47 protein-coding genes, 2 tRNA genes and 4 pseudogenes (1 of these 53 running past the window's edge) are annotated in these 57,671 nt (G+C 52.7%); 11 read left to right on the top strand and 42 right to left on the bottom strand.

Annotated features, from left to right (window positions below):
• From ACTNC3_RS08320 to ACTNC3_RS08225, 20 genes and pseudogenes are all read right to left on the bottom strand, one after another.
• Positions 1–396 (bottom strand): annotated as a pseudogene (locus tag ACTNC3_RS08320) (recombinase family protein) (its annotated part extends 168 nt beyond the left edge of the window); the annotation flags it as partial.
• Positions 397–543: 147 nt separating this feature from the next.
• A pseudogene (locus ACTNC3_RS08315) lies at positions 544–1,286 on the bottom strand (recombinase family protein); the annotation flags it as partial.
• 85 nt (positions 1,287–1,371) lie between these two features.
• Positions 1,372–3,273 carry an AAA family ATPase gene (locus ACTNC3_RS08310; RefSeq protein ID WP_002592865.1) on the bottom strand — a complete coding sequence of 634 codons (1,902 nt, stop codon included), beginning with the start codon at positions 3,271–3,273 and terminating at the stop codon, positions 1,372–1,374.
• A 15-nt stretch (positions 3,274–3,288) separates the two neighbouring features.
• Positions 3,289–4,797: a MobQ family relaxase gene (mobQ, locus tag ACTNC3_RS08305; protein WP_441227112.1), complete on the bottom strand. Its 1,509-nt coding sequence runs from the start codon at positions 4,795–4,797 to the stop codon at positions 3,289–3,291.
• Between the two features lie 231 nt (positions 4,798–5,028).
• The gene (locus ACTNC3_RS08300) at positions 5,029–5,325 is read right to left on the bottom strand and encodes a DUF3847 domain-containing protein (protein ID WP_002592867.1); all 297 of its coding nucleotides are present in this window, start codon (positions 5,323–5,325) and stop codon (positions 5,029–5,031) included.
• A 131-nt stretch (positions 5,326–5,456) separates the two neighbouring features.
• A complete protein-coding gene (locus tag ACTNC3_RS08295; protein WP_441227111.1) occupies positions 5,457–6,290 on the bottom strand; it encodes a methyltransferase domain-containing protein in 834 nt (277 codons plus the stop codon).
• A 185-nt stretch (positions 6,291–6,475) separates the two neighbouring features.
• Positions 6,476–6,772 carry a hypothetical protein gene (locus ACTNC3_RS08290; RefSeq protein ID WP_002592868.1) on the bottom strand — a complete coding sequence of 99 codons (297 nt, stop codon included), beginning with the start codon at positions 6,770–6,772 and terminating at the stop codon, positions 6,476–6,478.
• 134 nt (positions 6,773–6,906) lie between these two features.
• A complete protein-coding gene (locus tag ACTNC3_RS08285) occupies positions 6,907–7,098 on the bottom strand; it encodes a transposon-encoded TnpW family protein (RefSeq protein WP_002592869.1) in 192 nt (63 codons plus the stop codon).
• A 78-nt stretch (positions 7,099–7,176) separates the two neighbouring features.
• A complete protein-coding gene (locus ACTNC3_RS08280) occupies positions 7,177–9,027 on the bottom strand; it encodes a recombinase family protein (RefSeq protein ID WP_330637759.1) in 1,851 nt (616 codons plus the stop codon).
• Positions 9,028–9,083: 56 nt separating this feature from the next.
• Positions 9,084–9,380 (bottom strand): annotated as a pseudogene (locus tag ACTNC3_RS08275) (VirD4-like conjugal transfer protein, CD1115 family); the annotation flags it as partial.
• The gene (locus tag ACTNC3_RS08270; RefSeq protein ID WP_441227110.1) at positions 9,377–9,868 is read right to left on the bottom strand and encodes a PcfB family protein; all 492 of its coding nucleotides are present in this window, start codon (positions 9,866–9,868) and stop codon (positions 9,377–9,379) included. The gene ACTNC3_RS08270 and the pseudogene ACTNC3_RS08275, both read right to left, overlap by 4 nt.
• Positions 9,869–9,904: 36 nt before the next feature.
• Positions 9,905–10,360 (bottom strand): DUF3846 domain-containing protein, encoded by a 456-nt coding sequence (locus ACTNC3_RS08265; RefSeq protein WP_441227109.1) that lies wholly within the window; start codon positions 10,358–10,360, stop codon positions 9,905–9,907.
• 12 nt (positions 10,361–10,372) lie between these two features.
• A complete protein-coding gene (locus tag ACTNC3_RS08260; protein WP_441227108.1) occupies positions 10,373–10,849 on the bottom strand; it encodes a hypothetical protein in 477 nt (158 codons plus the stop codon).
• A 13-nt stretch (positions 10,850–10,862) separates the two neighbouring features.
• Positions 10,863–11,798 (bottom strand): ParB/RepB/Spo0J family partition protein, encoded by a 936-nt coding sequence (locus ACTNC3_RS08255; protein ID WP_441227107.1) that lies wholly within the window; start codon positions 11,796–11,798, stop codon positions 10,863–10,865.
• Positions 11,755–12,579 (bottom strand): ParA family protein, encoded by an 825-nt coding sequence (locus ACTNC3_RS08250; protein ID WP_441227106.1) that lies wholly within the window; start codon positions 12,577–12,579, stop codon positions 11,755–11,757. The genes ACTNC3_RS08255 and ACTNC3_RS08250 overlap by 44 nt, the downstream gene beginning before the upstream one ends.
• A 69-nt stretch (positions 12,580–12,648) precedes the next feature.
• Positions 12,649–13,467, bottom strand: a complete 819-nt coding sequence (locus ACTNC3_RS08245; RefSeq protein ID WP_441227119.1) for an ATP-binding protein — start codon at positions 13,465–13,467, stop codon at positions 12,649–12,651.
• Between the two features lie 38 nt (positions 13,468–13,505).
• Positions 13,506–14,195: a helix-turn-helix domain-containing protein gene (locus tag ACTNC3_RS08240; RefSeq protein WP_441227105.1), complete on the bottom strand. Its 690-nt coding sequence runs from the start codon at positions 14,193–14,195 to the stop codon at positions 13,506–13,508.
• Entirely contained in the window at positions 14,176–14,355 is a 180-nt protein-coding gene (locus tag ACTNC3_RS08235; RefSeq protein ID WP_441227104.1) for a hypothetical protein, read from the bottom strand. The genes ACTNC3_RS08240 and ACTNC3_RS08235 overlap by 20 nt, the downstream gene beginning before the upstream one ends.
• 18 nt (positions 14,356–14,373) lie before the next feature.
• Complete coding sequence (locus ACTNC3_RS08230; protein ID WP_441227103.1) at positions 14,374–15,417, bottom strand: DUF5688 family protein; 1,044 nt, start codon at positions 15,415–15,417, stop codon at positions 14,374–14,376.
• A gap of 448 nt (positions 15,418–15,865) precedes the next feature.
• Positions 15,866–15,942: transfer RNA gene (locus ACTNC3_RS08225), tRNA-Arg, on the bottom strand.
• A 337-nt stretch (positions 15,943–16,279) separates the two neighbouring features.
• On the opposite strand from ACTNC3_RS08225, the gene ACTNC3_RS08220 reads away from it, so the two are divergent.
• Complete coding sequence (locus ACTNC3_RS08220; protein WP_441227102.1) at positions 16,280–16,498, top strand: hypothetical protein; 219 nt, start codon at positions 16,280–16,282, stop codon at positions 16,496–16,498.
• Positions 16,499–16,822: 324 nt separating this feature from the next.
• On the opposite strand, the gene ACTNC3_RS08215 is transcribed toward ACTNC3_RS08220, so the two are convergent.
• The 8 genes and pseudogenes from ACTNC3_RS08215 to ACTNC3_RS08180 all read right to left on the bottom strand — a co-directional run.
• Positions 16,823–17,626, bottom strand: coding sequence for a YlmH/Sll1252 family protein (locus tag ACTNC3_RS08215; protein WP_441227101.1), 804 nt, complete (start codon positions 17,624–17,626; stop codon positions 16,823–16,825).
• Between the two features lie 135 nt (positions 17,627–17,761).
• Positions 17,762–19,042, bottom strand: a complete 1,281-nt coding sequence (hflX, locus tag ACTNC3_RS08210; RefSeq protein WP_441227100.1) for a GTPase HflX — start codon at positions 19,040–19,042, stop codon at positions 17,762–17,764.
• A 121-nt stretch (positions 19,043–19,163) separates the two neighbouring features.
• A complete protein-coding gene (locus ACTNC3_RS08205; protein WP_410043686.1) occupies positions 19,164–19,874 on the bottom strand; it encodes a TIGR01906 family membrane protein in 711 nt (236 codons plus the stop codon).
• A gap of 174 nt (positions 19,875–20,048) precedes the next feature.
• Positions 20,049–21,335 carry a trigger factor gene (gene tig / locus ACTNC3_RS08200; protein ID WP_441227099.1) on the bottom strand — a complete coding sequence of 429 codons (1,287 nt, stop codon included), beginning with the start codon at positions 21,333–21,335 and terminating at the stop codon, positions 20,049–20,051.
• Between the two features lie 131 nt (positions 21,336–21,466).
• The gene (locus tag ACTNC3_RS08195; RefSeq protein WP_441227098.1) at positions 21,467–22,858 is read right to left on the bottom strand and encodes an aminopeptidase; all 1,392 of its coding nucleotides are present in this window, start codon (positions 22,856–22,858) and stop codon (positions 21,467–21,469) included.
• Positions 22,859–22,920: 62 nt separating this feature from the next.
• Positions 22,921–23,853: a signal peptidase I gene (lepB, locus tag ACTNC3_RS08190; protein ID WP_410043689.1), complete on the bottom strand. Its 933-nt coding sequence runs from the start codon at positions 23,851–23,853 to the stop codon at positions 22,921–22,923.
• A 272-nt stretch (positions 23,854–24,125) separates the two neighbouring features.
• Complete coding sequence (gene pckA, locus ACTNC3_RS08185; protein ID WP_410043690.1) at positions 24,126–25,733, bottom strand: phosphoenolpyruvate carboxykinase (ATP); 1,608 nt, start codon at positions 25,731–25,733, stop codon at positions 24,126–24,128.
• 754 nt (positions 25,734–26,487) lie between these two features.
• Positions 26,488–27,681, bottom strand: a pseudogene (locus ACTNC3_RS08180) (sirohydrochlorin cobaltochelatase); the annotation flags it as partial.
• 164 nt (positions 27,682–27,845) lie between these two features.
• Between ACTNC3_RS08180 and ACTNC3_RS08175 the strand changes: the two are divergent.
• Entirely contained in the window at positions 27,846–29,207 is a 1,362-nt protein-coding gene (locus ACTNC3_RS08175) for a DNA polymerase Y family protein (RefSeq protein ID WP_441227097.1), read from the top strand.
• Between the two features lie 283 nt (positions 29,208–29,490).
• On the top strand, positions 29,491–30,402 hold the full coding sequence (locus tag ACTNC3_RS08170; RefSeq protein WP_410043693.1) for an HAD hydrolase family protein: 912 nt from the start codon (positions 29,491–29,493) through the stop codon (positions 30,400–30,402).
• A gap of 33 nt (positions 30,403–30,435) precedes the next feature.
• Here the strand turns inward: ACTNC3_RS08170 and ACTNC3_RS08165 are convergent, their stop codons facing one another.
• Entirely contained in the window at positions 30,436–32,028 is a 1,593-nt protein-coding gene (locus ACTNC3_RS08165; RefSeq protein WP_441227096.1) for a sulfatase-like hydrolase/transferase, read from the bottom strand.
• Between the two features lie 412 nt (positions 32,029–32,440).
• Here ACTNC3_RS08165 and ACTNC3_RS08160 point away from each other — a divergent pair, with 412 nt between their 5' ends.
• Positions 32,441–32,977 carry an HD domain-containing protein gene (locus ACTNC3_RS08160; RefSeq protein ID WP_441227095.1) on the top strand — a complete coding sequence of 179 codons (537 nt, stop codon included), beginning with the start codon at positions 32,441–32,443 and terminating at the stop codon, positions 32,975–32,977.
• A gap of 166 nt (positions 32,978–33,143) precedes the next feature.
• Complete coding sequence (gene rsmA, locus ACTNC3_RS08155; protein ID WP_441227094.1) at positions 33,144–34,010, top strand: 16S rRNA (adenine(1518)-N(6)/adenine(1519)-N(6))-dimethyltransferase RsmA; 867 nt, start codon at positions 33,144–33,146, stop codon at positions 34,008–34,010.
• Between the two features lie 32 nt (positions 34,011–34,042).
• Here the strand turns inward: rsmA and ACTNC3_RS08150 are convergent, their stop codons facing one another.
• The 13 genes from ACTNC3_RS08150 to rpmH all read right to left on the bottom strand — a co-directional run bounded on the left by ACTNC3_RS08150 (position 34,043) and on the right by rpmH (position 48,054).
• The gene (locus tag ACTNC3_RS08150) at positions 34,043–36,484 is read right to left on the bottom strand and encodes a hypothetical protein (protein ID WP_441227093.1); all 2,442 of its coding nucleotides are present in this window, start codon (positions 36,482–36,484) and stop codon (positions 34,043–34,045) included.
• A gap of 38 nt (positions 36,485–36,522) precedes the next feature.
• Complete coding sequence (locus ACTNC3_RS08145; RefSeq protein ID WP_410043698.1) at positions 36,523–37,029, bottom strand: DUF4446 family protein; 507 nt, start codon at positions 37,027–37,029, stop codon at positions 36,523–36,525.
• Positions 37,030–37,046: 17 nt separating this feature from the next.
• Positions 37,047–38,228 carry a ParB/RepB/Spo0J family partition protein gene (locus ACTNC3_RS08140; protein ID WP_441227092.1) on the bottom strand — a complete coding sequence of 394 codons (1,182 nt, stop codon included), beginning with the start codon at positions 38,226–38,228 and terminating at the stop codon, positions 37,047–37,049.
• The gene (locus ACTNC3_RS08135) at positions 38,221–38,997 is read right to left on the bottom strand and encodes a ParA family protein (protein ID WP_410043700.1); all 777 of its coding nucleotides are present in this window, start codon (positions 38,995–38,997) and stop codon (positions 38,221–38,223) included. Before ACTNC3_RS08135 ends, ACTNC3_RS08140 begins: the two co-directional genes overlap by 8 nt.
• A gap of 325 nt (positions 38,998–39,322) precedes the next feature.
• On the bottom strand, positions 39,323–40,213 hold the full coding sequence (locus ACTNC3_RS08130; protein ID WP_441227091.1) for a DMT family transporter: 891 nt from the start codon (positions 40,211–40,213) through the stop codon (positions 39,323–39,325).
• On the bottom strand, positions 40,210–40,956 hold the full coding sequence (gene rsmG, locus ACTNC3_RS08125; protein WP_410043702.1) for a 16S rRNA (guanine(527)-N(7))-methyltransferase RsmG: 747 nt from the start codon (positions 40,954–40,956) through the stop codon (positions 40,210–40,212). The genes ACTNC3_RS08130 and rsmG overlap by 4 nt, the downstream gene beginning before the upstream one ends.
• A 108-nt stretch (positions 40,957–41,064) precedes the next feature.
• Positions 41,065–42,999, bottom strand: coding sequence for a tRNA uridine-5-carboxymethylaminomethyl(34) synthesis enzyme MnmG (gene mnmG, locus ACTNC3_RS08120; RefSeq protein ID WP_441227090.1), 1,935 nt, complete (start codon positions 42,997–42,999; stop codon positions 41,065–41,067).
• Between the two features lie 15 nt (positions 43,000–43,014).
• Complete coding sequence (gene mnmE, locus ACTNC3_RS08115) at positions 43,015–44,388, bottom strand: tRNA uridine-5-carboxymethylaminomethyl(34) synthesis GTPase MnmE (protein ID WP_441227089.1); 1,374 nt, start codon at positions 44,386–44,388, stop codon at positions 43,015–43,017.
• Between the two features lie 180 nt (positions 44,389–44,568).
• Positions 44,569–45,738: an RNA-binding cell elongation regulator Jag/EloR gene (jag, locus tag ACTNC3_RS08110; RefSeq protein ID WP_441227088.1), complete on the bottom strand. Its 1,170-nt coding sequence runs from the start codon at positions 45,736–45,738 to the stop codon at positions 44,569–44,571.
• A gap of 11 nt (positions 45,739–45,749) precedes the next feature.
• Positions 45,750–47,081, bottom strand: coding sequence for a YidC/Oxa1 family membrane protein insertase (locus ACTNC3_RS08105; protein ID WP_441227087.1), 1,332 nt, complete (start codon positions 47,079–47,081; stop codon positions 45,750–45,752).
• A 14-nt stretch (positions 47,082–47,095) separates the two neighbouring features.
• Positions 47,096–47,308, bottom strand: a complete 213-nt coding sequence (gene yidD / locus ACTNC3_RS08100) for a membrane protein insertion efficiency factor YidD (RefSeq protein ID WP_410043706.1) — start codon at positions 47,306–47,308, stop codon at positions 47,096–47,098.
• Positions 47,309–47,372: 64 nt separating this feature from the next.
• Positions 47,373–47,741, bottom strand: a complete 369-nt coding sequence (rnpA, locus tag ACTNC3_RS08095; RefSeq protein WP_410043707.1) for a ribonuclease P protein component — start codon at positions 47,739–47,741, stop codon at positions 47,373–47,375.
• Positions 47,742–47,910: 169 nt separating this feature from the next.
• Positions 47,911–48,054, bottom strand: coding sequence for a 50S ribosomal protein L34 (gene rpmH / locus ACTNC3_RS08090; RefSeq protein ID WP_410043708.1), 144 nt, complete (start codon positions 48,052–48,054; stop codon positions 47,911–47,913).
• A 413-nt stretch (positions 48,055–48,467) separates the two neighbouring features.
• Between rpmH and dnaA the strand changes: the two genes are divergently transcribed.
• The 6 genes from dnaA (at position 48,468) to ACTNC3_RS08060 (ending at position 57,356) form a co-directional block, all read left to right on the top strand.
• Positions 48,468–49,844: a chromosomal replication initiator protein DnaA gene (dnaA, locus tag ACTNC3_RS08085; protein ID WP_441227086.1), complete on the top strand. Its 1,377-nt coding sequence runs from the start codon at positions 48,468–48,470 to the stop codon at positions 49,842–49,844.
• Between the two features lie 174 nt (positions 49,845–50,018).
• Positions 50,019–51,140, top strand: a complete 1,122-nt coding sequence (dnaN, locus tag ACTNC3_RS08080; RefSeq protein WP_410043710.1) for a DNA polymerase III subunit beta — start codon at positions 50,019–50,021, stop codon at positions 51,138–51,140.
• A 134-nt stretch (positions 51,141–51,274) separates the two neighbouring features.
• Positions 51,275–52,393 (top strand): DNA replication/repair protein RecF, encoded by a 1,119-nt coding sequence (recF, locus tag ACTNC3_RS08075; RefSeq protein WP_410043711.1) that lies wholly within the window; start codon positions 51,275–51,277, stop codon positions 52,391–52,393.
• Positions 52,394–52,545: 152 nt separating this feature from the next.
• On the top strand, positions 52,546–54,465 hold the full coding sequence (gene gyrB / locus ACTNC3_RS08070) for a DNA topoisomerase (ATP-hydrolyzing) subunit B (protein WP_441227118.1): 1,920 nt from the start codon (positions 52,546–52,548) through the stop codon (positions 54,463–54,465).
• A gap of 26 nt (positions 54,466–54,491) precedes the next feature.
• The gene (gyrA, locus tag ACTNC3_RS08065) at positions 54,492–57,020 is read left to right on the top strand and encodes a DNA gyrase subunit A (protein WP_441227085.1); all 2,529 of its coding nucleotides are present in this window, start codon (positions 54,492–54,494) and stop codon (positions 57,018–57,020) included.
• Between the two features lie 246 nt (positions 57,021–57,266).
• Positions 57,267–57,356: transfer RNA gene (locus ACTNC3_RS08060), tRNA-Ser, on the top strand.
• The last annotated feature ends 315 nt before the right edge of the window (positions 57,357–57,671 follow it).

The following is a 57,671-nucleotide window of genomic DNA, read 5'->3' as shown; positions in this document are numbered from 1 at the left end:
CAGCCTATGCGTAGGCTTTTCACTGTTTCGTCTAGGTGAAACTCGTTTCCTCATTTTCTGTGCCTTATCATAAGTTTCCTGATCTATGATAGCTTCATGAGTATTATAGAAAATAAGCAGCTCGTCCTCATTCACAACTCTTTTTCGCTTCGTCTTGAAACTGTCTTTTGTTGTCTTTCCAAGAATGGTATGCCCCAAATACTCACGTCTGCTCAGAATATAGCCGACTGTTGTTGCATTCCATGTATAAGCATCATGGTATCTCGTACACTGGCAATCCTCAGGATGATTCTGTCTCGCATAAGCTGACGGAATAAGCACTTTATCCGCTGACAAGGTATCTGCTATTGCAGTTGCTCCCATTCCCTCGCAAGCAAGCTGAAAAATGCGTCTTACAACCGAAGCGGATATTTCATCAACATACAAAGTCTGCTTATCCTCAGGCTTTCTGTAATATCCATAAGGCACAGCACCGCTGACACGTTTTCCATCTCTCATTCTAGCCTTAAATACCGCCTTAATCTTCTTACTGGTGTCTTTTGCATACCATTCATTCATAATATTCAGGAATGGTGTAAAGTCATTATCTGTCGGATTGGCACTGTCAACTCCGTTATTAACTGCAATAAAGCGGACACCTTTCTTTGGAAACATCATTTCAGTATAAAAACCTACTTGCAGATAGTTTCTGCCAAATCGTGACATATCCTTGACAATCACTGTTCCAACTCTTCCGGCTTCAATCTCTGCCAAAAGTGCATTGAAAGCCGGTCTGTTGAAATTTGTTCCTGAATATCCATCATCACTGAAATGTCGGACATTCTCGAAACCATTTTGTACTGCATAATCTTCAAGATATTGTTTCTGATTTGTTATGGAGTTCGATTCTCCTTGAATCTCATCATCACGAGACAGACGCTCATAAAGTGCTGTTATTCTGTTATCTTTAGCCATTTTCTCAGCTCCTTTCATAATGCTAAAAATAAGAACACACAGAAAACACTTCATTTTTTATTGACCTATTTTCTCTGTATTCTTAAAATCTAACCCTTCGGGTCTGTCAGAACATAGGAAGAATGCAGCTGCAACAGGTTTGGCTTAATCCAGAACCGGGTTTTACCGGAACCGGAGCCGCCGACGATCAGTACATTCTTGTTTCTGGCATTGGCAGGATTCTTCGGACGGTTGCTCATCATCAGCCGCTCTGTCTTTGTGAGGATCACATTATTCTCAAAGACCGGATCGATGAAGGGCTCGATGTCCTTCGGCCCACCCCATGAAGCGTTTTGTCAAGTGCTTTTTTGAGTTATTGACGCAAATTCTTGTGAAAGTGCGAAAGTGCAAAGTGCAAAGGGTCTGCGTTTTGCACTTTCAGCTTGCGGGTTCGGGCGGCTGCTTCTTCTTGATGAAGTTATACCATTGACCGCCGACACGCCTTGCGCCCAAAATGCTGCCCATGTTGCGCTTGGCGTTCTGTACCGTCCTCTCGGATATTCCGGCTTCGGCTGCGGCCTTTACAATGTCCTCGCTGGCAAGCTCTTTCCCGTCTGCAAGCAGGTCAAGTATCAGCTTCTCGGCTTGTTCGGTCTTGGTGGCGGTGTTCCCGCCCGCGCCGGATAGCAGCTCGTCGGCGGTTATGTCGTATTCGCCTATCCATGAAAAGCCTGTTTCCGGGTCAAGGCAAAAGGCAACGGGCTTGCCCTCCGGCGCCAGGGAAGATTTGTCATGGACGATAACACGCACATTCGGCTCCCGCTTCACGCGCCCGATCAGCAGGACGCTCCTTGCTGCGGCGCGGAAGTCGATAGAACCTAAGCCCCGGTATGCGCTCTGCCCTCCGGCAGCTTTGTTCAAGTGTCCGATAAGGATAACGGCGCACCCGGTACGCTCGGCAACATCGGCAAGACGGCGGAACATGGGGCGCACTTCGTTTGCCCGGTTCATGTCGGTCTTTTCGCCCATGTACGCCTGTATTGGGTCAAGGATAATCAACCGCGCCCCGTTCTGCGTGATTGCCTTTTCTATGCGCTCGTCGGAGAGGGTAAGCTCCCGCTTGGCTTCATCAATCACAAGCACGCGGTCAAGGTCGGCTTCGGCTTCTATCAAGCGGGGCTTGACGGTATCGCCCAGCCCGTCCTCGGCGGTCTGGTAAATCACTTGGAATGGCGGCAGGGGCTTCATTCCCGGCAGCGTTCCCCCGGTGGTGCAGGCAGCGGCAAGGCGTAGGGCAAAGGTGGTCTTGCCCTCGCCGGGGTTGCCTTGCACAATGGTTACTTTCCCGAAAGGGATATACGGCTCCCATAGCCATTCAACGGTCTGCGTGTCAACCTCGCTCATGCGGATAATCTCGACGGTTTCTTCCTGCGGCGGCTCTTTCAGGCCGTAAACTGCTTCCTGGATATACTTCCCGTCTGTGATTTCTGCCCGGTGCTGCAATACCTCGTTCCAGTCCTTAAACAGCGGCACAAGGCGGTGGACGGTCAAGCCCTCCGGCACAAGCTCCGCAAGGCGGCTACAAGCGTCGTTTCCGGCTTGGTCGCTGTCAAGGCAGAGGTAAACGGTCTTGATGTTCGGACGGTCAGAAAGGAAACGCAATAGGGCTTTTTCTCCCACGCCGCCCAATGACAAATAGCTCTGCTTCTGCCATTCCTTTTTGAACAGGCAGAGGAAAGAGAGCAGGTCAACGGGGGCTTCAAAGGCAAAAAGCCTGTCGCCCTCGCCCCGGTAACAGAAATTAAAGGCTTTGTCGCTGCCTTTCACATCGAGCCGGAAGTTTCCCGCCGTTCCCTTGCTGTGGGCGTAGCGCGGTATTCCGTCCTCGTCCCGCCCCACAAATACGGCGTTGTGGTGGGCTGCGTCCTCGTAAATATCGCCGCGGGCAAAGAAAAAGCCCGTCACATCTTCATCAATGCGGCGGGCTGCTGTGAGGTAGTTCCTCGCTGTTCGGTTGTCGCTGTTTGGGGGTGGTAGTCGGAAGTCGGAAAGGGACGCGGGGCAAGGTCTGTCCGGCGGCGGTGCGGCTCCCTTTTCTCCTGTGAGAAGTTCCACGGCTTCGGTGAAGCTCTTGCCGAAAAACTCTATAACAAAATCAACGGGGCCGCCGCCCTTGCTCTGGCTGTGCCTGTACCATTTGTTTCCCCGGACGGTCAAGCTGTCGTGCCGTTTCCAGCGGTATTCATTCCCGGCGCGGGTAAGCTGCTCGCCCTGTGATTGCAGGAAAGAAACAAGGTCGGCTTGATTCGCCCGGTCTATCTGTTCTTGGGTGTAGTACAAAAATCTCAACTCCATTCATCGTTCTAAGTCGTGCCGCTTGGCGCGGGTCTGCTCCGGCTGGTCGGCTTTCAGTGCAATATCAACGCACTTGCGGATATTGTGCAGCTCGGCAACCTCGGCGCGGGTTTCTTTCAGCTTGGTATATTCCGCTGTTCTCTGCCCGCTGAGAGTGGCGTACTCTTTTTCCCATTCAGAGATAGGCAAGGTCTTTGTCCCTTTCGGCAGATTTGCATGGAGATAGCGGCTCGCTGCGTTCCATAGCGTAAGCTCGGCGCGGTGGGCTTCCTCGTACTTGTCACGCTTGCTCGTCCAGCCATTTTTCAGCTTTTTCAGCTCGTCGTGAATGGGCTTGTACTCGGTGTAGTTCTTCCCGTATTCAATCAGCTTTTGCAGCTTCTTCATGCGTTCCTCGGCGGTTTTCATTCCTGCCCGGATAGTGTCGGCCTGTTCGCTGACAGAGGAAAGGGCTGCGTCCAGCTCATCAAGGGTAGAGATACCATGCTCGGTCAGATAGTTGACCGCTGCCGCTATGGTTTTCAGTTCATCGGCTGTGTGCTGTTGTTGCCAACGCTGCGAATACTTCCGGCTCTTTTCTCTCTGAACGCTCAAATACTTCATCAGCAGATTTGCAAGGCCGGGGGATTGTTGCGGCTGTTCCGGGGCGGTTTCCCACGCTTTGAACAGGTCGGCAATCCATTCTTTGAGCTTTCCAATCTGCGCTCGGATTTCCCGTATAAGGCGGTTTGCCTTTTGGATATTCCGGTTCAGTTCGCCTTTCTCGGTGGCAATACCTTTCTTCTCCATCTGGCAAGCCGCCACGCCCATGTGGACGGTGGGTATCTCGCCAATGCCGCGCTCGGCGTTGCTGCGGTAGTCGATACGCTCCGGGTGTCCGGCGCGTTCAAGGTAGGCGTTTGAAATATCCGCCCATGCCTTGCGCCATAAAAGCGCGTTGCCCTTGTCGTTCCAGCCTGTGAGGTCAACTTTGTGTGTCTTGTATCTGCCGCTTGGTAAGCGTATGCGCTCGCCGTTCTCGTCAAGGTCATATTCCTTTTTGGACTTCGCCGCCCATGCGCCGCGCTCGTCAAGGGGGCGCATGGTAAGCATGATATGACAATGGGGGTTGCCGCTGTCGGTGTCGTGAATGGCAAAATCAACGCACATTCCTCTTGAAACAAATTGAGAGGAACAGTATTCACGGACAAGCCGGATCTGTTCCTCTCTGGATAATTCTATGGGGAGTGCTGCGTCAATCTCTCTGGCAAGCTGGGCGTTCCCGGCTTTCTCGTAAAGCTCCACGCTGTTCCACAAGGTTGAACGGTCAGAGAAAGAGGGCGGGGCATGGGGCGGCAGTAGGATTTCCGTATGGACAACGCCGCGCTTGCGGGTGTAGTCATGGGTCATTCCGTCCCACTCGTTTGTGATTTTCTCGCCGCTTCGATAGGCGGCTGCGGCAACGGCTGACTTGCCTTTTCCTCGGCTCACAATGCCGATGTTACAATGGTAAATGGCTATGGGTATCACCTCCCGGATAGGATAACCAAACCCGCAAAAATGGTACAGACGCCAACGGCGGGTGTACTGTTTTTGTGGGTGTGCAGGGATAGCCGCGTAAGCGGCGCAAGGGGTGCAGCCCCTTGTTGCGGCAAAGCCGCCATATCGGAGCGCGGGGAAAGTTCCCTGTGCGGAGATACGCCCTCGGCAGAGCGCACACGCCCGCAAGGGTGTATAAGTGCGCCCTTTGTTCCAAAGGGATTATTCGCTTTTCCCGCCCTCGGTGCGTTTTTTCAGATAAGCCCGCGCTTCCTCGCTCGTCAGGGCAAGCCGGAGAAAGGCGGCGGCTTCCTCATCGGTCATGGTCTTGGCTTCCGGCACAATGCTCTCAAAGACTGCGCCTCGGACGACCAGCCGGTGGCTGCGCGTCCGGCGTTCCTCTTGGGATAACTTTTGCCGCAACACCTTTTCCCGATTTTCAAGCTGCCGGATTTTCTTCTTCCCGTCCTCAATCTCGGCTTGCAATTCCTCGCGTTTTTTTTCTCTCGGTTTCGTCATGGGTGGTCACTCCTTTCTACCTGTCGGCATAGAAAAAGGACAGTCGATTTCCTCGGCTGTCCTTTTGATTAGGGTGTTTGGTTTACTCCGTTCTGCTCAATAAATGGGAATATTAAATATCAATACGCCCTTTAATACATTCCTATTAAAACATCAGCTTCGATTGTCAAATGTGTGAGAGTACGCCAATCAACGCAATCTTTTTCAACGCAAAAGAGAAGCGGCGTCATTTCAATAAACGACATTCTTTGTTCTGATGACAACTGTACGGTGGCTGAAACCGTTTCTCTTGAAATGGTTTTAAGATATTTCTCAAAATATTCAACGACAGACTCATTTGAATAATCTGGATTTTTCAAGTGTGCTTGCACTTTAGTCCTGATTTCCCTCAAATGATTTTTCGTAGGAATTACTTTCACAACATATCCGTTAGGAGATAGCAATCGCTGAAATTCTTTGTAGTGTGCAGGCGAAAATATGTCTAAAATACAATCCATACTTCCGTCTTTCAAAGGGATTTTTGATAAGTCAGCAACAAACCACTTCACTGCTTTGCGCTTGTCTTTTTTTGATGCAATCTGTATTGCCTCCCTTGACAAGTCAAAGGCAAAGATGTTTCGTTCTGTTCTTTGCTGTATCTGCCTTGCATAGAAACCCTCGCCGCAACCAACATCTAAAATGTTTCTTATAGATGGCGTATCAGAAATAAACTGTATGATTTTCTCCAACACAACATCATACATGCCATACTCCAAAATTTGGTGCCGGTTGTCAAAAGACCGCTTGCTGTAGTTGGTTTTGGGCGATGATTTTAACAACAAATTTACATACCCATATCTTGAAATATCAAAGCAATGTCCATGTCTACAAATTAGGCTATTGCCTTGTATATCCATTGATTTTGTGCAAATTGGGCATTGAAAATAAACCTTGCTGTCTGCAAAGCGTGATAAATTATTATTCATTTGTTTTTCCTCCGTAATTACATCTCTGCTTCAATAAGCGAGTTATGCAATACGGATAACCGCAACATAACTCGCGGTTTTATCTTAATCTCATAAATGTAACCATTGTGTTGTCCTCCAATCAATTCCGCAGTATTACTCTGCTTTTAGAAAAAGTATAGCACAAAACTATGAACATTTCAACTCTATTTCAGCCTGTCGGCGACGTTGCTCTCTCTGGCATACCGCCGCGCCGCTTCCCGCCGTTCCTCGCTGTATGGGGCGGTCAGACGGAAAGAGAAGCGGCCTTTCTCAATGTCAAACTCCATGCAGCCCGTTTCCGGGTCTGCGTCAGTCTGCTGGCAGATCGCCGGATAACGGCGGCTGTATGCAAGCAGACGCTTTTTCAAGGCGGTGTTGTGGGTGCGGATATGGATAAGGGGGTCTTTCTCGTCAAACCAAATATCGGTGGTCTTTTCCTGCTTGGTAAGCCCTGTTCTCATGCAAACTCCTTTCTGTGCCCCTGTTACGCAATAGGGGCATTTTTCGGGTGTTTTCTCCGGCTCTTGACTTGGAGAAAACGGCGTTTTTGACGATAAAAACCGCCCGGACGTGGAATGTATCGTCGGGGCGGCTGTTATCGCAAGATTTCCGATTTTTCCGGCTCTTGACCGTCAGACGCAGATAAACACGAACTGTCGGCAAGTATCGTCTTGAGCAGCTTGTCGCGGAATGTTTCTGTGCTGCTGTGATTGAAAAATAACTCCGCAACAATAGTCTGCCCGTTTCTCTGCGTCGTGATGATACTGTCGGGGGTCTGTTCTGCCATAGGCAGCTCCTTTCTCCGGGCACAAAAGAGGGACTTCCCGTAGCCGGAAAATCCCTCTTGGTTGTCGGTTATTCTGTTTTACTGTGCGGGCTGTGCGGCGGCGGTCTGCGCCTTTCTCCTTGCCCGGTATTCCCGCGCCTTGATACGCTCATACTCCCGCTGCTTTTCAAGGTTTCGCGCCCGGTACTCCCTTGAATACTTCCGGTGGTAGGCGCGGCTCTTTTCCTTTTTGGCTTCTTCGATTTCTTCCCGCATTTGCCGGATTTCCTGCTCTGTCGGCTCTGCAAGCTGCGTTACTTCGTTCTCAAATCTGCCGATATAGTTGAAATATATGCTGATGTGCTGGATTGCGTATCTCGCCCTTTTCTGGTCGCGCTCATGCACTTCAATCCTGCTGATAAACTCGTTGAGAATGGCGGGGGTGAGGTCAGTAAAGGCGGCATGGCGTTCCGTCAGCTTCAAAAACTTCTGCGCCCGTCCTCCCGCGTTCTCATAAGCGGATAGCTGCTCTTGGAGTATGGAAAGCTCCGTTTTCAATGCGTAGTATTCTTCTGAATACTTCTGCGACATTTGCTCGTAGCGGTCTTGCGGGATAGTGCCGAGGGCGTTGTCCTCATAGAGCTTGTTCAGCACCTTGTCGATCTGTTCAAGGCGCGTCGTGATTTGTGGGATACGCTTCTGCTGCTTTTTGGTCTGGTCGGTCTGCTGCATGGCAAGGTTCTTTTTCACTAAGGCTTCAAACTCCGCCCGGTTGCTGATAGAATAGTCCTCGATTTTCTTCAGCACTTCCGCGACGGTCTGCATGAGCAAGTCCGCGTCAATGATGTGCGGGGAATGGCATTTGGGGTTTTTGGCTTTTCCCTTGTGGTACTCGCTGCAATAGGCAACGTGCCGCTTGCCGCCGTTTCTGTAATCTATGCGGATGTGCATTTTTGCGCCGCAATCCTTACAGAAAAGCAAGCCCGACAAAGGGTGGATTTCCCCGTCCCCGTTGGGGCGTCTGACGGGCGCGTTTTCCAAAATCCGCTGTGCGGTTTCAAAGTCGGCGCGGTCAATAATCGGCTCATGCACATTTTCGGTTATCTGCCATTGGCTCCGGTCTACATAGTGGTTCCGCTTGTCCCGGAAATGCTTTGTAGTCTTGAAGTTGACTACATCGCCGCAATACTCCTGCCGTGTAAGGATATGGGTCAAAGTGGCTTTGTTCCACTTGTAACGGTTATCCTCATTGAGCGCCCTGTTTTTGCACGTTCCCCGCCCGCGCTCTTTCATGTAGAATGTGGGCGTTGGGATTTGCGCCTGCGTCAGATATACGGCGATTTGGTTGCGGTTTTTCCCGTCCAGAAACAGGCGAAAAATCAAACGGACAACTCCGGCGGCTTCCTCGTCGATTATCCAAAAATCCTTGTTGTCCGGGGATTTGACATAGCCATAGAGAGCTTCGGTGGCAATCGGCTTTCCACTCATGCCCTTCGTCTTAATGCCGGTCTTTACTTTCTTGCTGATGTCCTTTGCGTACCACTCCGACATGATGTTGATAAAGGGCGCAAACTCCAATGTGTCGGGCTTCTCGCTGTCTATCCCGTTGTTGACTGCGATAAAGCGCACATTGTTCCGTCTGAATATCTCCATCGCATTGCCGACTTGGAGATAGTCACGCCCCCAGCGTGTCAGGTCTTTCATAATGCAGACACCGATTTTCCCGTTCTCTACATCGTCCATCATGCGGGAGTAGGCAGAACGGTCAAAAAATCTGCCGCTTTCGTCATCGTCAATGTAGTGCCGGATATTGGTTAAGTGCTGCCCTCTGGCGTAGTTCTCCAAAAAGATTTTTTGGTTCTGTATCGAGTTACTCTCACCGCCGTCCCTGTCCTCGTCGCCCACGGAAAGGCGGGAGTAAAGGGCTGTAATTTTACTATAATCAGTCATGTGCATAACCTCCTGTGCGTCCATATAGGCTTCCTTTACACTTAAAATTATGCACTCCAGCGGGCAGTGCCATATTCTTCGCCGTGCCTGTATTTCTTGCCATTTCTGCCCTTGATCCAGACTGCCAGTCGAAGCGCTGCACCGCAGCAGATACCCAGAAGCAGATCCGTTGGATGCAGACTCGGCAAAGGATTACTAAAGGCCGTGCCCAAAGCAGTCATAAAGCCCAGAAGCTTTTCTGACATATCCGCGCCCTGGGCGATACGCCAGGCTTCGAAGATATTGGTCGAGAGAAGACCTGCCAGAACATAAGGGAGGTTCAGGATTATCAGCTTTTTTGTCTTTGCATTCATCGTCCATCACGCTCCTGTATCTTTTCTCTGACCTTTTTCGGAAGTGCAGCTACCAGAATCTTCAGTCTCTGCAGCTCCTTCAGTACACTCGGTCGTTCCTGAGTTCTCAGCTTTTTATTGCTGTACTCATCAAAGGCGGCAGTCATTGCATCCGCATCCCTGGCCTTAAAGAAGACCAGATACTTGGGAGGCGTTACGGATTTATCCTTGGTAATGGCATAATCGATGCCGTATTTTCGGGCGATGGGCTCGAAATCCCGGATATCCGTATTGGCAATGGGAATACTACTGACTCCCTGATTCTGTCCGATCAGCTCCTGAATGGACTGCTTGCCCTCCGGACGTTCCTCCTTACCGTTTTTCCTGGCTGCATTCACGCGGTAACGATGATTCATATACGCACGGCCTGCAGAAATCAGAGTGCGAAAGCTGAGTCTCGTAGTACTGATCGCAAGGTTCACGGTACGGTTTTCAATTTCCTCCTGCATAGGGTCATTCCTCCTTTCTGTAGATTTTTATAAGCTTCAGCGGCAGTCCTTATCGGCTGCACGCTTCATGCTGTCCTTCATGGGCTGCTCCGATTTTTCACGGTTGTCGCGGACCAGATCATCCGGAAGAGGCAGCGCCATAATGCTGCGTCCCATCTTCATGAAGCACTCTGGCTGATGAAAGAGCTTTTCGAACTTGTCCATCTGCTCCGGAGACAGGCTTCCGAAGTCATCCTCCGTAAGCCCGACTACCAGAAAATCACCGGCGATAATGTCATAAAGCTCGCCCTGGTCATCGCGAAGCGCACGGTTCAGAGGCAAACCTTCGATTTTGCCCTCCTCATTCATGATGAGACCGACATTATCTTCAAAGGGATAGACCACCTCGATGCTGCCGCCGACTGCAGCCTGCAGCGACTCCAGATCAGAGCCAATGGTCACAGCCTTCGGATAGCTTTCCGGCTGGACCAGAAGCACATTCATATCACTCATAGGCACCTCCGGTTAGAAGGTAAGACGGAAGGCCTGATATACTTCACCGTCTACCTCGATAAAGGTTTCGCGTTCCTTCAGGAAATCAGCTGCCATAAAGGCATCCTCCACGGAAACGCTGGTTTCGTTGCCGTCCTTATCAATGTTGGTGATCATCAGCGGAGCTTCCACCAGATAGTCGTTCTCTCCAAGAGTCACCACACATGCACTGTCATAGACCATGCAGAGTCCGAATTCGTCCTCCAGAGACGCATCATCAAACTCGAAACCATGGAAGGAATCATTGCGATGATTGTACGAGGTAACCAGCATCGGCTCCTCAGGATAGAGAATCAGGACAACGCGGTCATCTGCCTCCATCTCTGCAGCGACCTCCTCAATGGCATTGGCATACTTCATTTCGAAGATGGATTCCAGGACCTGAACCGCATCCTCCCAGAAGGACTGTCTGTCCGTCGGGTGACTCACCCTGATATTTTTCTTATTCATGTTCATACCTCCATCAGCGCTCCATATCGCGCTGGCGTTTTTTCATATACTGTTCCAGCAGACGGATGATGGTTTCCTCCATCTGCTTTGCTGTGTAGGACTTCGGGAAATACTTTCGAAGGGAATCTGTGGAGAAGGTCAATCTGCCGACCTCCGGCTTTTTCGCCTCACTCATCACATCGCAGATGGCATCTGCCGTGCAGGCACCTTCCTGACTCAGCTTTTTGATACGCTGTGCCTGGGAAAGAGAAGGCGCGGTCTGGGTCATATCAATGGCTTCCAGAAAATCCTGCTGTTCTTCAGGCTTCAGATAGGAAAGCTCAACTGCCGGATTAAAGGCAATCTGCTTCTGATCCACCATATCCAGAACCTCGGGGATGAGGTTGGTCAGGCGGATATAGCGCTGAACCTGACGGCCGCTTTCACCGGTTTCCTGACCGATCACATCGGCTGCCTCTAACTTTCCGACAACTTGTCGGGAAGTTCCATCTGCCTGTAAATCCTTTCTTTCACCCTGTCTTTTCATGGCCTCCATTTTCATCTTGTAAGCCAGTGCCTTTTCACTTGGCAGGATGTTTTCGCGCTGCAGGTTGGAGTCCACCATGAAGATCACGGCAGAATCATCATCCATTTCACGGACAATTACCGGCACTGCTTCAAGTCCGGCAAGCTCTGCCGCATGGTGCCTTCTGTGTCCGGAGACAATTTCATAACCATCCTCGGCAGGCCTTGCAATCAGGGGAACCACAACGCCGATCTGCTTCACGCTTTCGACAGTTTCCGACATGGCATCGTCATCCAGCACCTTGAAGGGATGATCCTTAAAGGGATGGAGCTGTGACAGCGGAACACTTCTGATTTCTTCCGTGACAGGAGCTGTACGATCCTGTTCGGTGGAGAAGATATCATCGTAGCTGGTCAAGCTCACGTTTACGCCTTTTTTCTGCATCGTGCATCACCTCCTGTGTCAGAGCTTTGTACCCCTGGGCCACCTTACCGTCAGGGTCGTGTGAGAAAATGCTTTTGCCCTCGGCGCTGATCTCCGCAGCACGAATAGAACGGGGAATCACCTGGTCATAAACCTTGATTTTCCCGCCATAGGTATCACGGATCAGAGCAGCAATTTCCTTGGAATAGTTGGTTCTGGCATCCACCATGGTGAGAAGGATACCTTCGATTCTCAGCTTCGGATTGATCTGTCTGCGGACCTTATTGATGGTGCCAAGCAGCTGCTCCAGACCCTTTGCGGAGAGATACTGGGCCTGCACCGGTATCAGTGCATTTTCTGCAGCTGCCAGTGCATTGATGGTCAGCATTCCCAGGGAAGGCATACAGTCGATCAGGATAAAATCGTACTGGTTTTTTACCGTATCCAGATACTGACGGAGGATCTTTTCACGGTTCATGGTGTTGACCAGCGATACCTCCATGCCGGAGAGCTCAATGCTGGAGGGAACCAGATCCACGCCCTCCGGATGATGGAGAATCCCTTCGCCGGGAGCGATGGGCTCCTCGTTAATGACCTTTTTCATCAGGTCAGTGAGAGTGATTTCCAGGTTATCAGGCTGCGGATTTCCCAGTGCAATGGTCAAACTTGCCTGCGGATCAGTATCAACGAGCAAAACGCGTTTGCCCTCTCGGGCCAGTCCAAAGCCCAGGTTCTCACTTGTGGTAGTTTTTGCCGTACCGCCTTTTTGGTTGACTACGGCAGTAATTGTTGCCTTTGGCATATTTCTTCACCTCCTTGCACCGGTAGATATCCGGCTTGCGCTTCACAAACAGAGCACCTTTGGATTTCTTCATAGATCAAGGACCTCCTTCACCACAGTTTGCTTTCTGCTGCCGATTTTCTGTCTGCGGTCCTCGCCGGTAATCTGCACCGGAGTACACATTTCCAGCACACGGCTGTAGATGCGGGCATGTGCCACGTCCTCAGGCTGCCGCAGTTCTTCCATCGTCAGATTGGTCGTAATTATCACGGGGAGACCGGCCTTATAGCGTTCGTCAATAACGGCATAGACCTGCTCCAGGGCATATTCGGTATTTCTCTCGATGCCCAGATCATCAATGATGAGAAGCGGATAATGAGAAAAGGAGGCAATGTACTGGTAGCGTTCGTCGCTGTACATGCCTCCCATCTGATTGAGGATCTTGGAAAAATTGGTCATCAGCACCGGAACACTCTGCTCCAGCAGCGCATTGGCAATGCAGGCAGCAATAAAGGATTTTCCTGTACCAACCGAGCCCCAAAGCAAAAGGCCAAGGTTTTCGGCCTTGACCTTCTGCCAGTTCTCTACATATTTCCGTGCCCTCTGAATATCTCTGGTATTCTCTGCTACATCAAAACGCCAGTCGAGAAGATGCTTTTCCTGAATTCCGTTGGCTTTCAGCCGTTGGATCCTTCGCTGAAGCTCTTCAGCCTCCTGACGCTTTTTTTCTTTCTCCAGCCGTTCCTTTTCACACTGACAGATGCAGGGAACAACCGCAGGCTGTCCCAGCATATTGACTCTGCACTGCTTCGGGGTTCGGCAGACGGAGCAGAAAAGAAGTCCGTTCTCACCGATATACTCATTTTCTCCGGGAATAGGTGGTTCCTTTTCCCGAAAGCGTTCCAGCATGGCACCGATTACATGACCGGCACCTCCATTTTCGCTTTTCATAGGCTTTCGCCCTCCTTGTAAACATAGTTAGCCGGACTGTAATGAGCTTTCTTTTGTGCCTTTGGAAGCTGTTCGCGTCTTGACCAGCTGCGGATTGTTGCCAGATGGCTTTTATACGACCGACCGGTGGAGGCCATATATTCGCTGAGCCGTTCAATACGTGACTGCCAGTCAGACGGAAACTCCGTTTTCAGCTTTGAAAGCTCCTCATCCGAAAGAAGGACATTGCAATAGGCTCCGTATTTGTGGCGGATGACCTTTTTTTCTTCGTTATTATTTCTTTCAGTACTTGTTGAATTAGTACTTATTTGTAGCGGGTCTCCCAACGCAGGTTTCTCCAACGTAGGCTTATCCTGAGTAGGATTTTCCGTATCTGGTTTTTCCGACACAGGCTGCGGCAGCTCATAGATCACATAGTCGGCACCGGCGAGAGTTCCGTCCGAATTGCGAGTTCGTTCTCTGCGCAGGTAACCAAGCTCCTCCAGCTCCTGAAGGGTACTCATAATACAATCGCGGCCTTCTTTGCAGACAGCCGCAAGTCCCATGATGCTGTAATCCCAGGTATCGGGGAGACTCAGGCAGAAGCTGAGTAACCCCTTGGCCTTTAAGGAAAGCTGCTTGTCCCGCAGGTGATAATTGCTCATTGTGGTGTAGTTGGCATTTTTCTCAACCCGAAATACTGCCATGGCGAACACCGTTCTTCACAAAAGCCTTCTTTTCAGGCTTCTTGTCAGCGGAGTACTTCTTGCCGGAGCTGTTATCGGGCTTTTCACGGCGATGATTTCTGCCGGTATCCTGCATCATGCGCTCATAGGCCTGCAGACGGCCTTCGGTAAACAATGTCATTTGTGATTTCCTCCTTCCTTAGAGTTCAGGCTGATTCTTCGCCTTGTGGTGTTCGGCCTTCGGGCGATCCCCGATAGACTGCTGTTTTTCCTTCAGGGCATCGAGAACGGAGCCCCTGTCTGCTTCGCGTTCGGCAGCTCTGGCCTCCCAGCTTTCACCCAGCTCGAAGACTCTTGCTTCCGCATCGTAGTGATAAACGCTGTCGGTCAGACGGTCTGCCGGTGCAACCTCACTGGCATTGATGCTGGTGACCATGTCTCTCAGCTCACTGACATTCATGTGGCCATCATCCGGGAGAAACAGCATTTCATGCACGGACGAAGGGAGAATGAAGAAGTTACCGCCCAGCTCCTTGGCTGCGTTATCCATGAAATCGGGATAAAAGGCAGCTGCAGCACCGTGGAAGCCCTCCTCATTGGTGACCACATACATCTGCGGACCAGACATATCCATCGGGAAGTCCTCGACACTCATACCCATCATCTGAGCCATGACCTCGGCCATGGTTCTCATACTGGCAGGCCTTACCACCTCGGAGTTTGCCATGGCATCCGCGTGAAGCTGCTCCTTGGTAACACCCATGCGATTCATCAGATCATTCGTAATCAGAACCGTTGCGGCTCCGTCGGAAAGCTGCTCCAGCTGCATGCGGTAGACCATGGAGATATCCTCCATGTCGGTGTGAGGAACCTTGGCCAGCATTTCTGCATTGACCTTAGTGCCAACCACATCCACGAAAAGCAGATCCTTGGCCGTCTCATAGGAGCTGAGCTCTGCCACATCGAAGCGGGGCATGTTGGAAAGATGCTCCTTTGCCTGATCCACAGCTGCCTGCAGAATGCTGTCGTAGTCTTCGCCGCGCTGCATCCTGTCATAGAGCTGATTGAGATTCAGGTTCATACCGATGTTGGTACCCTCCGGAGTGAGAGTGATAGCCGTATAGGATTCGCCCTGCAGCTTTTCGACCTGGTTCAGCCCTACACCCACGCCGGGAGAGGCATCTTCCAGAGCTGCACGAATGTCCTGTTCGGCCCTTGTGGTGAATTCCTTGAAATCCATCATTGTGTATCCTCCTTGAAAATAAAATTAGCCCATCCACATACTGCCGATCTGGCAGATACATGAATGGGCTATGTAACTAAGGAAGACTTCACTCTACAGAATATTAGGAATTTCGCGATGGATTTTTTGCTGATTCTGCTAATATTCCATCGACTTTTTTAGAAAAACAGGTCTGTCGGTATTTTCGTATCCTTCGGAACAGACGACATTGGAGTCGTAGTCTGTCGAATCGTGTCGATTTATGCAGGCAGCTACACGGAGTCTCTTTTAGAAGAGGGCATTTCAGCCGATTCCCGGAAAATGAGGGAAAATCGCTCAAAATTCAGAATTTAGAAAATCGACCCTCCAAGTTAGCAGGTCCGCTAAAAATCAGGACCCGGTTTAGAAGAGGCTCCGGGAAATAAAAAACGGCAGAGGCTTGACAACGCAAACCACTGCCGACAAAGTCTGGCGTCCCTGACTGGATTCGAACCAGCGGCCTTTCGCTTAGGAGGCGAACGCTCTATCCTACTGAGCTACAGAGACATTTATTCAATTTTTGGCTTATTTCCTGGGTTTTTGGAACTTCAGCCTGTATTAAGAAGGCTCCGAGGAGCGGTTCTTCTAATCAAAAAGAGGTCGATTTTCGACTACTTATTAGCAGCATCCGTGTAATTGACCCTTCCGCCATTGTTAGACGGGAAGCCGGAACTGTCGCGTCCGGAGTCAATTCTCAAGACGAATAGAACTTACAACAGAATTACTGTTTTTCAGCAGACTCGTGCTCGCCCTTTTTCTTAGGAGGCGGACGCTCTATCCTGCTGAGCTACAGAGACGTATTAGATTATTTTTAGCTTGCTGAGATGTTTTCGCAAGCCGATGCATGGCAACAAGAAGAGCCAAGGAAGTCAATCCGGAAGAGACCAGAGAGTACTACCAGGATTCTTACAAGCCAAGTGATATAATAACAGAAAACGCTGAAATATCAAGGTTTTCCGGTACTATCAAAAGAAGAAAAGGCGTGAAGCGCGGCAAGCAATTTCTTAATTGCTGCCGCGCGATCGCCCACCCTCTGGGTGGGCGATCGCGCGCGAATTTTTAAGTGGCAAGGCCGAAAACGCGGCGAAACAAAATCCCAATTGGCGCGTGTTGCACCGCAAAATTTATTAGAAATCAGGCAAAAAAATTGGCCAACGGATTCGAACTCAGAACCCAAAATAAACAATTGATCATACCGCCAATTTTAGAAAAAGTGGGCAAAAATGCCCCAAAATCATGCCCAAAAAGAGGACGATTTTTTAAAAATGGCGGATGATAGCATCCTTCTTAGGAGGCGGACGCTCTATCCAGCTGAGCTACGCAAACGTACTATGTAATTTACAAAGCACTTAATATTAACATATCCATGAGAGACTTTCAATCGCCATCACTTATACAGCTTCACGTGCGCGTACACACGGCCTTTTTTCGTGGTATTTCCGGTGCCGGTGAAGATGAACTTGCCGTGGCCGCGGACAGAGATGCGTTCGTCCGGCTTCAGGATGTAGCTGGTGTCGGTGACGGTGCGGCCGTCGATGAAGACGTTCTCTGCGGTGATCAGCTCCTGCGCTTTCGTGCGGCTCAGGCGGTAGACCATCGCGAGTACGGCGTCGAGGCGCTCCGAGGCGACGGAGCCGGACAGCTCCTCCCACGCGGGTTCGAGGGTGCAGGCGGACGGCGGCACGACCTCGCAACTCACCGAGGTGTGCTTCACGCGGGTGAATTCGCGGGCGATGATGTCGGCCATATCACTGAGCACGAAGATGAAGGCCTCGGCGTCCCCACAGAGGATGTCGCCGATCTGGTCGCGCTCGATGCCCATGTTCATGAGGGCCCCGAGGTAGTCGCGGTGCGTAAGCGCATCCGTGAACTTTCGGTTCAGCGGCGTCACATGGAGGCAACGGATGACATCTCCCTGTGCCGGCTCTTCGGCGAGGAAGCTCTCCTCCGTCATGTAGTCCGGGAGGAACACGACGACGTTCCGGTCGGCATCTGCACGCCCGCCGAAGATAAGGTACGGCGCACCATTCACCGCGTGCACCTTGCTGCTGATGCCCTGCTTCCGGAGAATCGCATGAAACTGCGCGAGCTCGGACGCCGCAAGGAAGCATGTATGCGTGAGATAGTTGCTGTTATAGGCTTTTTCAGAGAGATCGCGGATGCGGCCCTCGAGAAGTGCATTCTGGTCCATAAATCTTTCTCTGTTTTACTGTACGTGAGGCCAATGCTGTCGGCAGGAAGCACATACCTTCGCGGGAAATCGCCGGCTGCGGGCGGGTTCCATGTATCCGGCCGGAAGCATTGGCCCGGGCATGCGCGGGCGAAATCACTGCAGGTAGACTTTGTACCGCTGCAGCAGCTCCTGGTTCATGTCGACCGTCATGTGGATGCCGTCGTCTTCGTAGCTCGTTTTGTGCACGCGGGCGCGCTCCTGGAGGTCGTGCTCGACCTGGCCGGCGGTGTACGGGATGATGAGGTCCATCGTGATGTAGCCGGCGAAGAGCTTCTCTTCGATCTTCTCGAGGAGGAGGTCGAGGCCCAGGCGGCCTGCGGCGGAGATGTAGATCTTATCGCCACGGTCGATCGGGAGCTCCGAGAGCGGGTACTTCCGGTCAGCCTTATTCATGACGTAGATGACCGGGATGGCGCCGGCGCCGAGCTCCTTCAGGGTGCGGGCGGTGACGTCCATGTGCATCTGGTAGTTCGGGTCCGAGCAGTCGACCACCTCGAGGATCAGGTCGGCATTGACTGCCTCCTCGAGCGTCGAGCGGAAGGCGTCGACGAGATCGTGCGGGAGGTCGTTGATGAAGCCGACGGTGTCGGACAGGAGGAAGTCGCGATGGCTGCCCGGAGTGATCTTCCGAACGGTGGTATCGAGGGTCGCGAAGAGCATGTCCTTCACCATGACTTCCTTTTCCTCGTCCGGACAGCAGGCCTCGAGGAGCCGGTTCATGAGCGTCGACTTGCCGGCGTTCGTATAGCCGACGAGCGCGACCTGCGGAATGCCGGAGGCCTGGCGCTTGCGGCGCTGCGTGTCGCGGTTTTTCGTGATCTCTCGAAGCTGCTTTCGGAGCTCTGACATGTCCTTCTCGATGCGGCGACGGTCGAGCTCGATCTGGGTCTCACCGGCACCCTTGTTCGACATCGAGCCGCCGGTGCCGCCTTGTCGGCTCAGGTTCTGACGGAGACCGACGAGACGCGGAAGCATGTACTGCAGCTTCGCGTAGTCGACCTGTAGCTTCGCTTCCTTCGTGCGGGCGCGGTCCGCGAAGATGTTGAGGATCAGGTTTGTACGGTCAATGACTTCGACCTCCAGGTCATGCGCGAGATTCGCAAGTTGTGACGGCGAGAGCTGGTTGTTGACGACCACGAGGTCGGCGTCGAGCTCGAAGACGAGCCCCTTCAGCTCCTGAACCTTGCCGGAGCCGATATAGCAGGCGGCGTCCTGCGAAGCGAGGTTCTGCGTGACCTCTGCCACGACCTCGAGCCCCTCCGCCTCGGCGAGGCCTGCGAGCTCTTCCATGGAGACCTCGAAGCCGTCGCCGCCGAGGCAGACGCCGACCAGGATGGTCTTTCTTCGCTTGATATTCTGATCTGTTTCGAACATGTAAATCACTCCTCTATCTCGGATGAATGTATGTACTGATGCTGTCCCAGGCCTGCTGCGCACACGGCCAGCGGTTGTCACTCCGTCACGAGTGTCCGGCGTGCAGCGTGGGTATGCTGTTTTATGATTTCGTGAACTGACGCGCGACGCCACTCGCCACGAGGAACGCCAGCATTGCCCCGACGAAGGTGGAGGCGATGCGCAGTGCGCAGTCGGAGAAGAAGCCCTCCGGCAGCATGTTGATCATGCGGCTCTCGCGCGGGTCAAACATCCAGTTGCCCTGGCTGAAGAAGATTTCGTGGAAGGCCGTGAAGACCCGCGTGAAGTCGATCATGGCGAGGAACGCGATGACGGCGACGAGCCCGAGGATCAGCAGGCAGGCACGGATAAAGCCTCGACTCAGGTACCCGAGCGCGCCACGCGGACCAGCGACCACGATCAGGAAGCCGGCGATGGCGATGCAGCTGAGGATCGCGAGGGAGCGGACGACGAGGCAGATCACGAAGAGCTGCCGGACATCCGCCATGTGCGATTTCTCGTTTTCGTTGTAGAACTCGGTCGTCCCGCCGTTGATGGTCGTTTCGACGATGAGATTCTCACGGTCGCCCCGCAGGTACACCATCGTCTGGTGCATGACGTCGCAGAGGTCGTCCATCGTCATCTCGTCGCCCATCCAGGCCTGCATATCGTCGAGGACCTGGTAGTGCTCGAACTCATCACGATAGAAGTTCGGCGTCCAGTAGGTGACCGCCTCGAAGCTCGTGACAAAGGTGATGAAGATGAGAAGCACGGCAAACACGATGCCGAGAAAGCCACGTAAATGATGACGCATAAGATGCCTCCGATTGATTTCAGATTTGCTGCCTACTAGTGTAGCATGATTTCGAGAGGGACGACAGCTTCCTTCTATAAATCAATCGCAGATCGAGCGGAGGGCAGCCACTGAAAAAGATCTGTTCAGCCCTGTATGGGGTGAACAGATCTTCTGAAAACAGGATGTTATATATCAGCCCTGTGCGGCAGTGGTCTCTTCCGCAGCCTCTGCAGTGGTTTCGTCCGCTACCGTCGTTTCAGCGGCGGCCTCGGTCGCTGCTGCGCTGGTCTCGGTGGTCTCCACGACCTTCACCTGCGTCTGTACGTAGTCGAGGACAGCCTTGTTCACCGCCTCGTCCTTCACCGCATCGCCGCCGTACTGCTCGATGAGCTGGATCTTGTTGAGCTCCTTGCCGGCGAGGCCGCTGAGCTCTACTGCGAGCTCGTCGATCAGCTGATCGCTGGACTTGATGCCCTGCTCGTTCGCGATGGCCGCAACGACCATTCTCTGCTTCGCATAATCGGTCGCATAGCCGGCGATCTCCGTCTTGAAATCATCAACGCTCATGCCGTACATGTTCAGCATATCCGCGAGGCTGTAGCCGTACTGCTTCGCGGACGATACCTCCTGCGAAATCACATAGTCCTCTGCGTACGTCTGCATCGCATCCGAGACGGTGATCTCCGAGGTATCCACGATCTGCTGCAGCGCATCCTGCTGGATCGTGTTGTTGTACTGATAGTCGACCTGCGCCTGAAGAAGCGCCTGCTGCTCTACGCGGAAGGAAGCCACATCGGATGCCTTGGAACCCATGTCCTCCGCATGCTCCTTCACCCACTGATCGGTGAGCTCTGGCATGGTGGAAACCTTATTCACCGTGACGTCAAACACCGCCGGCTTGCCAGCGAGGTCCGGATTGTTCGGATAGGACTCCGGGAAGGTCACATTGACCTCGAGCTTCTCGCCCTTCTTCGCGCCGATCAGCTGGTCCTCGAAACCATCGATGAAGCTGCCGGAGCCGAGTACGAGATCGTAGCCGGTGCCTGAACCACCATCAAATGCCTCGCCGTTCATTTTTCCGACGAAGTCAATGTTTACAGTATCGCCTTCCTTCGCTGCGTCCTCGGTCTCCGTGAGGTAGTTCTTGCGAAGGTAGTCGATCTGGGAATTCACCATGTCCTCATCGACGGTCAGCTTCGGGCTGGTCTCGACGGTGATGCTCGAGAGGTCGCAGAGCTTCACGGTACCCATGTCACTGAACTTCGGAAGCTCCGGTACCTCGGTCGCCTCGAGGGCCTGGATCTCCGGATCATCCGCGCTGAGCTGAGAAGCGGTCGCGGTATCGGATGCACTTGCGTCCGTTGCATCGGCTGCAGCGGCGGTGGTCGCCTCCGGGGTCTTGTTCGATGAGCCGCACGCCGCGAGCGCCATCACACTTACCGCCACAGCGGCAGTCAGAATCAGTCTGTTCTTCTTCATAATTTTCTCCTCAGTTCTAGATTTTATTACATAAGCATTCAGTGCGGGTCCCCGGCTTAGATTGAACCGGTCCCGGAGTACTGTGCCTCCGTAGCCGGCCCGCCGGGGACCTGGTATGCGCTGTCATTGAATTACTTATTAAACGCCTTAAACGCCTTATAGGTGTAGTACACGTCGAGCTTCGAGGTGATCTCGAACGGTGCGTGCATCGCGAGTACCGGCACACCGAGGTCCACGGTATCGACGTCCATGTTGGCGATGAACATCGCCACGGTTCCGCCACCGCCGAGGTCCACACGGCCGAGCTCGCCGATCTGCCACATCACATTCTCATCATCCATGTATTTGATGACGCGCTGCATGGTCTCCGCAGACGCATCGTTGGAGCCGGACTTGCCACGGGAGCCGGTGTACTTCGTGAGGACCGGTCCACGGTTCATGTAGGAAGCATTGTTCGCCTCGAACGCATCTGGGAAGGTCGGATCGAAGGCAGCATTGACATCTGCCGACAGACACAGCGATGCACGCAGCACATCGCGCACGCGCTCACCCTCAGCCTCTGCGAGGTCCTCCATATAGTGAAGCAGCATATCGCCGGACATACCGGTGTTTCCGACCGAACCGATCTCCTCCTTATCGACGAGGGCGGTCACGGTGGTGTACTCCGGCTTCTTCGTTTCGAGCTCAGCCATCAGTGCGGTGTACGCACAGACCTTGTCATCCTGGCCATAGGCACCGACCATGGAGCGGTCGAAGCCGATATCGACGGCATGCTGTGCCGGTACCATCGTGAGCTCGGCACGCAGGAAGTCCGCCTCGGTGATGCCATACATCTCGTGGAGGATCGACAGCACCTTCAGCTTGAACGCCTGCTTCACTTCCGGATCAGCGATCGGTGTCGAGCCGAGCAGCACATTCAGCTCCTCGCCCTTGATGCCATCCGCGAGGGTGCGCTTCACCTGCTCCTGCGCGAGGTGCGGCAGAAGGTCGGATACGACGAAGACCGGATCCCCCGGCTTCTCACCGAGATCGAGGTCGATGGCACGACCGTCACGCAGCATCACACGACCGTGCAGTGCGAGCGGGGTCACCGCCCACTGATACTTCTTGATGCCACCATAGTAGTGCGTCTTGAAGAACGCAAGCTCTTCCTTCTCATAGAGTGGATTCGGCTTCAGGTCGAGACGCGGGCTGTCGATGTGGGCGATGTTGAAGTGCACACCCTCATCGAGCGGACGCTTACCGATGGTGGTCAGGATGATGCTCTTGCCACGGTTATCTAAATATACCTTGTCACCGGTCTTATACTTCTTCGAACGCTCGAATGGCTTGTAGCCGTTCTCCTCTGCCATCCGGATCGTCTCACGTACGGCCTCACGCTCGATCTTCGCATGATCGAGGAACTCCTTGTAGCCCTCGCAGAACGCCATGGCCTTCTCCACGTCCTCCGGACGCTCCATGCCGATGTTCTGAATCTTATAACAGAGCTTTTCCTCAAGCTTCTGTCCTTCTGTCTTCGCCATAATATATCCTCCTTTAAAGCAGCCTCCTCATTTTATCGGCTGTCTGTGTTATTTCTGTGAAATCAGTTCACGCTGCCCATATCCGTGAGCGGCCAGTACTTGAAGTATACCTTCGCCACCATCTTGTCGCGGGAGACCATGTTGTACTCACCCCAGTAGCGGGCATCGAGTGAGTTGTTCCGGTTATCCCCGAGCATGTAGTAGCTGCCCTCCGGCACCGTCACATCCACCGCCGGGAACTGCTGCCCGTCGACGATCATCGGCTCCGGCAGATAGGTCTCCGTGATGGCCTCACCGTTCACATAGACCGTACCGATCGGCACCTCTACGCTTGAGCCGTCTGCGTTCTTCCCGATCCTGATGTTGTGGAACTCGGACGCATCCGCGGTCCCGGTCTGCCGGATCTCGATGTGATCCCCTGGCATACCGATGACACGCTTCACATAGTATACGACGGAGTTCTTCTTATCCTCGCGCCCACAGTTCGGGCATACACCCTCGTCTGTCTCCCGGTAGCTCTGCCCGCAGCCCTTGCACTTGTACCCATAGACGAAGATGGCAATGTCTCCACGTTCCACCTCCCCGAAGGTATACTTCAGCCTGGAGCCGAAGACGCGCGCCCCGGCCATGATCGTGTCCTGCATGGAGCCCGTCGGGATGGTCGAGTTCGCGATGATGAAGTTGTTGAGACAGAACGCCAGCACCGCCGCCACCGCGATGACCTTCACCCAGTCGATGATCTCTCCGAGCAGCGTCGTCGGCTGCTCTCCGTCATCGGACTTCTTTGGTCTCCGCTTCTTTCCACCAGCTGTCCGAACACGTGGGGATGCTCCATCTGCCTGTCCGGAATCGCTGCTCACCTGGGCTGCACCCTGATCGCCGGCATTGTCCCCGGACACCGATGTGGAATTCTCAGCCTTCCCCTCGTCGGAAGCAGACACGTTATCCACATGATGCCCATCGCTGTCCACGACATCGAAAAATTTATTGTCCATACTTTTTTCTCCTGTTCTACTATGTCTGTACTTACATTTACTACGTTTTTCCAGACCCTACTATTCTAACAGATAGCTCGAAAAAGTATAGATTCCACACTTGTCCTTCATCTTTTTTTAAGACTAGCGTTACAGTTCAGGCAGGAGCCCCGGAGTACTGTGCCTCCGTTGCTGCCCCTCCGGGGCTCCTGTCCAGACTATAACCAGACTATAAAAAGAGGGCAGCCGGAGCCTGCGCCCTGACTGCCCTGTATGAATGGTAAAGATTGATATTAAAGCTGAGGACCAGCTGCAACGAGTGCCTTACCAGCCTCGTTACCCTCGTACTTGACGAAGTTCTTCTGGAATCTCTGTGCGAGATCCTTTGCCTTCTCCTCCCACTCAGATGCATTTGCATAGGTGTCGCGAGGATCGAGGATTGCTGGATCTACGCCTGGAAGCTCGGTCGGAACCTCGAAATCGAAGAACGGGATCTTCTTGGTCGGAGCCTTGGCAACATCGCCATTCTGGATAGCGGTGATGATTCCACGAGTATCCTTGATGGAGATTCTCTTGCCGGTGCCGTTCCAACCGGTGTTTACGAGGTAAGCCTTTGCGCCGGACTTCTCCATTCTCTTTACGAGCTCCTCAGCATACTTTGTAGGATGAAGCTCGAGGAATGCCTGACCGAAGCAAGCAGAGAAGGTCGGTGTCGGCTCCGTGATACCACGCTCTGTACCAGCAAGCTTTGCTGTGAATCCGCTCAGGAAGTAGTACTTGGTCTGCTCCGGAGTAAGGATGGATACTGGTGGCAGTACGCCGAATGCATCTGCAGAAAGGAAGATTACGTTCTCTGCTGCAGGACCGTGAGAGATCGGCTTAACGATCTTCTCGATGTGGTCGATCGGGTAAGATACACGAGTGTTCTCGGTTACGGACTTGTCGTTGAAGTCAAGCTTGCCCGTCTTCTCATCTACGGTTACGTTCTCGAGAAGAGCGTCTCTTCTGATCGCGCCATAGATATCCGGCTCTGCGTCCTTATCAAGGTTGATAACCTTTGCGTAGCAGCCGCCCTCGAAGTTGAATACGCCGTTGTCATCCCAGCCGTGCTCGTCATCACCGATGAGGAGTCTGGTAGGATCGGTGGAAAGGGTGGTCTTACCTGTTCCGGACAGACCGAAGAATACGCAGGTGTGCTCGCCGTTGAAATCGGTGTTTGCAGAGCAGTGCATGGAAGCGATGCCCTTCAGCGGGAGGTAGTAGTTCATCATAGAGAACATACCCTTCTTCATCTCTCCGCCGTACCAGGTGTTTACGATAACCTGCTCGTGGCTGGTGATGTTGAAGACAACCGCAGTCTCGCTGTGGAGACCGAGCTCCTTCCAGTTCTCAACCTTCGCCTTGGATGCGTTGTAAACAACGAAATCCGGCTCGAAGTTTGCCTCTTCCTCAGCGGTCGGACGGATGAACATGTTCTTTACGAAGTGAGCCTGCCAAGCAACCTCCATGATGAAACGAACAGCCATACGAGTGTCCTTGTTGGCACCGCAGAAGCCATCGATGACATAAAGCTTCTTGTTGGAAAGCTCCTTCTGAGCGATCTCCTTCACAGCGGCCCATGCTTCCTTGGAAGCCGGATGGTTATCATTCTTATACTCGTCAGAAGTCCACCATACCGTGTCCTTGGAGTTCTCATCCATGACGATGAACTTATCCTTAGGAGAACGACCGGTGTACACACCAGTGAATACATCTACAGCGCCGAGCTCGGTCTCGAAGCCCTTCTCATAGCCTGTAAGACCTTCCTTGGTCTCCTCTGCGAACAGCTCCTCGTATGATGGATTGTATACGATTTCTGTTGTGTCAGTAATGCCATACTTCGTTAAATCAATCTTTGCCATTCTGTTTAACCTCTTTCTCTTCTCTGGTTACCAGTCAGCGGAATCCCTTGGGGATCTTCCGAACGCTTCTGACCTCTCTCTGATATTTTCAGAAAGCATCGGACGCTGCCGAAAGCGGTGGATTCCTCTATCCTCGAGCAAAAAAGCGCTTACATTTTTCGCTCGTTAATTATTATACACGATATTGTTTCTTTGTCGATACAATTAATTTAATTTTTAACAAAGTTTTACTTAATATCCATGAGAGGGCCATCCGCCAGGACGGAGCGGCGCATGGATGCCCCCGGGCGGCGCATAAAAACAGAGGCACCCGCAGGCGCCTCCTTAGTAAGATCTGTTATTTCTTCACCGGGTTCGAAACCTTCACCATGTGGTCGTACCACTTTCCCTTCTTACCGACGAGGGCGAGCGGGAATTCTTTGTCGAGGGCCGGGACCGGAATGTCGAAGCCGTTTACGACTTCTTCCGTGCCGTCCGAGTACTTCACGGTATCCTTCGTCGGCTGGAGAAGCGCCGCGCCGTCCTTCTTCGCATCCTCCGCGCTTCCCGGGAAGAGGTTCAGGATGTTCTCGGAAGCGAGGCTTACATGGATCGTCATCACTCCGTCCTTCACGGTGAGTACGCCCTTTCCGTCCTCGGCTTCGTTCACGCGGAACATGCTGCTGTCCGTGGTGAAGTCTGCCGCGTAGGTACCATCCTCGAGGGCGTCTGCATTGGCCTCAGAGGTACTGCCGGAAGACGTCGTACCGGTCGGTGCACCGATCACGGCTGCCGTGTGCTCGACGTAGATCTTCTCGATAGCCGGGATGCCGCCGAGACCGCCGATCTGGCAGGTCACCGTATCGAAGGCGCCGGATGCGAGGAACTGGCTCTTCCAGGAGTCGTCATCGTCACCGGCCATGTCGTTGTTTGCGTGGTCACCGGCTACGACCATGAGCGGACGAAGCACGACCTTTTTATAACCCGCTTCCTTGATGCGCTCGATCACGGCTTCGCAGGCGGTCTCTGCCGGCTTTCCTTCGACAGTGCCGATGTAGACGTTCCCATACGCAAGCTCCTCCATCTGGGTCTGCATCTGCGTGTAGGTTACAGCGGCTGCGTGGCTCGTACCGTGGCCCATGAAAACGAAGGCGGTGCTGTCCTTCGCTGCATCCTCGAGGCTCTCATAACCGGCGGCCTTCACTGCCTCGGCAGTCAGCGCCTCGGCGACGGCCTTCTTGTCGGCGTTGGTCGTGGAGCCATCCTGTCCGACCTCCCCGAGCAGCGGCTCGGCGATCTCGATGGTCTCGATCTTATCCTTATAGGATTCGGCGGTCGCACAGAGCTCGTCGTACTCCGCGCCGTGCATGAGGTGCGTCGGCTGGATCACGAGATGCTTGACGCCGTTGTCGACCGCACGCTGCAGCGCCTGGTCCATGTTGTCGATCTTCTCGCCATCACGCGCCTGGACGTGATTGATGATAATCTGCGCGGTGAAGGCACGACGAACCGACCAGTCCGGATACGCCGCCTGCAGCGTCTTCTCGATGCCGCCGATGTCCTGCGCACGGCTGTCGTTGAAGGAGGTACCGAAGCTCACGACGAGAAGCTCCTTCTCGCCGATACCGTCCTCGTTCAGCGGATCGTCCTTGCTGGCATCCCCGGTGTCGCGGCCGAAATAATCCGGATCGGCCTCCTCACCCTCGACGAGCGCCTTCTGCACATCTGTCAGCTGGTCCCAGGCTTCCTTCGCCTCCGCGCACTGCGCATCGGTATCCTCGGTCCGCTCCTGTACATAGATCGCATCGATCAGCGCCGCCACATGATCTGCCGCTGCCTGATCCGCCTCCGCACTGTCCTCCGTCGCCGCCTCGGTTGTGGCCGCCACGGTCGTGGCCGCTGCCGTCGTCTCCGCCGGCTTCGACTGACCACAGGCCGACAGCGACGCCGCCATCAGTAACATCAGCATCGTATACTTCGATTTTCTCATATGGTTTCTCCTCCTGTTGTTATTCACTTATATTCTGTTTTATGTATCTTTTACCATTTTGATAAGGAAACGCTAACAGCATACCACAGATATTCTCTTTTCTGCTATACTATACGAAATTGTTTGAGCAGAAAGGAGGCCCGATGGACCGCACGATCTTTCATATCGATGTCAACTCCGCGTTTCTCAGCTGGTCCGCGGTGAAGCGCCTCCGCGAGGATCCGACGGCGATCGACCTCCGCACGATCCCGTCCGCGGTCGGCGGCGACGTAAAAACCCGCCACGGCATCATCACGGCGCGCTCCCTCCCGGCAAAGCGTTACGGCATCCGGACGGCGATGCCCGTGGTGAAGGCCCTCGAGCTCTGCCCCTCCCTTGTCCTCGTGCCCTCTGACTTCGAGACCTACCGCGCGTACTCCGCGGCCTTCATCGAGATTCTGCACAAGTATGCCCCGGTCGTCGAGCAGCTCTCCATCGATGAAGCCTTCCTCGACATGACCGGCACCGAGCAGTCAATCCGAAGCGCCATCTTCGAGCAGATCGTCGCTGGGACACTGACGGGCGAGAAGGCCACCCGGCTCCGGTCGCTTGCATTCCCCATGAATGCCGCGGTGCTCCTGAAGGACGAGATCCGCGATACCCTCGACTTCACGGTCAATGTCGGTATCTCGAGCAACACGCTCCTCGCGAAGATGGCCTCCGACCTCGAGAAGCCGGATAAGATCCACACGCTCTACCCGTCCGAGATTGAGACGAAGATGTGGCCGCTTCCGATCGGTGACCTCTACGGCTGTGGCAGTAAGACGGCAGAAAAGCTCCGGCGCATCGGCATCCATACGATCGGCGACGCCGCCCGCCTCGACCCGACGATTCTCACCGGTCTTCTGGGCACCAATGCAGGCAGCTATATTCATGCGGCCGCCCATGGCATCTCGACGCGCGCCGTATCTTCCGTGCAGGAGGAGGCGAAAAGCATCTCGAACGAGATCACGACGACGGTGGATATCGATGAGGATAATCTCGAGACCGAGGGCATGGAGATCATGCGGGCACTCGCGGTGAAGGTCGCGGGGCGGCTCCGGAAGCATGATTTCTACGCCGGCACGGTCGGCTTCTCCGCGAAGACCGATGATTTCAAGCGGCGCTCGGTACAGCAGAAGCTGCCGGACCCGACGCAGGATCCGGAGAAGATCCTCTCGGTCGCCGTCGTCCTCATGCATCAGCTGCTCGATGCGCCGGACGGCCTCTTCGGGCAGGGACGGAAGGTTCGCCTGATGGCGATCTTCACCGCGAACCTCGACCATGGCGATTTCCGTCAGATGACGCTCGAGGAGCTCACAGAGAACCGCGCAGAGATCGAGGCAGAGATCCGTGACACGCGCCGGAAGGCCGAGAAGGAACGGAAGCTGCAGGCCCTGTCGAAGACCCTGCAGGAGCGCTTCGGCGCTGGCACCGTGCAGCGCGGGATGAAGCTCGAACCGACGACATCAGCCCATGAAACGTAACAGTTCAGGCAGGGCGACCCGGAGGGACGGCAACGGAGGCCATACGTAGAGACCGTGTGAAATCAAGCCGGGTCCCCTTAGCGGCACTTGGTACTTTTTTCCTTAGCACCCTCTGCAATCACTGAGTTTTCATGAAGAAAACTCAGTGATTGCAGAGGGCCTAGTGCCGCTTAGGGTCCCCGGCTTAGAGCACACCGGTCTCGGAGTACTGTGCCTCCGTTGCCGTCCCTCCGGGTCACCTCTCTGAACTGTTACCATGAAACAACTGGAGGAGAGGAATTTTATGATTAAGATCATCTTTTTTGATATCGATGGCACGCTGCGACCGTTCGAGACCGGACGGGTGCCGGCGTCGACGCAGGCGGCCCTCCGGCGGGCACATGAGGCGGGGATCCTCTGTGCGATCGCGACGGGACGGCACTGGATGGAGATCCGGAACGAGAACCTCACGGAAGGGATGCGCTTCGACGCCTTCGTCACCATGGATGGGGAGTTCTGCTATGTACTGGATCCGAAGAAGGTGGATGCAGCAATCGTGCACGGGGAGCATCTCCGGCACGAGGAGCCGTACCGCTTCGATGTGAAGAACAGCCCGGAGCCGATGGCGTACTTCGATCCGCGGAACGGGCGGGTCGTGCAGCGCATCGAGATCCCGCGTTCGGCGGTGGAGAAGGTGCTGGCACTCTGTGAGGAGCAGCCCTTCGCCTGCCTCTTCGAGGAGGAGCGTGCGATCTACGCAAATATGGTGACGCCGGAGCTGCTTTCGGTGCTGAAGCACATCAACTCAGCGCAGCCGCCGGTGCGACCGGTGCAGGAGGCGCTGGAGAATCCGATCTATATGATGATCCCGATCATGACACTGGATGAGGCGGACGTCATGGAGGCGCGGGTGCCGGAGTGCGAGCTCGTGCGCTGGTCCGACGGCATGAGCTTCGATCTCACGAAGAAGGGCATCTCGAAGGTGTCGGGCATCGATGCGCTCCTCGCGGACTATGGTTTCTCGCTCGAGGAGGCGGCCGCGATCGGTGATGGCTGGAACGATGTCGGGATGATCGAGCACTGCGGGCTCGGCATCGCGATGGGGAACGCGAAGAAGGAGTGCAAGGACGTCGCGGACTACATCTGCCCGTCCATCCTCGAGGATGGCATCGCGGATGCGATCGACTACATCCTGAAGAAAAACGCGCAGAAATGAAAAACAGTGCAGGGCGACGGCCCTGCACTGTTTTTATTTACGGTTCTCCGCAGCCGCACGTGATTCGGCGGCTGCCTTTTCTTTTTTCTGCTTCTCTTTCAGTTCTTTTGCTTCTTTGGACTCGATGGCGGCCTGCTCGTCGATCTGCCCGAGCTGCTCCATCAGTGCCGATTTCTTCTCGAGCTCTTCCTTCTCCTTCGCGCGTCCGAACTGCTCGGAGAGCGTCGGTACATCGGAGAAGAGATTCGTGCCGAGGCCGAGGCGGTTGCCTGCGATATCGACGCCGAGAGCCGCAAGGGTCGTCGGGAAATCATCGAAGGTCGTGAAGTCGCGGCGCTCTGCACGGACGGGCTGGACGGCAGCATTGACATACGCTGTGTAGACGGTCCGTTCGTAATTCTCCGGCACATCGTCACAGAAGTCGTGGTCCATGGTCGGGTGGTCGCCGGAGATGACGATCGTCGTGTCGGCGTACCAGTCCTGCTGCTTACACCAGTCGAGGAAGCTGCTGAGCTGCTTCGATGCGCAGGCGTAGACATTCGCATACTGCTCATCGAAGGTCGTCGGGCAGAGCGGGCAGACATAGCCGTCCGGGAAGTGCGTGTCGACGGTCAGCATCGTGAGGTTGAACGGCTGCTCACTGCTGCTGAGGCGGGTGAGCTCCTCCTGTGCGTACTCGTAGAGCTTCCGGTCCTCGAAGCCCCAGTTGACCCAGTAGTTCGCCGGGAACTTGTGCTGGTTTTTCCAGTAGCTGAAGTCCTTGATGGCATAGCTTCCATGGGTCTGGAAGTAGAGCTTGCGGCCACCGAAGTAGCCGACAGAGCCGAGCATCAGCTCCTGGGTGTAGCCCTGCTTCTCGAGGATGTCACCGATCGTGAGGATGTCCGGGAAGAAGGATTTCTGCGAGTCCATCGCGTTCTGATCGATGGAAATCTTCAGCGGAAGTCCAGAGGTCTGTGCGAACATGGCGCCCATCGTCCAGGTCGCACCCGGCATGGCGTACCCACCGTTGAGGGTGGATGCCGCACCCGAAAAGTCTTCGTGATCCTCGGCGATCTTCGTGAGCTCCGGGATCGTGTTCTGCGGGAAGGCACCGCCGGAGGCCTGGTCGGCGAAGGTCACCTCCGTCGACTCCATGAAGATGTAGATGAGGTTCCGCTTCTTCTCCGGGAAGCAAAGCGTCACGTTCTTCGGGTCGACGTAGTGATCGTCGATGAAGCGGGAGGTCTCGAGCTGCGACTTGATGTAGGTGCCGATGTCGAGGTCGTCCCAGGCATCCACCACGGTGAAGCCGGTGGTGAAGAAGGCGGCGAGCAGTGCGAGCGTCACGAGCTTCCGGTAGTTCTGTTTATGCCGGCAGACGATGAAGATCGCGATGATGACGATCGCGATGATCGCGGCCGGAATCGCACATTTCAGGATATACTCGTGGACCATCGCGGTGCTGGTGCCCTGGAGCGGCGCGAAGAGGTGATACAGGACCTCATCCACGGTGAGCTCCGACCAGGTATTCATCAGCCAGCGCAGGCTGAACAGGAGAAGGGCGGAAAAAAAAGACAGAATCACCGCTGCGATGGTCGTCATATCGAGGACAGCGGTTCTGTGTCTATGGTGAAAACGCTTCATGATAAAGCCTCGGTTAAGGATTGCTGCAGATCAACACCGGAGGACGCGGATCCACGCTGACCTCGATGTTTTTCGGTCAATGTATACATGCGGCACCCGGCCTTTTGTATACTGTTCAAATCGACTTCTAGTGTAGTCATCCCGAAACTTCTTCACAATGTGCAGAAATCTCTAAGATTTTTGCTTTTTACATACTCTTTTCTAAAATTTTACTAAATATAATTGACGGCCTTTCGTGCATTCGTATATAGTTTTAATAATTACGGGCAGCTATACGCGATGCAGGCTCTGTTCTGAAACTTCTGACCGAAGCCTGCGACGTATGGACCGCACTGCAGTAACTGCAGGCGGCGCCCGTGTTCACTTATTCTGTTTTTTGTCTCGATGCCTTGCATCAGAAAGGAATATACCGATGGTTTTAAATGATGACGCAGTGCAGTTTGCGAAACAGTACCCGACGATCACCGAGAATCGTGCGTATCGAAAACTGATGTCCGTGCCTCGTCATGGCAGCACGAACACCTACGATCACTCGGTCCGCGTCGCGAAGATGGCTGCCGCGATCGCACCGCATATCGGTGTCGATCCGGACAGTGCCGCACGTGTAGGTCTTCTGCACGATTTCTGCCTGATTGATTATCATAAGGTGGATAAGACCATCCATGACGGCCGCTGGTACTGCTTCTATCACCCGGAAGACGCGGTAGAAAATGCAGAGAAGGAAGGCTTCTATCTTTCCTATAAGGAGAAGCGTGCGATCTGGAGCCACATGTTCCCTCTCTCCACCTCGATTCCGACCTCCCGTCTCGGCTGTATCCTGACCCTCAGCGACAAGACCGTCGCTGCACAGGAGTCCCTCGCAAACGCCGCCGAAGGATGGGCAATCCTCTGCTACCTGCTGAACCGTGGCCGCCTCCGCGTCGCACGCGTCGTACGTCGCAGCCACTGATCTTCTTCTGTTCGATGTATTTTCTCGTCCCTGTTCAAACGAGGGCAAGTCAAGGTGTTGCTGTCCGCCGAGCCACGAGTGAACAGTAACATTTTCTCGATGAAGAATTTGAATCTCCCGGAGCAATCCGGGAGATTTTTTCTATAAATTATGGTACACTACGCCTATGAATAAATTAATCAACCCACAGGAAACCATCAAAATCATACAGAAGAACGATTTCCGCTTCCAGAAGCGCTTCGGTCAGAACTTCCTGATCGACGAAAACGTGCTCCAGAACATCATTCGGAGCTCGGAAATCACGAAGGACGACTGTGTCCTCGAGATCGGACCAGGCATCGGCACGATGACCCAGGCACTCGCTGAGGCGGCCGGCCATGTCGTCGCCGTCGAGATCGACGCGAACCTCATCCCGATCCTGCACGAGACCTTACAGGCGTATGACAATGTCTCCATCATCCACAACGATGTACTGAAGCTCGATCTCCACGAGGTCATCGCGACCTACAACCACGGTAATCCGGTAAAGGTCGTCGCGAATCTCCCTTACTACATCACGACCCCGATCATCATGGGCCTCTTCGAGAGCCATGCACCGATCCAGTCGATCACCGTCATGGTGCAGAAGGAGGTCGCCGATCGCATGCAGTCAGGACCAGGCACGAAGGATTACGGTGCCCTCTCCCTCGCCGTGCAGTACTATGCCGAGCCGGATATCATCCAGGAGGTGCCACCACACTGCTTCATCCCACGCCCGAATGTCGGCTCCGCCGTCATCCGACTGAAGCGCTACACCGAGCCGCCGGTACAGGTCGAGGACGAGCGCTGGATGTTCCAGATCATTAAGGCCGCCTTCGGACAGCGCCGGAAGACACTGCTGAACTCCCTCTCTTCCCTCGCCTCCATCCCGAAGGACGCTACCCGTGAAGCCCTCGCCTCCCTCGGTCTCTCCGAGACCATCCGTGGCGAAGCCCTCACCCTCGCACAGTTCGCCGCACTCGCAGACGCACTGTCGGACTTTCAATCGACATAACGAAAAACCGGAGGCTTTCGCCTCCGGTTTTCTTATGTTTTGTGCGGCACGATCCCGACGAATCGATTTCCATCCTGACGGAACATCGCTTCCGCGTCCTCTCTTCCGACGACATTCTGGCTTCCGCTCATCGGATCCACCAGACGGATATTGAAGGAGTCATAGCTGTAAATCAGATAGCAGCTGTCCTCGAGATACGCGATCAGCGGGTAGCCCTTATTCAGGAAGTAAAGGGCGGAGCTCAGGTCCATGCCATAAGCATTGACCATACTGTAGGTATCATAGGTGTCGATCGTGGTCAGCTTCGAGAGCTTCGTGAGCGGCTCCTCGGCGAGGGCTGTCGCGTTCCGGATCGTCACCATCGTACTCTTATCCACACGATTCCATACGAATTCCCCATCCGCGGTAAGCACATAACCGAAATCATCGTACACGAGCTCATACGCCTCTTCGAGCGTCCGGGTACGGCCCTGGAAATGACCGTGTGCGTAGGCATAGAACATCGGTATCACATTTTTATCCTCCGTGATGTTCAGGTCGATGGAGGAGGCTCGCTCGAGGGAGAGATTTTTCGGTGCCGTGCTCCGCACATGCTTCGTGCCGAGGTCCTTGATCTCGATATACCAGACCTTCTGAAGGATTTTATCCGTGTACGAGCCGACACCACTAAGTCTCGCATCGGTCTGTTCACGATTCGAGATGATGGTGTCCTCGCCGGCAGCCTCATAGTGTCCACCCTCGACCGGACGGATCTTATCGAAGTGAAGGCGGGTTCCGCTCACACGAACGTTCGTAAAGAGCAATCCATCCTTCGCGTAGCTCGTTTTATCGCTGAGATCCGGTCCGACGATATGGATTTCGCTGATCGGAATCTTATGCTTCTCGGTATAGATGCTGGCGTATGCCGGATTGATGATACCGTAGATCAGGTCATCCTGGTTGAAGCCGATCAAACGGAGATAGCCACCACCCTGGATCTCGCTGGACTGATTACTCTCGAGATTTACGAGCGTGATCTTCGCGGCGTGATAGATGTCCTCCGCATCCGGATTCTGGTAAGCGATGTACTGCTGCGTATCCGAGCTTGCGAAGCCCGACTCCTGCAGTCCTGTGGCGATCGTGACGACCTCGAGGCTGTTCGTATCGATGCCGTAGATGCTGCCGCCGTAATAGAGATACAGGAGTCCGTCACCGGACAGGTAGGCGAGCTTCTCGAGATTCCAGCGTATCTGATCATATACCTCCGGGATCGCAATGAAGAAGTTCTCCGTCACTGTATCATTCGAGCTGTCATAGCGGTAGTACAGGATACCATTATATCCCTCATGGCTTCCCCGGTTCACATAACCGTAGACGAGGAAATCCACATCGCCCTTATCCGATACCGACAGGATCTTGATGTCATGCTGATCATAGTTTGCGCGGACGCCATCATCCGTATCCGAGCGGTAGCTGAAGATATTCACCGCATGTCCGCTCTTCGAAGACTGATCGTAGCGCCAGAGCCCCTGATCCGTCTTAAATGCGATATAATGCTCATTTTCCGACTTCTGCACGGCGATATCATCCGTATTTCCGACACCGAGCGTGATCCGCTTGCCCGCGAAATCCTCGCTGTCGCCCTCAAAGATCTGATGTGTCGTCCGGTCGAAGTCCATCATGTAGACCCGCTCCGGATCATTTCGAAAGACGAAGTTATCCTCATTCAGGAAGTGCTTCTCCTCTCCGTTCTCATCCGTCATATACGACTCGTAGCTGATCTGAATCTCGCCCATCATGCCGTCAAATTCCTTGAGCGTCATATAGAATCTTCCCTTCGGCTGCATCCCGGTCTTTCCCCAGGTGATCTGGTTGAAGCTCGAGTGCAGATCGACATGTCCGAGACTCGAATTATCCGCCGTATCCTTCGTTTCCAGATAGGTCGTGATATCCTTACTGTTCGTTGAATCGAAGCTGCCCGTCGTAAATCTGAACGCGACATCCTCCATCGATTTCGTGTAATCACGGTCCGTCCAGAGGATACGTGTATAGTAGTTCAGCGTATGGGCACCCGTCTCCAGCGTGATATGCAGAAGATACGCTTGATCCTTATTGATGAGATTCTGAATCGGCAGGACGAGGCTTGCGTTACCGTCGCTCCGGCTGATGTCGGAGACCGTTCCCTTTTCGATGAGATGGCTGAGGTCCAGTGTACGGATCTCGTAGCTGGCTGAAGCCACCATGTTATCGTACTCCTGCACGACGAGCTTCAGCTGACGATCCTGCGGCAGCACCGTGATCATATCGCGGGCTGCCTGCTTTCCCATATCCTGAAGATAGGCATGCATCGGATTCATGAGGTAATCGCCGCTCGAAACATAGGCCACCGGCAGGCTCGGCTCTTCCATCGTGGAGTACACCGTATTCTGCCGCTCCATCGAGTGCCAGGAACGGTAAAAATAGAGGATGAGTGCGATCAGAAATACCGCACCCATCGCCAGGCATTTTTTCAGTTTTTTTCGTGTCTGTTTTTTCACTGCTGCTTTTCTTTCTCTCTATAGCCCAGCGCCTGCTCCAGAGCAAGCTGCTCTTCTGCGCCGAGTTCCACCTCGGTGGTACCGGCATCGACATCCTTTATATATAAGAAGCAGCCCTCTCTCGAGTGCACGGAATTGATGACGAAGCCACTGTTCGTGCTGTCCAGCATCGCGATGGCGAAGGACATGTTTCCACCCATTCCGCCGAAGGCGTTATACCGGATGATGCCGAGCTTCTGAAAGGACGCACGGATATTCTTATTGAGTACACGCATGACGTCCTTATTCTTGATATCCTCCTTTTCGAGTGCCTCCACGTGCTGCTGGAGATCGACGAAATAGTCCTCCAGGGTCTCTGCATCCTTGCCACGCATGAAGTAATCATACTGACGATACAGTCTCTTGTATTTTGCATTTGCCCGGATAGCCAGGATCAGAGAGATCAGTCCGATCAGCAGCCCAGCGGCTGCGATTCCGAGCAGAAGCGTTTCTGTCACTATCATATATTTCCTCGCTCTGTTTAATCATTTCTGCTGGAGTTCAGGATCATAAAGATACGATCCAGATCATCCTGCGAATAATATTCGATTTCGAGTGTGCCACGCTCCGTATTTTTCGGAACGATGGAGACCTTCGTACCGAGCTTCGTCTTCATCTTCCGCTCGAGATCCTTATAGATGACCTTGAGCCGCCGAAGCTCCTGGGCTTCCGGAGAGGATTTTTTCTCCTTCTTCGCCTTCGAGAGCTTATCAAGCTTGACGAGGGTCTCGATCTCTCGTACAGAGAGATTTTCTTTCGTACACTTCTCTGCGATCTTCTTTCGGAGCTCCGGATCCTCGACCGCCAGCAGTGCACGGGCATGTCCCTGCGTGATCTTTCCATCCTGGAGAAGTGTGAGGATCTCCGGCTCGAGCCTCAGAAGTCGCAGACTGTTCGTGATGGTCGAACGATTCTTCGCTACACGGGCAGCGACCTCCTCCTGCGTCAGTCCATACTCCTCGATCAGAGACTGATATGCTCTCGCTTCTTCGACCGCATTCAGGTCATCACGCTGGATATTCTCGATGATGGACAGCTCACGGCTCGTCTTTTCATCGACCTCTTTGATGACCACCGGGATTTCCTTGAGACCGGCGATGCGTGCTGCTCTCCAGCGACGCTCACCAGCGACGATCTCATACAGTGCGCCCCTCTTCTTCACCACGATCGGTGATATCATCCCGTAGGTTCGGATGGACTCTGCAAGCTCGTTCAGCTTCTCCTCATCGAAATTCTTTCGCGGCTGATCCGGATCCGGCTGGATGCGACTGAGCTTCACGAGCAGCATCCCGTCCTGCTCCGTATCATGCACGGTTTCGGTGCTGTGAACCTTCTTCGTATCTTTCGTGATTGTATTCTCATGAACGGTCTTTTCGCCTGCCATCACGATCACGGTATTTTCTGTGCTGTTCTTCGCCGTCTCTTTTTTTGCGGCCGCGGTCACCCGCTTTTTTCTTCCGCTGACACTCTTCTCTGCTTCAGCAGAAGCCTCTTCGGTCGCCTGCATTGGCTCCGCGAGGCCCGCCGCTGTCTCAGACTGTTCCGCCGCCTTCTCTGCGACCGTCTTATAGCGATGCTCTGTTTTCGGGCGATCCGATTTCACCGTTGTGCTGGTTCCGAAGATGGCCCCAAGGCCCTTTCCCAGTCCATGCTCCTTAGCCATAGATATCGTCCCCCTTACTCATAAGCTCTGCTGCCAGTCTCCGGTAGCTCTCAGCCCCCGTCGACGATGATTCATACTCAGTGATCGGCACACCATGACTCGGTGCCTCCGCGAGACGTACATTTCGCGGAATCAACGTATCATAGATATTGCCCTGGAAATTCTGCTTGACCGACTCCACCACCTGCTGTGACAGCTTATTTCGTCCATCATACATCGTGAACACGATACCCTCGATGTCGAGCTCCGGATTCAGTCCCTCCTGTACGAGTCCGATGGTATTCAGCACCTGATTCAGACCCTCCAGTGCATAGTATTCACACTGAATCGGGATAATCACCGAATCCGCCGCTGTCAGTGCATTGACCGTGATCGTGCCGAGACTCGGTGGGCAGTCGATCAGGATATAGTGATAGTGCTCCTTATACGGTGTCAGCAGATTCTTCAGAATCTGATTTTTATCCTCCTGATCCGCAAACTCCACCTCGACCGCTGCCAGGTTCATATCTGCCGGTATCAGATCCAGATTCTCCGTCACCTCCACGAGAATCGCCTCATCCATCGTGCAGCTGCCGCTCATCGCATCGTAAATTGTATGCTCGACCTCATCACGCTCGACACCGAACCCGCTGGTCGCATTTCCCTGCGGATCGAAATCCACCAGAAGAACCCGCTGATTGGCCTCCGCAAGCGTCGCCGCCAGATTTACTGCCGTCGTCGTCTTTCCGACGCCACCCTTCTGATTTGTAATCGCTATAATCTTCCCCATGATACTCTCCCGTGATCGATTTAAGGTGAACTGAAAATGTTTCACGTGAAACATCTCAGTCACTTATGGTCCATCTATGTTTCACGTGAAACATAGACCAGATATTTAAGAACATTTACCATTAGATGTAACATCCATCTTAAAGAAAAAACAGTGATAATGTTTCACGTGAAACATCATCACTGTCGCTATTTTACCCCATACATATATACGTGTCAAATTTTGGCACCACCACGTACCAACTTTTCTCAGCCATGCGTCTTCCGAGCTCGCAGTACTGTGCTTCTGTTGCCGCCCCTCCGAGCTCTTCATAACGAAATGATCATCAGACGATCTGTGCGATGATCACCGCCGCAAACACGATCACACACCCGATGAGCTCCTGCATCGACAGCATCTGATGAAGGATCAGGAAGCCACCGACCACGGAGAACACCGACTCCAGTGACATCAGCAGCGACGCAATCGTCGGATCCGTATTCTTCTGCGCCAGCACCTGCAGCGTATAGCCGACCGCCGATGACAGCACACCCGCATACAGAATCGACGGCATCGCACCGAGGATGCCCGCCATATCCGGCCTTTCAAACAGAAGCATACCGATCAGTCCGACGAGGGATGCAAAGAAGAACTGAATATTCGACAGCCGGATCGGATTCACCTTCTCCGAGAAGTGATCGACGGAAATGATCTGAAACGAGAACAGCAGTGCACAGAGACTCACCATCGCATCCCCCCGCTCGATCGTCATGCCGCCATGCATACTGATGAGGTAGAGACCGATCAGCGCCAGCGCCACACTCAGCCAGATCGTTTTCTTCGGTTTCTTTCCTACGAATATGCCGAGCACCGGCACGATGACGACATAACAGGCGGTGATAAATCCGGCCTTGCCTGCGGAGGTCGTCTGCATACCGATCTGCTGCGTGATACTCGCTGCCCCCAGACACAGTCCACAGACTCCCCCACCGAGCAGCGCTTCTGTCTTATAGTGCTTCTCTTCCACTGCTTCCGGCAGCGATGCGCGGTAGTTCTTCTCCGAAAATGCCGAGAGCGGCAGGAGCAGAATCGCCGCGATGAAGAAACGCGTAAACACGAAGGTCCACGGCCCGACATAATTCATGCCGACGCTCTGCGCGACGAACGCGAAGCCCCAGATGATCGCCGTCAGCAGGAGCAGTGAATTTGAAATCAATGCAATCTGATTTTTCTTCATAGCGGATCCTTCGCCGGTGTGCCGGCCTTTCGCGGGTAAGTCTTCGGTGTTTCCTTCGCCTTCCGGATCGTAATCAGTGAGCGACGGATATCCGACTCTGGAAGCATGTACTCTACCTCCTGCTCCAGCTTACCACCGAGCTTTCGGATCGCGCTCTCCGCCGTCGCCAGCTCCTCGTCGACCTTGCCCGACTTGTATGCGATGAAGTAGCCATCCTTCTTCACAAACGGCAGATCATATTCGCTCAATGTTGACATATTTGCTACAGCCCGTGAGGTCGAGAAATCGAAGCTTTCACGAAGATTCTTCTGATGCCCGAGGTCCTCGGCCCTTCCATGGATGGTCTCGACCTCCTGAAGTCCGAGCTTCGCGATCACATCCTCGAGGAAACGAAGACGCTTCTGCAGTGAATCACTCAGTGTGACCCTCAGCTCTGGAAATACGATTTTCAGCACCAGCCCTGGGAAACCCGCACCAGTTCCGACATCGATCAGTGTTTTTCCGCTCAATGTTTCACGTGAAACATTCTCGTTTTTCACGACGGCTTTTACGATCGCCATAGAATCGATGAAGTGCTTCGTCACGACCTCAGACTCCTCTGTGATGGTCGTCAGGTTCATCACCTTATTGGTTTCCACCAGCATCTCATAATATGTAAATAACTGTTCGATCTGCGTGTCGCTCAGCCGGATGCCCAGTGCTTCCGCCTGCTCCTTCAGTCGATGATAAAATGTATCGGTCATACTGCTCCCTGTATTTTCTATTGTTTTATCCGTTCTGATTGACCCTTCTTATCACCTGTTTCTTTTCAGAAAAGAGGATGGATTCGTCATTCAGCGACGGGATTTTCTTTACGTATTTGCATCCTTCTTCGGTGCGTGGTACGTCTCCAGATAGATCAGCAGCACTGAAATATCTGCCGGGTTGACACCACTGATACGGCTGGCCATACCGATGTTTTCCGGCCGGATGCGCTCGAGCTTCTGTCTCGCCTCGATGCGGAGATTTCCGACCTCCTCATAGCGTATGTCCTTCGGGATGCGTTTATTCTCCATGCGACGGAATCCCTCGACCTGCTGCTCCTGCCGCCGGATGTATCCCTCATACTTGATCTCGATGCCGACCTCTTCCCGTACGCCATACGGAAGCTCCGGTCGCTTCGGATCCAGCGGTTTCAGACTCTCATAGTCGAGCTCCGGTCGCTTGATAAGCTCTGCGAGGGAGACACCGGAACTGAGTACCGTCGATCCATGTGCCTCCATGAAGTGATTCACCTCATCGCTGTTTCCGATGAAGGTCTTCCGAAGGCGCTCCTCCTCGACATCGATCATTCTGCGCTTCTCGAGCGTCTTCTCGTACTCTGCATCGGATACGAGTCCGATCGCATGGCCGATTTTTCGAAGACGAAGATCGGCATTGTCCTGTCGTAAGAGCAGACGATACTCTGCACGACTCGTCATCATACGATACGGCTCTGTACTCTCCTTCGTGACGAGATCATCGATCAGTACGCCGATATAGGCTTCTGAACGATCGAGTACGACCGGATCACGATGAAGGATACGCATGGCAGCATTGACACCGGCCATGAAGCCCTGCACAGCTGCCTCCTCATAGCCGGAGGAACCGTTAAACTGACCGCCGGCGAAGAGACCGTCGATGTTCATGAATTCGAGGTTCGAGCGAAGCTGGGTCGCATCTATACAGTCATACTCGATAGCGTAGGCATTTCGGACGATGTGTACATGCTCGAATCCCTTCATGGAGTGGTACATCTTATACTGTACGTCCTCCGGCATCGAGCTCGACATACCGCTCAGGTACATCTCGTTCGTATACAGTCCCTCCGGCTCGATGAAAATCTGATGCCGGTTCTTATCCGGGAACTTCATGACCTTATCCTCGATGGAAGGACAGTAGCGCGGTCCCACACCCTGGATCGATCCGTTATACATCGGGGAACGCTCGATATTCTCACGGATGATTTCGTGCGTCTTTTCGTTTGTATACACGAGCCAGCAGTCGACCTGCGGTCGCTGTACCTCGGAAAACGCCGTCGAGTAGGAGAACGGAATCACCGGTACATCGCCCTTCTGCACCTCAAACTGGGAGAAGTCCAGTGTACGCTTGTCGACACGCGCCGGCGTTCCCGTCTTGAAACGAAGCATCCGTACCCCGTTTGCCTTCAGGGAATCCGTCAGCTTCGTCGCTGCCTTGAAGCCATTCGGACCGGTATGCTCGATGAGATCACCAGTCAGACAGCGGGAGTTAAGATAGGTTCCGGTACAGAGGATGACGGCCTTCGCATGGTAGATGGCACCGGATGTCGTCCGGATGCCCGTCACCTTCTTATGGGCAGCTGTATACTCACTGTTCGCGTCGCACACATCCTCCGTGATCAGTTCCGCGACCTCCGCCTGCCGGATCAGAAGATGCGGCTGATTCTCGAGGCGTTTCCGCATCTCATCGGCATAGGCTTTTTTATCTGCCTGCGCACGCAGACTGTGCACCGCTGGTCCCTTCGACTTATTCAGCATCTTCGACTGCAGGAAAGTCTGATCGATGACCTTTCCCATCTCACCGCCGAGCGCATCCAGCTCACGGACGAGATGTCCCTTCGAGCTGCCACCGATATGCGGATTACATGGCATGAAAGCGATGCTGTCGACACTCACCGTAAATACCACGGTCTCCAGTCCGAGACGTGCCGTTGCGAGTCCTGCCTCACATCCGGCATGGCCCGCCCCGACGACGATCACATCATATCTCTCTTCTACTACTGACATTTCCGTCTCCTATCTCTACTTTCCCATACAGAACTTCGAAAAGATTTCATTGACCAGATCCTCGGATACCTGTTCTCCGAGGATGTAGCCGAGCTCCTCATAGGCCCGCATCAGATCGATCGTATAGAAATCCTCCGGCATATCCATCGCGATGGAGTGAAGCACCTCCTCGAGCGCCTTCGCAGCTTCACTGAGGCAGTACTTATGACGCTCATTTGTGATGATCACCTGATCGTTGAAACGAAGCTCCTCATGGAAAAACATCGCCCGGATCTTCTCTTCCAGGAGGTCCATACCGGTCTCCTGCTTCGCACTGATGGAGAGCACCGGACGGCCCGTCTTTTTCTCGAGTTCCTCCTCGCTGATCACTGCCTGAAGATCTGATTTATTCATCAGTACGATGCACTTCCGATCGCCGAGCTCCCCGATGATCTGTTCATCCGACGCATCCAGTGGTACCGACGCATCCACGACATAGATCAGAAGATCTGCATCCGACGCAGCCTTCAGCGCACGCTCCACACCGATTTTTTCGACAGTATCCTCGGTCGCACGGATGCCGGCCGTATCCACGATGGTGAGACTGACCCCCTTCAGATTGATATGCTCCTCGAGCGTATCGCGTGTCGTGCCTGCGATATCGGTGACGATCGCACGATCTGCACCGACGAGTGCATTGAGCAGAGAGGATTTACCGGCATTCGGCTTCCCCAGGATGACGGTACGGATGCCCTCCCGGAGTCGACGTCCATCATCCGCACTGGCGATCAGCCGTCGTATACCGGACAGTATAGTCTCAACATGTGTTTTAAGCTCGTCTGTAAACCCATCGAGTGAGATATGCTCTGGATCATCGAGCCCCGCCTCGATGAAGGCATCATCCTCGAGAATCTGCGCACGATAGCCCTTGATTTCTCTGGAAACCGAGCCGCGCAGCTGCCGAACCGACGCCTTCAGTGCATTTTCATTTTCGGATGTGATGATATCACCGACGGCCTCTGCCTCTGAAAGATCGATCCGACCATTCAGAAATGCACGCTTTGTGAACTCGCCCGGCTCTGCCAGGCGTGCACCTGCGTGCACCACTGCCTCGAGGATTTTCCGCATCATGAGCACACCGCCATGACAGTCGATTTCCACCGTGTCTTCCCCTGTATACGAACGCGGTGCCCGCATCGTCAGGATCAGAACCTCATCGAGCGGCTCCTCAGCATCATAGATGAACGCATATCTGATACGATGCGTTTCCGAGATATCCACAGCGTGACCGCTCTTCGAGCGGACGAGTGTCGACACGATCGAAACCGCATCTGGCCCGCTGACACGTATGATTCCTATACCGGATTCGACGGCAGCCGTCGCCAGTGCACATATTGTATCCTCTCTCATCTCGTCTCCCTTCAAAAAAGCGGGCAGTTATCCACCATAATCATCCTAAAACTCCACTTATTCTAATAGCTAATCCGCTTATTTGCAATACGTTTAAATGCATACAAAAATCCCGTATGCGCTTTGCATACGGGACCCTGTTATCCACATTTCTATCGACGGATACGCCGATTCGGTGGATTATGCATTTTCTGTTGTCTCTTCAGCCACGGCTACTGCTTCTGTAACTGGCATCTCCACAACCGGAGCTTCTACCGCTTCCGGTGCCTTCTCCTGCCGCTTCTCATCCTGTGGATACGGCTTCCGATCCTTCTTCTTCATGAAGATGATCACATGACGGAACGGTTCCTCACCCTCGGAACGAGTGGTCACATAGCGATCATTCTGCAGTGCGCTGTGGATGATGCGACGCTCATATGGATTCATCGGCTCGAGTGCCACCGGCTTTCTGGAGCGGCGAACCTTATAGGCGATGTTTCTTGCAAGATTACGAAGGGTTGCTTCTCTTCTGGAACGATAATCCTCGGTATCGAGCTTTACGCGGATGTAATCCTCCTTGTGCTCCTTATTGATGACGAGGGAGGTCAGGTACTGCAGCGAATCGAGTGTCTGTCCACGCTTACCGATCAGGATACCCATGTCCGGGCCTTCCATATTGAGGAGAAGCTCATTATTGGCATGATCGAAGGATGCGCTGATGTTGACGTCCATGTTCATCCCCTTCATAAGCGTCGTGATGAACTCTTCGGCCTGCTTCTGTGCTGCCGCTGCTTCCTCTGGGGAAACCGGCTTGATCTCGTGTACCTTATGCTCCGGCTCTGGGGTATTCAGGATGGACATGTCCTTTACCTCGTAGCCGCCGCGCGGATAACGCTTACCGGAAACACGGTCATTACGACGCTCACCACGATTTCCCCGATCATTACGCTCATTGCGATCACGTCTCGGACGACGCTCACGACGCTCCGTGCGCTCTGTATCCGCTCTGTTCTCGGACTTCGGGCTCTCATCCTTCGGATCTGCTACATCCTCCGCCTTCTTCTCTGCAGGCGCTGCGACCGGCTTTTCCGTAAGAGGCTTCTTCGGAGCGGCTGGCGCGGTCTTCTTTTCCGCTGCCTTACCGCTCGTGATATTATGAATCTCCTTCTCGAGACGCTCGAGCTCGGACTTCTGAGAAGCCGCCTTTACGGAAGCCTCGATAATCCATGGCTTCGCACCGATACCGAAAAGACCCGACTTACCCTCGACAAGCACAGTGTAATCCAGGCGATCAGATGTGATCCCAAGCTGAATCAGGGCCTTGGTGATGGCTTCATCCTTGGTTTTGGCTGAAACTCTGATTTTATCCATGATAAACCTCTTTACTTCTTGTTCTTTTCGTTCTTCTCATTATACATCTGAACCATATTGGCCTTCGATGCCAGAGATCCCGGTGCTGCATTACGGTTGTAATACTCTGTGGACTCCTTTGTCTTCGCACTCTGCTTTGCGATGACGGCCATGCGGTTTTCCTCGGCCGTATTTGCCATCGCCTTTGCCTTCTCGATGCGCTTCTCTACGGTCTTCTCGTCGATTGGCGGCAGACCCTTCTTCGCACGCTTCTTATTGGTCTTTTCCATCGAAGCCTGCAGAAGCTCCTGATCCGAGAACTTACCGAAGTACTTGTTCATCATGATCTGCTGAATGATCATAAAGAAGGAAGAAGCACACCAGTACAGACCAATACCAGATGCGAAGGTGAAGCAGAACCATACCGACATAAGCGGCATCATCATATTCATGCTCTTCATCATCTGCGCGGACTGATCATTGCCCTCTGCCATACCTGCATTCTGTGCAGTCATGAGCTTCGCACTCAGGTACTGCAGAAGACCGGCGAGGATCGGGATGATCCAGTAAACGTTCGGTACGAAGCCCATCGCACTCGGTGCAGTGGAGAGGTTGATACCTAGGAAGTTATTGATATGTGCGGACTGCTCTGCAGCGGTCTGAATCGCATTGACCGCATTTGTGTCGGTGAACACACCCTGAAGTGCGGTCCACTGACTCGGGTTCAGCTTGTACAGGAAATCGATGATGAAATTCCCGATCTGATCTGCCGTGTAGGAAACATTCTCACCGACACCGAGATTATGAAGCTGTGCCAGGATGTTCTTCATACCGTTATCGGTTGCGAAATCCACGAGCTTCTGAGCTGCGGATGAACCACCGATGGCATTCATGACGTTCTCGTAGATGGAGTATACATGCGGAACGTAGGCAGGGATGTTCATGATGATACGATACAGCGCGAAGATGATCGGCATCTGAAGAAGGAGCGGCAGACATCCACCGGTCATGGATGTACCATACTTCTCATAGAGGGCCTTCATCTCCTCCTGCTGCGCCATCATGGACGCATTGTCCGTTTTATTCTTATACTTATCCTGGATCGCCTTCATCTCCGGCTGCATGATCTGCATCATACGGGAAGACTTCTGCTGGTTAAGGCTGGTCGGGAAAAGAATAATTCTCATGACGAGGGTAAAGATAATGATCGCGAGACCGATATTACCGATACCGATTTTCTCGAGCGAAAGATAGATCACATTCATGATCACGCCGAGTACATTTACGATGATATTCCAGATCGGTCCCAGAATAGGAATCGTTGACGTATTTTTTGTAAGTACAACTAAGGATAAAAAGTCCAAGATTTACCTCCGGATTAGGGAACAGGATCATAACCGCCCTTGGCCCATGGATTGCATCGCAGGATGCGCCATGCCGCCAACAATGAACCTTTGATACACCCGTACTTTCTGATTGCTTCAATGGCGTATTGAGAGCAAGTCGGTGTATATTTGCAGTGAGCACCGATATAAGGCGAGATACACTTCTGGTATCCACGAATCAAACCCACCATGAGTTTCGAAATCATATGCACGCCCCCCGGATGTGTATTTTCTCTTCGTCACACATCCCATCGTCCCACTTCGATACCACTATGCGTCCGGCGTCTTCTGCGCCTCCGCATCTTTCATAAAGATATGATGCCTGTTCAAAAGATTGAGATACTGCTCTTCAATCTGCTGATAAGTACAGTAATTCGCCTTTCCGCGAATCACGATGATGATGTCTAGCCCCTGTTTCACTCTGAAATCATTTAATCTGAAGATTTCACGCATCTTCCGCGCAAATGTATGACGCACGACCGAGTTTCCGATCTTCTTCGAACAGGAAACCCCTAAACGGTTGTGCCTGCATCCGTTCTCACAAACATACATCACGAGCGCGCTCGACGCATACGATCGGCCGGTCTGATAAGCTCTCTGAAAATCACTATTCTTTTTTACGGATGGAAATCGCTTCATCTTCTCAAAAAACCTCTCCTGCCTGTGTATTTCTGTTCAATGCTGTCGACCCGTCTCCTCCCGAACGGCTTTCTCAGGCGCAGCGCGCCCGCAGAATCCCCTCGAAAAACAGACACTGTTATATGAAAAAAGACCGCTTTCAAAAGCGGTCTTCATCATATGTCGTGAATTAAACGGTTAATGCTGCTCTACCTTTTGCTCTTCTGGCAGCCAGTACCTTTCTACCGCCTGCGGTTGCCATTCTGGCTCTGAATCCATGAACCTTGGATCTCTGTCTGGTCTTTGGCTGTAAAGTCATTTTTCCCTTGTGCATATACTGACACCTCCTTTTCTGATAATCTTTCAGGACTCCATTGAATTTTCAGTTTTCAATGTTGGACTCCTTGAATAGCCCTTCGTCCTGAAGTAACTTCAGATCTAGGGTAAACATCGCTTGTATATTATATAGAAAAGCTATTTTTTCGTCAATCCTTTATTTATGCACTTTATCAACATTTTTATCCACTTTTCAACAGTATAAAAATCTGTCCACAAATTGTGTACAAAATGTGGATAAGTGGAGTACCAGGCTGACTTGGATTTTTAAAAAGCACAGAATTACGTCATTTTTATGTGGAAAAACAGATGTTCACAAGTGTTTATCCACAGACTAAGTGGCATTGCCTTGCTATTCTATCCACAATCGTTTATAATTTATTCGTAATTTTATCGTTTAAGGAGCATCTCATGAACGATTTTGAGACGATTAGAAAAAACTGGGATGATATTCTGAAGAATATGAAGGAGGAGCATGACATCCTCCCTGTATCCTTTGATACATGGCTGAAACCGCTCAGACTGTTTGATTTTATCAACAGTCAGCTGCTGATTCTTGTACCAGAAGAAGGCTATATCAAGTATCTCGATAAAAAGTATTCCTTATTTTTAAAGGTAGCGGTCGAAGAAAAGACCAGCATTCCTGTCGAGATTCTTTTTATGGTGGAAAAAGATGCTCGCGACTATGTGAAGCGTCTTCAGGGTATCTCCAGCGAGAAAAAAGATCCAGAAGAGCTGTTTGCTGAAACGCTGAAGGAAGCAAATCTGAATAGTGAATACACCTTCGACACCTTCGTCGTTGGTTCAAGCAACAACCTGGCGCATGCAGCATCCCTCGCGGTCGCTGAATCACCGGGCGAGATCTATAACCCGCTCTATATCTATGGAGGCGCCGGTCTCGGAAAGACGCATCTGATGCATTCGATTGCACACTTTATATTAAGAAACAATCCGAACGCGAAGATCCGTTATGTCACCTCGGAAACCTTCATTAACGAGTTCGTCGATTCCATCCGAAACAAGAACAACATGTCGCCGGCCGACTTCCGTAACCGTTACCGTGAGCTTGATGTTCTGCTGATCGATGATATCCAGTTTATTATAGGTAAGGAAGGAACACAGGAAGAGTTCTTCCATACCTTTAATACCCTGTATGAAAATAAGAAGCAGATCGTCATCGCATCAGATAAACCACCGAAAGACATCGATAATCTCGAGGATCGACTCCGTTCACGATTCGAGGTCGGTCTGATCGTGGATATCCAGATGCCGGACTTCGAAACACGTATGGCTATCCTTCGTAAGAAGGAGGAGCTCATGAATGTAAACATTGACAACGAGATCATCAAGTACATCGCGACGAATATCAAGTCAAACATCCGTGAGCTCGAGGGCGCACTGACGAAAATCGTGGCCATGTCCCGCCTGAAGGGCCAGTCCATCGATCTCGCGCTCGCCGAGGATCTTCTGAAGGACCACATCACACCGGATGGTCCGAAGGAAGTGACCCCGGAGCTGATCATCACGACCGTTGCAGAACACTTCGGCATCACAAATCTCGAGATCGCTTCGCAGAAGAAAAGCAAGGAAATCGTCTACCCTAGACAGCTTGCGATGTACCTCTGCCGTACCATGACCGAGGCGCCGCTGAAAACCATCGGTGAGTACCTCGGCGGGCGCGATCATACGACGATTATGCATGGTATCGATAAGATATCCACAGAATTACGCACAAACGAACAATTGAAATCCACAATTGAGACCCTGAAGAAAAAAATCTCACCTTAAGCGTCTTATCGTGACATGATTTGTTCACAGTGTGTAAAGCAACTGTCAACCGAGTTGTCAGATGCCGAAAATGACGTAATTATGCCGTGAAAATGACTTTTTCACATTTCCACAGCCCCTAATAATAGTACTAGAAATTAAAAGAATTAATTAAATATAAAGAGAGGCCGCCTCATGAAACTGCAATTCAAGAAAACTGATCTGATCAACGCGATCAATATCGTATCCAAAGCTGTTCCGTCGAAAACCACGATGTCGATTCTCGAGTGTATCCTCGTCGATGCATCCAATGGAAAAATCGAACTCGTAGGTAACGATGCAGAATTCGGTATCCAGACGGTATGCAACGGTACGATCATCGAAGCTGGTAAGGTTGCACTGGAAGCGAAGATTTTCTCTGAGATCATCCGCCGTCTTCCGGAAGCATCCGGAATCGAAGTTACCATCGAGACAGATGAACGTAACAATACCATCATCACCTGTGAGAATTCTGTATTTAAGATCGCCGGACGTGATGGCAATGAGTTCACTGCACTTCCGAAGATCGATAAAAACCAGTCTGTGTCACTCTCCCAGTTCATGCTGCGCCAGATTATCTCACAGACGATCTTCTCCATCGCTGCCAACGACAGTAACAAAAAGATGACCGGTGAACTTTTCGAGGTAAATGGAGATGATTTCACCGTCACATCCCTCGATGGTCACCGTATTTCGATCCGTCGCATCAAGCTGAATCAAAATTATGATACAGCCAGGGCCATCGTTCCTGGTAAAGCACTGAACGAGCTCAGTAAGATTCTATCCGGTGGAGTTTATGATGAAGTCATCGTCTACTTCTCCATGAATCACATCATGTTTGAGTTTAATGACACGCTCGTTGTTACGAGACTGATCGATGGTGATTACTTCCATGTAGCACAGATGCTGTCCGAGGATTATGAAACAAAAATCATCGTAAACCGTAAGAACTTCCTCGACTGTCTCGATCGTTCGACGATTTTCGTAAAGGATAACGACAAGCAGCCGCTGGTTCTGAAAATCGAGGAGAATGTACTCGGCCTGAAGATCAAGACAGACCTCGGTACGATGGATGCAGAAATCGCCATCCGGAAAACCGGAAACGATCTCATGATCGGCTTTAATCCGAAGTATCTCGTGGATGCACTTCGTGCGATAGAGGATGAGGAGGTCACGATCTACATGTCGATTCCTCGTTCTCCGTGCTTCATCCGTGATGATAAGAAGACGTACAATTACATGATTCTGCCGGTAAACTTTAACGCAGACGCATATTGAATAAATGCATAATTATACATAAATCAGATTTATAATTATGTATCATGAAAAAGATGACACGATACTGATGTGCCTGCCACACAGACATCATAGGGATCTGACGCCCTGTGGGCGCTGCTCTCGCGTGCTATAGAATGATAATTGAAACACTGGAATTAAAGAATTACAGAAATTATGACCATCTGAAGTTAGAGCTGAGTCCCGGAACGAATATTTTTTTCGGCGACAATGCACAGGGAAAAACCAATGTACTCGAAGCCATCTTCCTGGCCTGTACATCGAAATCCTACCGGATCACCCATGACCGGGATCTGATCCAGTTCGGTCATGATGAAGCACATATCAAGATGGAGACACGGAAACGCAAGGTTCCATACCGTGTTGATATGCACTTGAAAAATAATAAACCGAAGGGCATCGCCATCGATGAGATTCCGATTCGTCATGCCTCGGAACTCTTCGGTATCGCGAACGTCGTCTGCTTCAGTCCGGAGGATCTCAGTCTCATCAAGGATGGACCGGCGCTTCGGCGCCGCTTTATGGACCTTGAGCTCTGCCAGCTGGATAAGGTGTACCTGTATCATCTGGCTCGGTATAATCGAACACTCAATCAGCGGAACAAGCTGCTGAAGGATATGATCATGCGTCCGGTCCTGGCCGATACCCTGCCGGTATGGAATGAACAGCTCTGCCTCTATGGCGAGCAGGTCATCACCATCCGGGAGAAGTTCATCCAGGAGCTTCAGAGTATCATCGGTCGCATCCATCACCAGCTGACCGGAGGTGTCGAGGAGCTCAGCATCAGCTACGATCGAAATGTCGCAGCGGAAAATTTCGCCACGGCGCTCGAGAGAAGCTGTGAACAGGAAAAACGCCAGCATCTGACACTGGTCGGACCACATCGTGATGACCTCTGCTTTACGATCGATGGGAAGGATATCCGAAAATTCGGATCGCAGGGTCAGCAGCGGACGGCAGCACTGGCGCTGAAGCTGAGTGAGATCGAGCTCGTGCGACAGCGCATCGAGGATCATCCGATTCTGCTGCTCGATGATGTATTGTCGGAGCTGGATTCGAAGAGACAGAATTATCTCCTCGATCTTCTCTCTGATACGCAGAACATCATCACCTGTACCGGACTCGATGAGTTCGTCAATCATCGTTTTCATATCGATGAGCTCTTCCATGTGGTCAATGGAACGGCGACGAAAATTGAAAATCTGAAGACGCTGTACAGCACGTCAGAAAAATAAAATGCGTGTATGCATACCTTTCCGTGGTCTGTATCACGACAGGATAGTAAAAAATGCAGTTTCCTGCTGTTCCAGGCGGGTAGTCAAAGGAGAAAGCTTCAATGGCAATAGAAAAAAATGAAAATGAAGATCTGCAGCGTGAAGAGGAGCTCATGAAGGGCTCGCCTGATTACAGCGCAGATCAGATTCAGATTCTGGAAGGACTCGAAGCAGTTCGGAAGAGACCTGGCATGTATATCGGCAGCACCTCCATCCGTGGTCTCCATCATCTCGTCTATGAGATCGTGGACAACTCCGTTGATGAGGCGCTGGCGGGTTTCTGCGACAGCATCACCGTCACCATCGAGAAGGATAATTCCATCACTGTACAGGATGACGGTCGAGGCATTCCGGTCGACATTCAGAAGAAGGCCGGTAAGCCGGCACTCGAGGTCGTCTTCACCGTCCTGCATGCAGGTGGTAAGTTCGGCGGCTCCGGCTATAAGGTATCCGGTGGTCTCCATGGCGTCGGCGCGTCCGTCGTCAATGCTCTCTCAATCTGGCTCGAGGTTTCTGTCTACAAGGGCGGAAAGATCTACAACATGAAGTTCGAGCGCGGTAAAGTGGTACAGCCGATGACCGTCATCGGTGAGTGCGATGAGCGTCAGCATGGAACGAAGGTTCACTTCCTTCCGGATCCGGAAATCTTTGAAGAGACCGTATATGATTACGATACCCTGAAGGTTCGTCTCCGTGAGACGGCCTTCCTCACGAAGGCGCTGAAAATCACACTGATCGATGCGCGTGAAGGCAAGGAGCAGGAAAAGACCTTCCACTACGAGGGTGGTATCAAGGAGTTCGTACAGTATCTCAACAAGGGCAAGGAGCCACTGTATCCGGACGTCATCTACTGTGATGGCGAGCGTGATCATGTGTTCGTCGAGGTCGCGATGCAGCACAACGACTCCTATACCGAGAATACCTATACCTTCGTCAATAACATCAATACCCCGGAGGGTGGAACCCACCTCACCGGTTTTAAAAACGCGATCACGAAGACCTTTAATGATTATGCCCGCAGTAATAAGCTCCTGAAGGAATCGGAGCCGAATCTGAGTGGTGATGATATCCGTGAGGGTCTCACGACCGTGATTTCGGTAAAAATCGAGGATCCGCAGTTCGAAGGACAGACCAAGCAGAAGCTCGGAAACTCCGAGGCGCAGACCGCGGTTCAGAACATCGTCGGTGAGCAGCTCACCTACTATCTCGAGCAGAACCCGAGCGTGGCGCGTGCCATCTGTGAGAAGTCTGTACTCGCCCAGCGTGCGCGTGCAGCGGCACGTCGTGCACGTGATCTTACGAGAAGAAAGTCGGCGCTCGATGGTGTCGGTCTTCCGGGCAAGCTCGTCGACTGTAACTCGAAGGATCCGAATGAGTGTGAGATCTTCATCGTCGAGGGAGACTCTGCACTGGGACCTGCGAAGGATGGACGAAATGTCCATACCCAGGCGGTGCTGCCACTGCGTGGTAAGGTACTGAATGTGCAGAAGGCGCGCCTCGACCGTGTATATGCGAACGAGGAAATCAAGGGTATGATCACCGCCTTCGGTACCGGCATCAACGAAGACTTCGATATCTCGAAGCTTCGCTATAACAAGATCATCATCATGACGGATGCCGATGTCGATGGTGCACATATCGCGACCCTCATGCTGACCTTTATTTACAACTTCATGCCGGAGCTGATCAAGCAGGGGCATGTATACCTGGCACAGCCACCACTTTTTAATATCACGAAGAACAAGAAGCACTACTATGCTTACTCCGACGAGGAGTACCAGGATATCCTGAAGCAGATCGGTGCCGAGGGTACGGATGTATCCCGCTTCAAGGGACTCGGTGAGATGGATACAGAGGAGCTCGCAGAGACCACTATGGATCCGGAAACCAGAACGCTTCTTCGTGTGAATATGAATGATGATGATCGTGCAGATCTCGACGTCACATTCACCACGCTGATGGGCGATCAGGTCGAACCAAGACGTGAATTCATCGAAGAGAACGCGAAGTATGTCACGAATCTCGATGTCTGATATTAGTGAATTCGGAGGATAAAATTTTGGAACCAAATGTTTTTGATAAGGTCCAGGATGTAGATCTCAAGAAGACGATGGAAAACTCGTATATCGATTATGCGATGAGTGTCATCGTATCGAGAGCGATTCCGGATGTCCGGGATGGTCTGAAACCGGTTCAGCGCCGTGTACTCTATTCACTGCAGTCACTCGGTGTAACCCCGGATAAGAAAACGAAGAAGTGTGCCACCATCGTCGGTGAGTGTATGGGTAAATTCCATCCGCATGGTGACTCCTCGATTTATGGTGCCCTGGTTTATATGGGACAGAGTTGGTCGATGCGCCATGTACTGGTCGATAAGCAGGGAAACTTCGGTTCGGACGACGGCGACTCTCCTGCCGCTATGCGTTATACCGAGGCGAAGATGTCAAAGCTGGCCGGTGAGATGCTCGCCGGCATCAATAAGGACACCGTTGACTTCATGCCGAACTTCTCCAACGAGTACGATGAGCCGACGGTGCTGCCGGCGAAGTTCCCGAATCTGATCGTGAACGGTGCCACCGGTATCGCGGTCGGCATGGCGACGAACATCCCGCCACATAATCTACGGGAGGTCATCCGTGCGGTGGACCTCATCATTGACAATCGCATAAAGGATCAGGAAACGACACTGGAGGATATCATGAAGGTAATCCCGGGGCCTGATTTTCCGACCGGTGGGATCATCCTCGGCCACAAGGGCATCGAGGAGGCCTACCGTACAGGTCGTGGCAAGATCAAGCTTCGTGCCGTATGTGAGATTGAGCCGATGCAGAACGGAAAGCATCGCATCGTGGTGAAGGAGCTTCCGTACCTCGTCTACCGTTCGAGGGTCATCGAAAATATCGCAAATCTGGTCAAGGATAAGAAAATCGACGGCATCACGTATATCAACGACGCCTCCGGTAAGGGCTCCACAGCGAAGATCAACATCGAGCTTCGGAAGGATGTAAACCCGAATGTCATCCTGAACCAGCTTTATAAGCATACCCAGCTCCAGACCACCTTCGGTGTCATCATGCTCTGTATCGTGAACGGCGAGCCGAAGATTCTGAACCTCCAGCAGGTTCTCGACGAGTATCTGAAGCATCAGGTCAATGTCTTCACCAGACGTACGAAATATGATCTCAATAAGGCGCAGGAGCGTGCGCATATCTTAGAGGCACTCCTCGTCGCTGTCGATCATATCGATGAGATCGTGCATACCATTCGTGCGGCTGCGAACACGGAGCAGGCGAAGCTGGATCTCTCCGCGAAGTTCGGCTTCGATGAAGGACAGGCACAGGCCATCGTAGACATGCGTCTGCGTGCCCTGACCGGTCTCGAGCGCGACAAGCTGAAGGATGAGTACGACGAACTCGAAAAGAAAATCGCATACTACAACGAGATTCTCGGTGATCCGAAGAAGATGCTCGGCGTAATCAAGAGTGAGATCGATGTTATCGCAGATAAGTATGCAGATGATCGTCTCACGAAGTTCGGCTATGACGATTCCATCGAGGATGAGGATCTGATTCCGGATGATGATATCGTGATTGCGGCGACCAGACTCGGTTACGTGAAGCGTATGTCACCGGAGAACTTCAAGCAGCAGAACCGTGGCGGTAAGGGGATCAAGGGCATGCAGACCATCAATGATGACATCATCGAGGATCTGTTCATGGCGACGAATCACCACTACATCATGTTCTTTACAAACACCGGACGCTGCTTCCGCATCAAGGCGTATAATATCCCGGAGGCATCCCGTACCTCCCGTGGTACGGCACTCGTGAATCTCCTGCAGCTTGGATCAGATGAGCATGTCACCGCCAGCTTTGCGCTGACGGATGATTATCCATCATCCGATCAGTATCTCCTGCTTGCGACGAAGAACGGTATGGTGAAGAAGACCCCGATTGCGGATTATGCGAACATCCGTAAGACCGGTCTCATCGCGATGACGCTGCGGGACGATGACCAGCTCATCGAAGCGAAGCTGATCGATGCAGGTGAAGATGTCATGATCGGTACCCGGAATGGTATGGCGATCCGCTTTAACGAGTCGGATGTTCGGGTGACCGGTCGAAGCTCGATGGGTGTACGCGGTATCAGCCTCGATGCAGATGATGAGGTCATCGGCATGCAGAAGCTCAGCCAGGGTGACTATGTGCTGGTCGTATCTGAAAAGGGTATGGGCAAGCTGACCCATGCCGATGAGTTCAAGGCTCAAAAACGTGGAGGTAAGGGTCTGCACTGCTATCGCATCACAGAAAAGACCGGTAAGCTCGTCGGCTTCAAGCTGACCTCGAAGGAACGCGAGATCATGCTGATCACGAATGAAGGTGTTATCATCCGTATGTCGCTGAAGGACGCGAAGGATATCGGGCGTAATACCTCCGGTGTGAAGTTCATGAACATCGATCCAGATTCCGATACCGTGATCGCATCGATCGCGAAGGTACGTGAATCGACGACCGAGGCCTATGAGGCAGAGCTCGCGGAGACCGAAGCGGTTCCAGAGGATACGGAAGACGCTGGAGAGGATAACTGAAGCCATCTTACCAGAGGGAGCATATCTATATGATGTGCTCCCTCTCTTCTATCTCTACAAGCTCTCGTTCAGGCAGGATGACAGCCGCAAAATGGCGAATTTCCGTCGAAAATAAAGGTAAAAAGCGGGTTGACATCATGTAAATTTATTGGTAATATAGCTAGGCATCCTTAAAAGGGTGCTTTTATTAACCATTTTCCCGGTTTGAGATGATTCATCTCCCTTGGCAGGGATCGAGGTTAATTTGGAGTAGTACTCAAGAGGCCGAAGAGGCGCCCCTGCTAAGGGTGTAGGTCGGATAAAACCGGCGCGAGGGTTCAAATCCCTCCTACTCCGCTGAGAATTTTCTTCTGGCAGAAAAATATCTGAAAGATATGAAAATTCTTGTTGACAGAGATAACACTCTATGATAAAATGTTTTCTCGTCACCAGAAAACAGAGATTCGGATGAAGCGCTTCGCTTTCAGATGAATCTAAAATTTCTGAAAAAGTGCTTGACAAGCAAGAGATGGTTTGATAGAATATGCAAGCTGTCGCAAAGAGAGCACAACGAACCTTGAAAATCAAAGATCGATTAATACACAGACCCTGAAGATTCTAAAGAATTTTCAGAGACCAGCAATGGTCAAGCGATCAAGAGATCGCGCGAAT

Source organism: Oribacterium sp. HCP3S3_B9 (genome assembly GCF_052064255.1).
Classification (GTDB): domain Bacteria; phylum Bacillota; class Clostridia; order Lachnospirales; family Lachnospiraceae; genus Oribacterium.
The sequence above is the reverse complement of the archived record's forward strand: the minus strand, read 5'-3'. Positions and strand labels throughout refer to the sequence as shown.

Bases quoted from the DNA above. Each gene is read 5' to 3' on its own strand.
- ACTNC3_RS08300 (WP_002592867.1), bottom strand. From the start codon at position 5,325: ATGACGAAACCGAGAGAAAAAAAACGCGAGGAATTGCAAGCCGAGATT.
- ACTNC3_RS08295 (WP_441227111.1), bottom strand. From the start codon at position 6,290: ATGAATAATAATTTATCACGCTTTGCAGACAGCAAGGTTTATTTTCAA.
- ACTNC3_RS08290 (WP_002592868.1), bottom strand. From the start codon at position 6,772: ATGAGAACAGGGCTTACCAAGCAGGAAAAGACCACCGATATTTGGTTT.
- ACTNC3_RS08285 (WP_002592869.1), bottom strand. From the start codon at position 7,098: ATGGCAGAACAGACCCCCGACAGTATCATCACGACGCAGAGAAACGGG.
- ACTNC3_RS08280 (WP_330637759.1), bottom strand. From the start codon at position 9,027: ATGACTGATTATAGTAAAATTACAGCCCTTTACTCCCGCCTTTCCGTG.
- ACTNC3_RS08270 (WP_441227110.1), bottom strand. From the start codon at position 9,868: ATGCAGGAGGAAATTGAAAACCGTACCGTGAACCTTGCGATCAGTACT.
- ACTNC3_RS08265 (WP_441227109.1), bottom strand. From the start codon at position 10,360: ATGAGTGATATGAATGTGCTTCTGGTCCAGCCGGAAAGCTATCCGAAG.
- ACTNC3_RS08260 (WP_441227108.1), bottom strand. From the start codon at position 10,849: ATGAATAAGAAAAATATCAGGGTGAGTCACCCGACGGACAGACAGTCC.
- ACTNC3_RS08255 (WP_441227107.1), bottom strand. From the start codon at position 11,798: ATGCAGAAAAAAGGCGTAAACGTGAGCTTGACCAGCTACGATGATATC.
- ACTNC3_RS08250 (WP_441227106.1), bottom strand. From the start codon at position 12,579: ATGCCAAAGGCAACAATTACTGCCGTAGTCAACCAAAAAGGCGGTACG.
- ACTNC3_RS08245 (WP_441227119.1), bottom strand. From the start codon at position 13,467: ATGCTGGAACGCTTTCGGGAAAAGGAACCACCTATTCCCGGAGAAAAT.
- ACTNC3_RS08240 (WP_441227105.1), bottom strand. From the start codon at position 14,195: ATGGCAGTATTTCGGGTTGAGAAAAATGCCAACTACACCACAATGAGC.
- ACTNC3_RS08235 (WP_441227104.1), bottom strand. From the start codon at position 14,355: ATGACATTGTTTACCGAAGGCCGTCTGCAGGCCTATGAGCGCATGATG.
- ACTNC3_RS08230 (WP_441227103.1), bottom strand. From the start codon at position 15,417: ATGATGGATTTCAAGGAATTCACCACAAGGGCCGAACAGGACATTCGT.
- ACTNC3_RS08220 (WP_441227102.1), top strand. From the start codon at position 16,280: ATGGCAACAAGAAGAGCCAAGGAAGTCAATCCGGAAGAGACCAGAGAG.
- ACTNC3_RS08215 (WP_441227101.1), bottom strand. From the start codon at position 17,626: ATGGACCAGAATGCACTTCTCGAGGGCCGCATCCGCGATCTCTCTGAA.
- hflX (WP_441227100.1), bottom strand. From the start codon at position 19,042: ATGTTCGAAACAGATCAGAATATCAAGCGAAGAAAGACCATCCTGGTC.
- ACTNC3_RS08205 (WP_410043686.1), bottom strand. From the start codon at position 19,874: ATGCGTCATCATTTACGTGGCTTTCTCGGCATCGTGTTTGCCGTGCTT.
- tig (WP_441227099.1), bottom strand. From the start codon at position 21,335: ATGAAGAAGAACAGACTGATTCTGACTGCCGCTGTGGCGGTAAGTGTG.
- ACTNC3_RS08195 (WP_441227098.1), bottom strand. From the start codon at position 22,858: ATGGCGAAGACAGAAGGACAGAAGCTTGAGGAAAAGCTCTGTTATAAG.
- lepB (WP_410043689.1), bottom strand. From the start codon at position 23,853: ATGGACAATAAATTTTTCGATGTCGTGGACAGCGATGGGCATCATGTG.
- pckA (WP_410043690.1), bottom strand. From the start codon at position 25,733: ATGGCAAAGATTGATTTAACGAAGTATGGCATTACTGACACAACAGAA.
- ACTNC3_RS08175 (WP_441227097.1), top strand. From the start codon at position 27,846: ATGGACCGCACGATCTTTCATATCGATGTCAACTCCGCGTTTCTCAGC.
- ACTNC3_RS08170 (WP_410043693.1), top strand. From the start codon at position 29,491: ATGATTAAGATCATCTTTTTTGATATCGATGGCACGCTGCGACCGTTC.
- ACTNC3_RS08165 (WP_441227096.1), bottom strand. From the start codon at position 32,028: ATGAAGCGTTTTCACCATAGACACAGAACCGCTGTCCTCGATATGACG.
- ACTNC3_RS08160 (WP_441227095.1), top strand. From the start codon at position 32,441: ATGGTTTTAAATGATGACGCAGTGCAGTTTGCGAAACAGTACCCGACG.
- rsmA (WP_441227094.1), top strand. From the start codon at position 33,144: ATGAATAAATTAATCAACCCACAGGAAACCATCAAAATCATACAGAAG.
- ACTNC3_RS08150 (WP_441227093.1), bottom strand. From the start codon at position 36,484: ATGGGTGCGGTATTTCTGATCGCACTCATCCTCTATTTTTACCGTTCC.
- ACTNC3_RS08145 (WP_410043698.1), bottom strand. From the start codon at position 37,029: ATGATAGTGACAGAAACGCTTCTGCTCGGAATCGCAGCCGCTGGGCTG.
- ACTNC3_RS08140 (WP_441227092.1), bottom strand. From the start codon at position 38,228: ATGGCTAAGGAGCATGGACTGGGAAAGGGCCTTGGGGCCATCTTCGGA.
- ACTNC3_RS08135 (WP_410043700.1), bottom strand. From the start codon at position 38,997: ATGGGGAAGATTATAGCGATTACAAATCAGAAGGGTGGCGTCGGAAAG.
- ACTNC3_RS08130 (WP_441227091.1), bottom strand. From the start codon at position 40,213: ATGAAGAAAAATCAGATTGCATTGATTTCAAATTCACTGCTCCTGCTG.
- rsmG (WP_410043702.1), bottom strand. From the start codon at position 40,956: ATGACCGATACATTTTATCATCGACTGAAGGAGCAGGCGGAAGCACTG.
- mnmG (WP_441227090.1), bottom strand. From the start codon at position 42,999: ATGTCAGTAGTAGAAGAGAGATATGATGTGATCGTCGTCGGGGCGGGC.
- mnmE (WP_441227089.1), bottom strand. From the start codon at position 44,388: ATGAGAGAGGATACAATATGTGCACTGGCGACGGCTGCCGTCGAATCC.
- jag (WP_441227088.1), bottom strand. From the start codon at position 45,738: ATGGATAAAATCAGAGTTTCAGCCAAAACCAAGGATGAAGCCATCACC.
- yidD (WP_410043706.1), bottom strand. From the start codon at position 47,308: ATGATTTCGAAACTCATGGTGGGTTTGATTCGTGGATACCAGAAGTGT.
- rnpA (WP_410043707.1), bottom strand. From the start codon at position 47,741: ATGAAGCGATTTCCATCCGTAAAAAAGAATAGTGATTTTCAGAGAGCT.
- rpmH (WP_410043708.1), bottom strand. From the start codon at position 48,054: ATGCACAAGGGAAAAATGACTTTACAGCCAAAGACCAGACAGAGATCC.
- dnaA (WP_441227086.1), top strand. From the start codon at position 48,468: ATGAACGATTTTGAGACGATTAGAAAAAACTGGGATGATATTCTGAAG.
- dnaN (WP_410043710.1), top strand. From the start codon at position 50,019: ATGAAACTGCAATTCAAGAAAACTGATCTGATCAACGCGATCAATATC.
- recF (WP_410043711.1), top strand. From the start codon at position 51,275: ATGATAATTGAAACACTGGAATTAAAGAATTACAGAAATTATGACCAT.
- gyrB (WP_441227118.1), top strand. From the start codon at position 52,546: ATGAAGGGCTCGCCTGATTACAGCGCAGATCAGATTCAGATTCTGGAA.